Raw genomic sequence first — 57,671 nt, forward strand, 5'->3', positions numbered from 1 at the left:
GCTCTGGCGCTCCGAAGCGACAGTGGGATCGATCCACACCCTCGGAGCGCTGCACTCCGCGCACGGTGAACTGATCAAGAGATCCGCAGCAGAGAACGACCAGACCATCGTGACCGTCTACCCCAACAAGATCCAACTTTTCGAAGGATGCGTCTATCAGTACGACCTCGATGCAGACATCGATCTCGCCGAACAGTGCGGCGCCACGCTCGTGATCGCGTCCACCGACGCAGAGATGTATCCCCCCGACTACACGACCTACATCGATCAGGGAGATCGTGCGCACCGCCTCAACAGCTCAATCTTCGACTACGCCTCACGCGGGCAGGTAACCGGCGCGATCCGATGGATCAGCCTGTGCCGCCCCACAGCCAGCTACTTCGGAATGAAAGACATCGAACAATCACTCCTTGTCGAGAGGGCGGTAGCCGACCTGCTTATCGACTGCGAAATCCGCCACGTCCCGTGCGTACGGGATCGACAAACGGGGATTCCCATATCCTCCAGGCTGCGGTTCCTGCCGCCAGAGCGCCTACGCGAAGTTGGCGCGGTCTACTGGGCGCTCGAATCGGGTCGTCGCGCGATACTTGCTGGCACCACCGATACCGACACTCTCCTGGCCGGGATCCGCGAGCACCTGGCAAACAACCTGTCGACCTTCGACATTGTCTATCTCACGTTGGTCGATGCCACCGATTTTCACCCCATCGAATCAGCCAGACTCCCGTTCATCCTCCACTGCGCAATTACCGATGGATCACTGACTCACTTCGATGGCCTGTGCATCCGCACCAATGACGAGCTGACCAATTCCCCAGAAGCGATCTGGCTCGAAACTTCACCGAATCGATCGACAGCACCGTAACGGCGCCAAGGAGTCTCCATGACGTTTCGCGTTCTTGTCGGCCTTCCCAGCTTCAACGAGGCAGCTACCATCGGCAAGGTTGTCAGCGACATCGACGCAGCACTGCGAACTCTGCCATTCACGGTCGAGGCGGTCCACGTCAACGCCGACAGCTCATCGGTCGATGGAACCAGCGACGCCTTCCTCTCGACCGCGACCAGCTACCCGAAAAAAGTAGTCAAGACTGGCTACTGGTCAGGACAAGGAGCCAACGGCCGAGCGATCCTGGAGACGGCGATCGACAGCGGCGCCGACGCGACGCTGATTATCGACACCGACCTCGCGGCGGTTGACCAGACATGGATTCACGGCTTGATCGCCGGCGTACACAACGGTCGAGACTTCGTCTATCCATTGCGTCCGCCGACGTGGAACGGCGGTGACCTCACCTATCAGCTGACCTACCCGCTGCTCGCCGGCGCGTCTGGGGTCGACCTTCGCGAACCGCTGTGCGGAGACCTCGCCCTGTCGGCTGCCGCGGTCCGAGACCTCCTGAGTTCCGACTGGGCCGCGGACGATCTGCGCTTCGGATTCCACGTCCTCGTCGCCGCGACGGCCGTTGTGAGCGATTGGACCGCGGTCCGGCTGGAGGTGCGCCGACGCAATCCGCTGCGTAGCTTCGGACCGCGCCCGGCCGGAGAATTCCGGATGGGCGACAAGTTCGCCGAGACCAGCGCCTCGGTCCGCCACCACGTCAGGCGCATCGCACGAAATAGCGCGCCGGTGAAGTGGAGCCCCAGCCCTGCCGAGACACCCGTTGACGCTGGGTTCGTGGTCCCCGTGCACGACCCTGATATCGAACGACTCGCGCAGACGACAGCCAAACAACTGCGTGAGGACGCCCACGACAAGCAGTTGCACTGCTTTCCACCACCATTGCACGACCACCTGGTCGATTTCGCGCTCAGCGGTGAGGCCGAGCGCGGCCTGAGCTGGCCTCTGTGGCGCGAATGCCTGCTTGCGTGGCTGACCGCAGACGATGACCAGCAGATTCCCGTGAATGTCTTCGAAACCTTGTTCCTGAGCCGTGCTGTAGGTCACCACACCGAGATCGCTGGCCGACCCGATTGGTACTCGACGGTGATCGCCCAAGGGCGGGACGTGTTCGCCCGCCGCGATCGACTGACGGCAGCCACGTAACATCCTCATAGTCAACGGGGCGCTCGGCAGTCGAGCTGGGCGCCCGCCATGCCGATGCCGAAGGAACATCTGTGAGCCGTCCGCAGGTCGTCAAGCCCGGAACGATCAGTGGCTTCCCCGAGTGGTTGCCCGAGGTCCGGATGGTCGAACTGCATTGGCTCGACATCATCAGGGCCTGCTTCGAACGCTACGGCTTCGCCTCGGTCGAGACACCCTCGGTCGAGGCGTTGGAGACCCTGCAAGCCAAGGGCGAGACCTCCCAGGAGGTCTACACCCTGAGGCGTCTGCAGGCCGACCCCAACGATTCCAGCGACGCACGGCTGGGCCTGCACTTCGACCTCACCGTCCCCTTTGCTCGTTACGTCGCCGCCAACCTGAACGACCTGGTGTTTCCGTTCAAGCGGTACCAGATCCAGCGAGCCTGGCGCGGTGAGCGGCCCCAGGAAGGCCGGTTCCGCGAGTTCACCCAGTGCGACATCGACGTCATCGGTGTCGACCGGGTGCCGCTGCACTTCGATGCCGAACTGCCGCGCATCATCATCGAAACGATGACGGCGCTGAACCTGCCGAAGTGGACCCTCTACGTCAACAACCGCAAGATTCTGCAAGGCTTCTACCAGGGCCTCGACATCGCCGACCCGGTCGCGGTCATCCAGGCTGCCGACAAGCTCGACAAGGTTGGCCCCGAAGGCGTCCGTCGAATCCTGAGTGACAAACTGGGCCTGGACGCACGTCAGGTCGGTGCCGTGCTCGATCTCGCTGCGATCCGCGGTGCTGACGCCGCGGTCCTCGACAACGTCAAGTCGCTGGGTGTGCAATCGGAGCTGCTGGCCGAGGGCCTCGATGAACTGGCATTCGTACTCGACTCCCTGTCGGATCTTCCCGAGGGCGTCATCGTCGCCGACCTGTCCATCGCACGCGGACTCGACTACTACACAGGCACGGTGTACGAGGGCAAGTTCGACGGTTGGCCCACCTATCCCAGCATCTGTTCCGGTGGCCGCTACGAGAACCTCGTCGGTTCGTTCGTCAACCGCACGCTGCCGGGTATCGGCATGTCCATCGGGCTGACGCGGATCTTCTCCAAGCTGGTCAGCGAGGGCATGCTCGACACCACCCGCAAATGTCCCACCGACGTCTTGGTCGTCGTCCCCTCCGACGAACGCTACGCCGACGCGCTGGCCACCGCGGCCCAGCTGCGTCAGCGCGGATTCAACACCGAGGTGTATCACCAGGCCGACAAGCTCGCCAAACAGCTCCGCTACGCCTCCCGCAAGGCGATCCCGTTCGTGTGGCTGCCGCCCTTCGATGACGAGGGCCGCCATGAGGTCAAAGACTTGGAGACCGGAGCGCAGGTTGCCGCCGACCCGGCCACTTGGCAGCGCTCCTGACACCACCTCGATAGGCCTCTCACTCGCCAGCCGCTAGCCGCGTCAGCTCGGTCAACAGCTTGGGGTAGTCCCACCCTGCGGCCCCCATCACCTTGGGAAAGACACTGACCACGGTCAGTCCCGGGATGGTGTTCACCTCGTTGACCAGAAGTGTGTCAGTTCGCTCGTCCAGGAACAGGTCGACACGAGCGAATACCGAGCAGCCGAGAGCTGTGAACGCGTCGATCGCCAACTGGCGAGCTTGAGCGGCCGTAGCCTGGCTGATCGGGGCCGGGCACGCGAAGAGCGGGTTGCCGAGGCGCACCTTCTCCTCGTACGTGTACAGGTCGCCGACCGGCACGCATTCCCCAGCCGGGGACACCATCAGCGGCGCCTCGTCGGCTTTCCCGACCACACCGAGCACTAACTCCCGGTGCGGAATTGCCTCCTCGACCAATGCTGCCGAGTCCCAACGAAACGCTTCCGCCAACGCTGTGCCCAACCCGTCGACGGACAGCACGCGACCAATCCCGAGGCTGGAGCCCCCACGAGCGGGTTTCACAAACCACGGCAAAGGTCCGACGATCTCGAGGATCTGATCGGCGACAGAGTGCGGCGAGCGAGCAAATCGGCTTCGTTGAACCGCCACGCCTTTGGCGGTCGGCAGGCCCGCGGCGGCCAGGACCGTCTTCGTGAGCCGCTTGTCGTAACACACTGCCGATGACGCAATGTCGCAGCCCACCAAGGTCAGGCCATGCGCGGCCAGCACCCCTTGCACCGTCCCGTCCTCAGCCCAACGGCCGTGAGACACAGGGAATCCCAATTGATAGCCCGCGAATGTTCCCGCCCCGGGCGGGCCATCGAACTCCTCGACGCTGCCCCCCGCCCCCGGGACTTCGTCATCTGGAGTCACCCCTTTGGCCAAGCGCTCAGGATCGGCCCGGCGCCACAAGCGTTCCAGCGCGCCGTCGCCCACCAGCCATCGCCCAGACTTCGTCACCCCCGCCGCAAGAACATCCCACCCGAGTGCGTCGGCGTTGGTTAGCACTGCCCGCGCGCTCCCCAAGCTCACCTCATGCTCAGGTGTGTCCCCTCCGAACACAACGACGACCTTCTTGCTCATCGAATGGCCCCCTTCTGGAGCATCAGGCAACAGCTCTTCAGATACATTGTCCCCAAACCGATTTAGAGAATCAGGACGATGACAGCCACCTCACGTCACATGGATCTCCCGCGTGGCTTCAGCGACGTGGACCCGATCGCAATGCCAGCACTGCGGCAAGCTGAGCAACACTGGTTCGCACAAAGCGCCTTGTCCGGGTTTCAACCGGTACAGGTTCCCGCAGTAGGGTTCGCTGACACATTCGTCACAGGACACAACGCCTCTGGCGATCGCATCTACCGGTTCCCCGATCGCCGGGGACGAGAACTGGCACTCGTCTCCGACAGCCTGCCCGCACTGCTGAGGCTCGCGGCCAACCGCGGCCTGCCAGAGCAGCGCCTCAGCTACAAGTGCCCCGTCTTCCGATACGAACGCAAGCCGCGTCGACACTTCCACCATCTCGGGCTGATGGAGATCACCCGAGCAACAACGGACCCCGAAAGCCAACTCTGCGCACTTCGGCGGCTCATCGAAACCATCGCAGCCTTCCTGCCACCGCATCTCACTGCGGAGTTCACGATCAGCAACCCTGGGATCTGGTATGAGCTGGTGCAGCAGTTCGTGCCTCCCAATATGGTCAGCAGCTACGTGGACAGGCTACGGCGAACACCAGCTCTTGAGCGAGGGGCCTTGCTCCGCGCTGATGGCGCCCCTGACACGGTTATAGCGGCGGCGGATTCTCTCGCGGGGAACCGCCAGTCTGGTGTGGTAGCTCAGGTTCCAGCCTCGTTCCACGCCCAGATCGACAACGCCCACCAACTCGTTGAGCAGCTTCAGCGCCACCAAGTCTCCGCCGTCTTGGACCTCAACGAACTCCATGCCAGTGAGTTCCACGACGGGCTGGCGTTCATACTGCGACACAACGCCGTCGTGCTCGGCGACGGCGGAAGCTACGGCCGTTTCGCCTCACACTTCGTCGACTCTCCAACCTCGGCGTACGCAGCCGTCGTGGGACTCGAACGGATTGCCGACCTAACCGCGTCCCTGGTTGAAACACCCCCCGCCGCGGACATCGCCGTCCTCTCCTTCCCAGATACCGAGTCCGCCGAACACGCCGATCACCTGGCTGCGACCCTCCGCAGTCGCGGAATCGCGGTGTGGGACTGCAGGCTCGTCATGCCGCTTCGCCGTCATCTCCGAGACTTCGCGGAGCTCAGCATTCCGCTGACCGTCCTGATCGGCCCGGAAGAGACACGGTCGGCCATGTACAGGGTTCGTGATCGGTCGGGAAAAGTCCACACAGTCCCGAAAGAACGGCTGCCGAGCTGGATGTTGGCACGGACACGAAAGTAGAGTTCCTAGCCTTTCGATCTCGGCCGCCCGCCCAGGTTCAGGTTGAAAGCCAGTACTGGCAGATGCCGTCGCTGGTGATGGTGTCGAGCTCGCCGCCACAGGCGGTGATAACCGCCGCGAGGCCAGGTTGTCGATCTGGCAGGTCATCCTGCCTACCGGGCGGAGGCAGGCGTCGGGGAGGCCTTCGCCGCCACATGCGGCGGCAGTGTTCGGCACGGGCGGTCACCGTGGACGACTGCATGTCGGGCGACTTGAAACTGCTTCCGTGCCAACGTCTTTACGCTTCTAATTCGTAGCATTCCAACACGCGCAACAAGAGTGCAGGACGCCAGTCCGACTCTGACGAGGGAAGAACAGGGGAATTAGTCATCGGAGCGTCGGGGGACCGGTGGCAGATGCTGGTCGTCGACCTGTCACGGCTAACGGTCGTCTTGGACTGCCATGCGCTCTAGAGATGCTGTGGCACAACGACTACCTTGGGATTGCACCCGGCCGGATCGCACTCGTCACCGCGTGGTCCCAAGTCCGCGACATCACAGACTCGATCACTGGAAGCCATGGCGCCGCATTGTGTTTGAAGCCGTGGGCCCAGTGCCGTGTGCCCGGTCCTGGCGACGTGGCCCGATCAAGTTCCCTGTTTTGCCCCTTGCGTTGGACCTTCTGGGCGAGAACGCCTTGGAGGCGGCGAGCGGGGAACAGCAATGTTCTAATCCTGCGCTATTCCCTGCGTCAGCGTTCGGCATCCCGATGGGCAGACACGCTGGTGTGATGGCTTGGCGCACATGGCCGGTCGGCTTGCCCGCTCCTCGATTGTTGCCGTGTGGTTAGGTAACTGAATGAGTTCTGGGACGGCCGTCGCCTATTCCACGGTGCGGCGGGGGCTTCGCTGCGCGCGCGTCGTGATCGTTTTCGACGGCGGGGAGAATTGGTCGTACTGGGCTCGACGGGCTCTGTACCTGGCGAGCAGGACGTGGGGAGGGGCGGGATTCGTCCTGGTGCCACACCAGGACGGGAAAGTTGCACCTGCGTTGCTGCGGGCCTGCCGGACCTATGATCCGGATTATGTCGTGACATTCCGACGGGAGCTGGTGGACTTCGAATATTTCCTTCCGGGGCATCTACAGGTGACCGTGGATGGGTCGCCGCTGACTGGCCGGGCCCGCTGGGTTGCGTTGGCGGAGGACAACGTCTGGTTGGAGACGCATACCGCCAGCGATAAACAGGCCAGGGATCAGATCGCTGCGGTGTGCTCGCCGTACAAGTACGCCAGTGCCAACGGGAGCCACGATGCTGTCCGGCAGTTCGGGCAACGGCCTGAGGATTTCCCTGACGTGAACCGCATGCCGGGTCTGGCGGTTGTAAATTGCGCGCAGTGCCCGCCGAATTGGGGTGGCCTGCTGGGGGTCGCTGTCGCGTCCCACGCGGGACTTGTCGACGCACCGAATCCGGCGGCGGTGGAACCCGACGTCGATGAGGACATGCTGCGCCGGCTGACCCACTGGTTGATGGGCTCCGGTTCACTGCCTCCCGAATCCCTGGCTCGGCTTCCACTCGACGGCGCCAGCCTTTCTGATATCGGTCGCGCATGGGACTACACCACATCCGGTTTGGCCGGTGTCGTCGAGACGCGGGACTCGTCGCAGACGGTACTGGTGGTGGTGGGTGACGCGGCCGAGGACTTCGCGCTGGCGCGTCTGTGGCAGCACACCTACATGCATGGCATCTGGTTGCCGAGCACACTCGGCGCCGACCGAGACGACCTTCCATCGGCCGTGATGACGGGCCTGATCAAGATCTTCGGTAGCGCCCGCTCTGGCCAGGGGACGGTCACCGTCACGTCCACGTCACTGCCAGCCGAGGATCTTTCCCGGGTGCTGGCGCGCTTCCGGGCGGCGGGCGGCCAGTATCCGGTCGAAGGTGCCGACGAGATCGGTCAGGCGGTGTCGGCCGAGGAGTTGGTCTGGCCGCGTCGTAATACCGTTCATCTAGGGATTCACGAGCAATTCGACGACCCGCTCAACGTCCCGACGGAAGTCGACGCCTCAGGGACGAGGACGATGCTGACACCGCTGCCGCCGCCGCTGCTGCAAGATCAACTGCTTGCCAGGCATCCCGATCTCACGTGGCATGTCGATATCACGTGGCCCGATAATCGATCGGTACTCGGGGGTGGGCTGACCGCCCGCGAATTGCTGACACCCACGAGCGGACTACCGGTGACGCTGGCCCGCAGCAGCCGATACGGAACGTCGTACCCGTCGAAACGTTACGACCTCGTCCTCAGCGGAATCCCCGCGGTCAACGCGCTGCCGCGACCCAAACTTCGCAATCTCAGCCTCGCCGATTGGGTGGACGCGAAGCTGGCCCAGCACGACCTCACCAGCCGACTGAGCTCGGCGGGGCACAAGACTGCCCAACTGGCGCGGATGTTCGCAGATCGACACGCGGTCATGGATCTGTTCGCCGGCCCGCTGCTGCCGGCGCTGCGCAAAATGGATGCCGAAGGCAAGAGCTCGAAAATCTGCTACCCGCAGGAGGAAGGAGTGCGGATCCGAGCCCACTACGGCGTCCTCAACTTTTCCGCTTTCACCGCAGCATCCCCAGAATCCAGCGAGGAACAGGTCCGACGAGATCTGGACAAAGCGCTGCGAGCGGGAGTCATCCGCCGAGGGCTCGTACTCAGGTGCAGTGTCTGTACCGAGGTCCAGTTCCAGCCAATCGACCGGATCGGACAGCGCTGGACGTGCGAACGGTGCGACTCCGGCAACGACCTCGACCAACCAGCCTGGAACCGGCCACTGCAGGAACCACGCTGGTTCTACGACCTGCATCCCGTCGGAAGGCAACTGCTCAACGACCACGGCGAGGTTCCCATCGCCCTCGCTGCCCATCTCGCCCGCACAGGTGGCGCGCAGTCGGCCTACCAGGACCTCGCCGAAATCGAGTTGGTACGCGACGGCAAAGCGAAAGTGGAGTTGGATCTGATCGCCTACCGTGACGGTGTCCTGGTCATCGGTGAAGCCAAAAGTGCCGCTCAACTGAGCAGGAAGAGCAAAAAAGAACGCGCACAGGAGATCCGGAAGAAGTGCCAGGCTGCGGTGTGGCTTGAAGCGGACGAACTCGTTTTCGCGACATCCGCGGCGAAATGGACACCAGGCACCGAAGCTGACATCCGCGAAGTGGCCGCCGAATTCGACTGGCCGCACATCGGACCGCCCGTGATTCGCATGCTGGCCGGGCTGGACTTCCCTGGCCCGGCCACCTCGAAAGTTCTTTCCTTGTAGGAAGATTCGCGGGGCTGCGTCAGCCGGGAACCGCGTAGCTGATACAAGCGTATAGGGCCGCCAGCTGACCGCGACCCGGTGCCTGGAGGAGCCCGAACCGCTGTGGTGCGCGATTATGCCCACGATTGTAAGGATCCATCGCGCCGACGCGCACCAGTCCGGCGGAGCCCTGGGATTCCCGCCATGCTCGAACCAGGCCACCTGGTAGGTCGTCGACGGACGTGCCCTCTGACCGGATTCGTACCCATGGCCCGGCAGCTGGGCCATGGGTGACCTGGCTAGAGGGCTGGGCCCGCCGGGCCGCGGGAAGTCACTCCCGACAGCCACTTCGCGACACGTCCGGCCCGCTCGTTACGCCTGAATCAAGGCGTATGTCGCCGATCTGCTTGTAGGGCAGCAGCTTCCATGACGGCAGCGACAACCGATGCCGGGCTGCGGGGCTGATCCGGCGGTTGGCCCGGCAGAGGATAGCGAGGGGCCGACGACAGTGGATGTCGGCATCGATGGTGGCGGCTGCTGAACGAGCGTGTCGATCAGGAGCGCCAGCTTCGGTGGCAGGCACCACGTCTACGCGTCGGGTTTGCGACCGAGGATGTAGTAGTGCGCGATCGACTCCCGCAAATATCCGGACGGCTCGCACTCCCGCAGCTGCGCTCGCAGATCCCTTTCAAATCCCTCCGTGAGTGAGGGACTCTCGCGGATCGGGGCAGTGTACGAGGTCGACCACATGAATCCGATGAACTCGTCCATCGTCCACGTGTGCGGTGTCGCGAACCGGTACTCGGCGACGTCGACGAACCCTGCCTCGCGCAAAATATCTTCATGGGTGCGTTGGGCCGGGTCGCCGCTGGCCGCCGTCGCTGACGACGCACCCGCTTGGCGTCCCGATTCGCCGGACCACCGGGCCACGACGTCGACGGTGACCGCCTGCCACGACTCGGTTCCACTCCACGGTGTGCTGCTGCCGAAAATCGCGAGGCAGCTACCAGGTGCCAGCCACTGGCTGGCGCGTTCGGCGATCAGCGGTCGGTCCAGGCGATGGAAGGCGTTGCCGATCGTAACCAGTTGCGCCGGTTCGGTGACTGCCAAGTCCTCTGCCCGGCCGATGCTCCAGGCGATGTTGTCCGCACCGACCTCTACGGCCTTGGTGCGCCCCACTTCGATCATGTCCGGTTCGAGGTCAACAGCTTGGACGTGGGTGAACCGCTCGTGCAGCGGTATCGCGATCTCTCCCGTGCCGCAGGCGAGGTCAACTAGAAGACCACCCCCGCCCGACCGGCTGAGTAGGTCCTCGAACAGGGGCTGAGGGTAGGCCGGGCGGTACCGGCTGTAGTACTCCGCCGTCCCGCGAAATAGATCCTCGCGGTAACCGGGCTGCACAGGCCAGCTCGGCGGAGTCGACGCAGACGACGAGGTCTCGGTCATGTCGTCATCGTTCCTTACTCTCGCGATCCGACGAAACTTCCGATGCCGGGGCTGTCGCTGCTCGGATTTTCACATCATTGGGGGTATTCACCGCCGGTCTGTTCGGAGTCTGCCCGGGCGGGCGGTTCCTGTAGTCATGAAACAAGGTCGGGACGGTCGAATTGGCGCCGGTAGGCGGTGAACCCTTCGCCGCACGCGAGCACCTTGAGCTTTCCGACTGCGACGGAGTCAGCGGTCCAGCTGCGTTCCACGGCTGCGGTGTCGCGGAGCCGTTTCTGGATCCGGGCCGTCATCGGCCGACGTACCAGCATCGGCTGTTGTCGTTGCCGTTTCACCCCACGATGAACGAGGTCGATGTCACCACCGTCGTCGACGCGCTGGCCGCCGCGCTCGCCCCTTGCGGCTAGCTGATCGGTTCGCGCGCGGCGACGGCGCGCACCAGCGCGGCCAGCCGCGCTCCAGCATCTGGGCGCCCGAGCTCGCGGGCGGCCTTGCCCAGCTGGGCGCGGGCGTCCGGATCGGCCAGCAGTCTGCCGACCGCCGCGCTGACGGTCTGCCCGGTCACCGTGTCCGACACCGTGATCGCGGCCCCGGCCTGCTCGAGCAGCCGCGCCGCGCGCGCCTGCTCGCCACCGGCCGAGGACGCCAGCGGGATCAGCACCGCAGGCTTGCCCAGCGCGGTCAGCTCGGCGATCGTGCCGGCCCCGGCACGGCAAACCACGACCTCGGCCAACGCCAGCGCATCGGCCATCGCAGAGCCGTCGACGAAGTCGATGACGCTGTAGTGCCCAGCCAGCTCGCCGGGCAGCGCCGCCGCCGCGTCTTGCAACGCCGACAGATCTGCGGCACCGGCCTGGTGGATCACGTTGGCCTGGGCCAGCAGTGCCTCGAGCGTTTCGGCGATGGCGGTGTTGATCTGGTGGGCACCTTGCGCGCCGCCGGTGACCAGCACGGTCGGCAGCCGGTGGTCGAACCCGCGGTCGAACCGCTCCAGCGCAGCAGGGCCGCTGCCGGCGAGCACGGACTCGCGGACCGGGTTGCCGGTGACCACCGCGCGCACGGCGGCGCGCGGCGGCAGCACCGCGATGGTCGCCTCCGATGTCACCGCCACCGCGGTCGCGGCCCGCGCCAGCACTCTGTTGGCCAGACCGAGCCCGATGGTCTGCTCGTGGGTGACCAGCGGAATGCGCAGGAGGCCAGCGGCCACGCCGACCGGGACGGCGACGTATCCGCCGGTGGTCAACACGGCGTCGGGGGCGAAGGCGCGCAGCCACTGAACGGCCTGGGCTACCCCGACCGGCACGCGCGCCATGTCGGTGACGTTGGCGCGGTTGAGCATCCGCAGCGGGTTCCGTTCACGACGCAGCTTGCCCACAGCGACCGGAGTGAAGTCGATGTCGTCGGCGGCCGCGGTCCGCTGCTCGAGCGAGTCCGCCTGCCCGAGCCACAGCACCTGCGCCGGGTCGTCCCCAGTGCGCAGGTCGCGTGCCACAGCAAGCGCGGGAAACACATGCCCACCAGTACCACCACCCGCGATCGCTACCCGCACGACACCCGCCTTCCCTGTCCGGCCAACAACGCGCACGAGTCTGCCACCACTGCATGTTCCTGCGAGCGGCTGTGCGGGTCGACGCCGGGGCTGGCGAGCAGAGACCAGTCCGAAATGCTCGGCGAACAGGCATGGCGCGATTCCAGACTCGGCGCCCCGACCGACGTCGACGAACTCCAACGCCGAATCACACCGCTCGAGCAACAAGCAGTCGAACTCCACCGACCCCGCCGAAGCCGCTCAGGCCATCGCCGCAGAAGTCGCACCGGCCCTCTGACCGAAACCGGCCGATCGTCTAGTGCTGTCGACGATCGCCCCGGCTTCGATAGCGCTGCCCGGCTTCAGTCCTGGGCGCCGACGATCGGAAGCTACGAGACGGCGTTGGGGCGGAAACTCTGCCGCTCGGGCGTCAAATCTGAGTGCTGATCGAGGCTCATCATCGTGACGCCGACCAGGTCTGCGTCCCCGTCGTCCTGGGCCGCGACAGAACTCCCGCAGACACCGCAGAAGCCACGCTGGGAATCGGGAAAAGTGTTGTACCAGACCGGTTCTCCGCCCGGCCCTGTTCACTTGAACCCGGCACGCGGGAAGTCGACCCACGACATCACTGGCCCGCCGGACAACTTCTGGCAGTGCGGACAAGAACAGTTTCCCTGTCAAGTTCTTCAGTTCAGTTTCCGCCGGTGCTGCTGACTGACCCGGTCCGAGGTGAAACGTCGGATCTCGTCGAGCTGCGTATGCTGTGGCCATCTCAGCAACGTCTGTCGGTCGGGGCGAGGAGACTGTCGGTATGCCAATGGTGTCGCATTGCGCCGATCCACCGGCGAGGAAAGCCGAGCGCGAACAACAGGGTGTTCCACGCGAGACGTGGGGGAGGATGTTAATGGATCTGAGCGCTTTGCGGGCGGCGCTGGAGACACCGGTCATGGCTTTGGGCGACACGCACAAGACGATGACGCAGGAATACCAGAGGCTGGGGCTGACAGAGCCACCGCTGCGGCCTACGGAGGAAGGGCGTTCCAAGGCGCAGCGGGCTGAGGCGGTATGGAAGTCTCTGCGCGATGACGAACTTGAGCATCTTGCTGAGCAGCTATTGGCCGACGGAACACTGACGGCTAGGCAGCGGAATGAGATCGAAGACATCCTGTGGTCCGATGTCCCGGTGGTCGGCATTCCGAAACGGGTGCGACGTGAGATCGCTGCGGACCTCGTGCTCGAAGATCTGACCAGGGTGGCGCGAGAGCGGTTCGACGCGATGCTGGAACGGTTGTGGGACCTTGGCCCGCCCGAATTGTTCGGGGGCATCTTCGGCGATAGCCCGCGCTTCGGGGCACCGACATTGCGCCAGCAGATCCTCCAGCATGTTCACCGCAACCCTGAGGACTGGACCGGCGAGGAGTTGTTCGACAAGCTCGGAGCGATCGACGCTCCGGACCGCAGATTCAACCTCTTCCTTGAGGCATTGGTGTCCCACCACGTGGTTCCCAAAGTGCCGTTGCAAAGGGCCACCGTCGAGGTCATCAACCGCCACCTGCGTGGAGAACGCCTCGAATTGCGGGAAATCGGTTCCGAGGATGGATATCCAGTCTTCGAGGTTATGGCGATGGTCGATGGCCCGCCGTCGAAGCCGAAGAACATCATCTTCGCCTCCACGGCTAAGCCGGATCTGCGGCTGGTGAATGCGCTGGACAACCATCTCGAACTCATGAACGAGGACGATGTCCTGGTCTACGACGAGCCGATCCCGCGGCATGGGCTGCGCTGGAGCGATCTTCAAACCTGGTGGCAGCGCAACCATCTCGATCAAGATGGTGATCAAGCGAAGCGCCAGCTGTACAACAGGCTATTGCGATGCCTGCCCGAGAACTCGCCAGCACAGCAGAACCTGTTCAAGTTGTACTACGAAATTCACCGTGAATCGGCCTACAACCTTCCCGCTCTCCTCCCTGAGATCTGGTTGTATTGGGATCCGAAGACAGCGAAACAACGCGGACAGGACGCGCTCCTCAAATTCCGGATGGATTTCCTTCTCCTGCTGCCCGACCGTCGCATCGTCCTTGAGGTCGATGGCGCAAACCACTACACGGACTACGCCGGTAGGCCGAGCCCCCAGGAGTATGCGAAGAACGCGAAAGCCGACCGAATCATGAAATTGAGCGGCTACGACGTATTCCGGTTCGGGGGCGCCGAACTGTGCGAAGTTCAGCGAGCCAAAATTGAACTCACAGTGTTCTTTCGGGAACTCTTCGCGAAGTACGAGATTTCGTCGGAATCGTGAGTATCGGCAAGCGAGTTCGGTTCAGTGCCCGTTCGATCTCAGTAGGTCGGCCAGCAACTGTTCCCCATCTCGTTCGAACACGTTGATTCGGATTCGACGGCCACCGCCGACGCAGGATGCGCTCGACGGCGCCCTTGAGTGCGCGGACCGCCGCAGCGACCGCACCTCCCCGGCCCCCGACAAACCACCCAAGTGGTTAGCCTGCCTAAATCGGCTATTCCGACTTCGCTCGCATGACAGTAGGTGGACGACATGCCCGCGGATGCCCCACGATCTTGGCAACTTCGATGAGTTTCGACCGGGCGCGCGACCCCTTGGCAGCCTTCTCCGATCTTCCGGTACGCCTTTGAGCTGACAGGAGTGGCGTCGCGGCCCCGCTTGTGCTTCATCTCCACGGGTACTGGTGACCGACCTACGAGTATCGAAGCGTTTCACGACGCAACGCGCGGGAATCGACCTCACCGGTGTCGAGCTCTACATCCTCAAAGAACTCGATGAGGTCCGCTACCTTGACTTCCAAGACGCAGTCGCGGTCACCCCCTCCGAACTCGGAGGCGCGCAAACAGATTCGGACCCGCAGCATTCGCTGACGAAGAGACCTTGGTCGCGACGATCGCCCACGAAATGGCCCACGTCCGCCAGCTTCGCGATGGCCGCGAACTCGGCACGAGCACCATCCGTGGACTCTTACGCGGCCGAAGCACCCGCACTCGCCCGATTCCGAGGAGTACAGCCATGACCCAGGTCGACTTCACTGTCACCGACATCTTCGACATCCCCGGACGCGGCGGCCTGCTCGTCGCCGGGCGACTGCGCTCCGGGGAGATCGCCACCGGCGACGTTCTTTACGACTCCGCCAGCGGAGCATCTATCCACGTCATTGGAGTCGAGTTCCGCGGCGGCCGCAACCCCGACGAATTCACCCTGGTCGTGGACCGCCGCGACACCGCCCACATCAGCATCGGCCAGCGCATCGTCACATCGACCGATCCGGCAGACCACACCGAGGAAAGCCGATGACCGACCTGCACCAGTGGGAGGACCAACTCCAACGCGACCTCGCGGAAATCGGCCGCAACGGTCAACAGCTAATGAAAACCGTCGCGGCGATTCGCGGGCGTTGCGAAGCCCGCGGCGTGTGCATAATGCGGCGATCGCGGCAGGTGCCGATGCGAGCCATGAAGTCCGCAGGGGGCCGTTGCAGGGGAAGTACTTTGCCGTTGAAGTGGACGATCGCGCCGACGCGCTGCTGCACCCCGTCGCCTTCGGCATTCAGGGCGAGGCTGTCGAGTAGTGCGTTGTCGATCTGGTTCACCACAGTCCTCCTTCGGGTTTGAGCGGTGATACGAATCCGGCTGGCGCGGCGGTGCGCAGGATGCCGTCGAAATCCAGACCGCTGTCATCGACTAGACGGCGCAGCAGCTGCCAGGCCGCCCAGGTGTCGTAGGCGGCGCGGTGGTAGCCCTGATCGGCCAGCGCGGCGGTGTCGAGCGCGGTGTGATCGATCAGCTTGTCCAAGCCGTAGCCGGGCAAGCCCGGCCACACCGCTTTGGCCAGCCGTAGGGTATCGAGCACGATCGGCGGCGCCCAGCCGGGCAGATGCGCGGACAGCACCTTGTGTTCGACCGTTGCGTTGTGCGCGATCAAGATCCGCTCGTCGAGCATGGCGCGGATGTTGGGCGCAACTTGCGACCAAGCCGGACATTCAGCGACGTCGGCGTTGGTGATGCCGTGAACCTTGCGGGTGACGATCGGGGTGATCGGTGTCTTCGGTCGGATCAGCCAGGAGCGCATTTCGCTCGCCGCGACGGTGCGGGCGGTGATGGGGAGAATGGCGATCTCGATGATTTCCGGTGGAGTCGTGCCGTTGCCTTCGACGTCGACGACTGCGAGGGCTTTGCCGGTGAGCGCGGGCGGGACTGGGGTGGTCACAACGTCTCCTTGATCGTGGACGTAGCCGAGGTCCGAGGGCAGGTTGTCCTAGCGGCTAGTCGTGGGTCCGGCCGTAACTCACCGAGCGCGCGCCTGTGGTGATGATGGCCTTGACTGCGCGCGGGCCTAGGTCGACGGCCGAAAGCAGCTGTTGGGAGCCGATCAAGCTCCAGATGCGGCTCCTGGCTGCGGTGTCGGCCGTCATCGCGTGCTCGCGCCGATAGTACGGCTGGCGGTTCAACGCCATGAAGTGAATGGCCGGTGTTTATGCCCCCTCGCGCAGCGCGAAGACGACTTGTCGCGGTCGATGCCGAGCTGATCAAGGTCGAGATAGTCGATGTCGAGGCGACGGGCGTGGGCACACCGACGCGGTGCTGCAGCGGCCGCACGGCGGGCGCCTCACGGTTCGTCGTCGAGCAGGTCGGAGAAGACGGCGCGGATGTCGGGTTTGTTGGCGATCATGCGGATGTAGGACAGGGGTGTGGTGCCGCGAGCGTTGGCCAGCAGCGGGTCTGCGCCGCGGTCGCGCAACAGCTGGATGACCGCCGCAGTGCTCCATGGGCTGCGCAACGCGTAGAACAGTGGCGTATCGCCCTGGTTGTCTTGGGCGTTGACCTCGGCGTCGGCATCGAGCAGTACGCGTGCAGTGTCGAGGCCGTGGTATTGGGCGGCGCCGTGCAGGGGTGTGACTCCGTCGTTGTCGCGGTCGTTGGGGTCCAGGCCGGAGGCGAGGAGTTCGGCGACGCGGGTGTGGTTGTCGCCTTCGGTGTCGGCGGCGGCGTAGTGCAGGTCGGTGCGGCCTTCGCGGTCGCGGTAGACGGCGGGTTGCTTCTTTTTCCACATCGGCGGTGGTCCTCCTCATATCGCGGGGCTTCGAACAGGTGGCAGGAGTTGCCGGTGATCCGCCGCCCGGCGAGCATCAGGTTGGGAGCCAGTACTGGCAGATGCCGTCGCTGGTGATGGTGTCGAGTTCGCCGCCACAGGCGGTGATAACCCGACGGGAGGCCAGGTTGTCGGTCCGGCAGGTCATCCTGGCGTGCAGGATGCCGAGATCCTTTGCCAGCGGCAGCGTCTGACGCAATATCTCGGTCGCGATACCTTGCCCGCGTCTGTCGGGGACGACGACGTAGCCGATATGGCCGCCCCAGTGCATCAATTTGTCGGTGAGCAGATGGCGGATGTCGCTGCTGCCGATGATCTGCCCGGTGGTGTCCTCGGCCATCAGGAAGGTGCTCGGCACCGCATCGGGCTCGAGGTCGATGCCGCGGCGAGTCCTGTCGAGCCGATCGAGATAGGCAGCCCACGGTCCGCTGTAGTCCTTGGCGAAGGTGAAGCCATCGGCATGCAGACGGCGGCGGACCGACAGGAACTGCTGCTCGTCGCCGGGCCCGAGCAACCGCAGCCGGACATCAGCCTGGTTGCTGGTACCCGAGGTCAGCGGCAGCGACATCTCGACGATCTCGGTGACATCAGGATTGTCCAATGCCGGTTTGCGCCAGCCATTTTCGATGAATCCAAGCCGCGTGTATAGCGCGCGAGCAGGGTCGTTGTCCTCGACTACCCACAGTTGAAGCCGGTGATGTCCGGCTGCCCGTGCCCAGTCGACGACTGCGCCGACAAGCGCATCGGAGACGCCGGTGCCGCGGGCGTTCGGATGGACCCACATCGACACCAGCGAGGGCTGTCCGTCGTCGAGAAACCCACCGGCCGAACCGACCGGCGCATCGTCCGCCCATGCGACGAACAACACCCGCTGGGCCATCCAGACCCGCCACTGCACCTCACTCCACGCCGAGGCGATCTCGAACCCCGAACCGAAGACACCGTCACGGGCTTCCCGCAACGCTTCCAAACGTATAGCCCGCACGACCTGCCAATCGTCGGCAGCCACCCTCCATACGCTCATCACCTGAGCCTGGCTAGCGAGGGTCAGCAGCGCAACGCATTATCCTCTTAGCGGGTGGCCAGTTGGCGGCGAGGGTTGGATCGACGACTCGCCTGAGGGGTCAGGTGGCATCGGCCCGGACCGCATAAACGAATGGCACCGGCACTGACTTCCGGATGGCGCTGGACCAACCACCCAGCTCAGCGGCTGTACGAGCGCCTGGGTTTCACTGCCAGCGACACCGCGACCTACCGGCTCACCCCGCACCTTGACCCGACGACGGCACTCCTGGAGGACACCCATGGGCGACATCGGCAATTCGATGGAAGCCGACCTCCTGCGCATCGGCCAACGACTCGCCGACATCGCGCAGAACGGTCTGACCTACGGCCGCGACGAATTCGATCACCAGCGCTACACCGAAACCCAGAAGCTCGCCGCGGAGTTGTTGGCGACCGTCAGCGGCCGACCACCGCAGCAGCTGACGGCGATCCTGGCCGCCGAAACCGGCTACAGCACACCGAAAGTCGATGTACGGGCGGGTGTGTTCGATGATCAGGGTCGCATCCTGATGATCCAGGACCGTCAAGATGAGCGGTGGGCACCACCTGGGGGATGGTGCGACGCGGGCGAATCCACCGCCCAAGCCGTGGAGAAGGAAGTGCGAGAGGAAGCGGGTCTTGTCGTGCGTGCCCGCAAGCTCGTCGCCGCGCTGGACCGCGACGCCCAAGGTCACCAGCCGCAGCTGCTGTTCAGCGTCCTCAAGCTGTACTACCTGTGCGACGTCGTCGACGACTCCGGTACCCCGGACCCGCTGGAGACGCTCGATATCGGCTGGTTTCCCATTGACCAGCTGCCTGTGCTGTCGACGACCCGCATCTTGGAAAGCCAGATCAGGCTGATGCATCAGCATTGGGTCGATCCCGCACTGCCCACCGTGTTCGATTGATCTGATCCGTCGAGCCGGTGCGGTCCGGCAGCGGCTGGGTGCCTAGGTGTGGGTTTGTTGCGGATGTAGGTGACCTTCGACTTGCCGTTGCCAGGGCTGCGGGTTTGGACATCGAACAGGCCACTGGCTTTGACGAAGTTGCCGAACTTCCTGCGGCCGTAGGCCTTAGGTGTGATGCCGTGCTGGATCTTGAGAACGTTCCCTACCGCGCCGAGGTGCGCCCAGCCGTCACCATCGGCCGCATGGTCGACCGCGGCGCGTAGTACGGCGATCACGGTGGTGTCGAGGGGAGTTGGGTCAGGTGTGCTTGCAGCTGGCGGTTCGGAGGCAGCTGGCGTGGGGTTGCTGGTGGAGGGTGTGAGTGTGTTGATGTTGGTGAACTCGTCGCATGCGGTGACTAAGGGTTTCGGTGTTTTAGCTTCACCGAATCCGTAGACTCGGCGGCCGGATTCGCGGAGACGCATCGCCAGGCCGGTGAAGTCGGCGTCGCTGGTCACCAGGACGAAGGCGGCGTAGTTGCCGGTGTGGAGCAGATCGATCGCGTCCACGGCCATGGCGAGGTCGGTGGCGTTCTTACCGGTGGTCCAGCTTGGATTGTGTATGGGTCGGATCGAGTGGGCCAGCAGCGGCGCGCGCCATCCACTCAGGTGTGGTTGGCTCCAGTCTCCGTAGGCGCGTTTGAGGTGGGCGGTGCCGTAGCGGTCGACAGCTTCGAGCACGGCGCCGATCCGCGATGGAGGCGCGTTGTCGGCGTCGATGAGCACCGCCACCTCGCCACGGCCGTGCAGCACAGGACTGATCTGCGCGGTCCCGACATCCCGTCCAGGCACCGGATCGCTCAGTAACCGCTTACCCATCGTGACAAGTAGGCGCCCGGCAACTGTTCGCACACTGGCGGCGCGGCGAGTCGATTCCCGATTGTCTTCGGAATCCATTGCCGCACAGTATCCGCCGCGTCCGGCGGTGACCGATACGTTGGACCGGCGAGGTTGCGCGCTGCGCGTCGACGAGCTCACCGGCGCCCGTCCATCGAAGCCTCCGAGACCTCGGGTCGGGCCATGGTTGCTGCGGCTTGGTCGAGTGCGTCGTCGCAGTGGGGGAACAGGCGGCGGATGCCGCCGCGGGGGTTGGGGAGGTCGCCGTGCCAGCGGGGGATGATGTGGATGTGGAGGTGGGCGATGCTGCGTCCGGCAGCTTCGCCGTCGTTGATTCCGATGGTGAAGCCATCAGGTCGCAGTCGGTCGCGCAGGAGTTGGCGCGCGGATCGCGCGACCGTGCGCAGGTCATGCATTTCCGGGCTGGTGAGGTCAAAGAACGACGGAATGCGGCGGAAGGAGACGAGCTGGAGGTGGCCCGGTTGGGCGGGGAAGTTGTCCCAGCGGGCATACCAGAGGCGGCTGCGGACAGGGACGATGTTCACGTTCGGATCGGCGTGACGACAGAAGAGGCACGAACGGGCAGGATCAGTGCGCTGCTCCGGGGAAGGTCGGGCGATAACGTCCGGCACGGATGATGTCTCCTTTTGGTGGCGTGTACAACGGAATAGGTTGGGGGACGGCGAATTGTGTGCGGCGTCGCCGTCGCTGAGAACCAGTAGGTGTTCGACGCGGATGGGCTGGCGTTGTGTGCCTATCGGGGCGAGTCGGGCCACAGCCAGGGTGGCAAGGTGTGCCGCTGTACCTCGTCGTCATCGGTGAGCTCGCCCGCCGGCCCGCGGTAGCCGGGGTCGGAGATCAGCCAACGGCCGAGTCGGGCCAGCAGGGTCGTGAGGCGCTTGGCGGGTGTTCGCCGGTTCGGCATAGGTGACTGGCTCTTTCGTCTCTACGGGTGTGGGGAGATGCGGGCGAGGGCGCCGTAGGCGGGCAGCGGTTGGGGTGTGCGGCCGAGGTCGGTGACCGGGGGTCGCCATTGGTTGATCGCTACGACGCCGGGGTCTTCGAGTTCCAAACCGTCGAAGTAGCCGCAGATCTGGTCGCGGGTGCTGGGTGTGTAGTTGACCGCGCCGGTCTGGTTGTAGAAGTCCCACATTCGTGTGTGGTCGGGGTGGTTGTCGGTGCCGTCCCACAGGCCCAGATAGCTGCCTGCGGGCAGCGCCGTGGTGGTGGTGCGGACGATCTTCGCGGCGTCGGGGTAGCTGCGGGCGTAGCCGAGGACTCCCACGAACAGCACCGCGATCGGCTTGCTGAAATCAAGGATATTGGTTGCATCGGCGAGCATCTGTTCGGTGTCGTGGAAGTCGACGTCGAGTGGGCAGGTGAATCCTTCTGGGCTGCTGGTCAGCATCGCGCGTGCGTGCGTGAGGACCAGTGGCTCGTGATCGACGTAGACGATTCCGGATTCCGGTGCGATGGCTTGGGCTATCGCGTGGGTGTTGTAGAGCGCGGGCAGACCGCAGCCGATGTCGATGAACTGGCGCACCCCGGCCTCGGCGGTGAGGTAGGTGACGGTGCGGGCGAGGAACTGCTGGGATTGGCGGGCGATGGCGGTGATGTCGGGATAGATCTCGCGGCATTCGTCGCCGACGATGCGATCGATCTCGTAGTAGTCCTTGCCGCCCATCCAGTAGCTCCAGATCCGCGCCGACTGCGGGATATCTTTGCGGATCAGCTGCGGGTCGGCGTCGCTGTAGGTCACTGCGCGTCTCCTCGGCCGCTACGCCGCGCATGCCCAGGTGCGGCGGCTTGGTCGAGTTCGGCGCGCAGGCCGAACAGCTTGACGTGCAGCAGCTCGAGGTCAGCGCTGGTCGGGATCGCCCGGACCTGCGTTTCGCTCAGCACAGCATCGCTGCCGTTGGGGTTGGCGCGCTGGCGGGCGGGGAGGTCGGTTTCGGTAGTGGAGTCCATGGTGGTGTTCCTGATCGAATGGTCGTCGCGGCGGCGGGGTGGCACGTCGGCCGCGAGGCTGGCAAGACGAACGGCCGGTGCACTGCACCGCAGACGTTTTTCGGGTCTCAGGGAAGTTGGGCGGCGCGCAGGATGAGCTCGATTTGAGGTCTGATGCCGGAGATCGTTGTCTCGATGCCGTTGTCGTGTTGCACGGTCATACCAATGACCACGGTGAGCAGGAACGACACCACCAAATCGACGTCGATCCGCGGCGCGGAAGTGTCGAAGCTGGTTGTGGCGGTGAGCAGTTCGTTGAGCGCGTCGCCGATCACGCTGACTCGGTCGCTGACCTCGGTGCGGCTGGTGTCGTCGAGTGCGGCGAGGGCCAGTTCCAGCGACACCCATCCGGGTCTGGTCGCCAGGATGCTGGCCCAGATGGCGAGGGTGGTGATGAGGTGGTCGGTGTCGCGGGGGATGGTCCGAGAGATGCGGTGGGTCGCGCGGGTGGCGAGGGTGTCGGCGACTTCGTGGGCGATGTGGCGTTTGCGGCCGAAGTGGTTGGTGAAGGTGGTGTAGCTTGTCCCGGCGGCTCGGCAGATCCTGTCGATGTTGGTGTCGGCGTAGCCGCGGGTCAGCAGCAACGCCATCGCCGCGCGCAGGAGACGGTCGCGGGTCGCGGTAACGGGCCGGTGCGCGACGGTGTCCGCGACGCCCAGCACGCAGTCAATGGGGTGGTGACCGGCGTTCACAGCGGATGAACCTGCTGTGCCGCAGGGCCTTTCGGACCCTCGCCTCGGACGAACTGGACGCGCTGCCCCTCATCGAGAGAGCGCCAGCCCTCGGTCTGGATTTCGGAGTGGTGGACGAAGATGTCACCGCCGGTGTCGCTGGCGATGAATCCGAAGCCTTTCGCCCCGTCGAACCATTTGACTGTGCCGGTTTCCATGGGGTTCCTCGAAATTCGTTGGGATCAGGGTGGGGAGAGTGTTCGGAGGGTGGTGTTCGATGTCAGGGGCTGTCGCGGCGGTTGGTACCGAGTGCCAGCGCGAGGTGGGAGTACACCGTTTCGGTGGTGAATGTGGTGCCGTGGCTGTGTTGGATGGCCGTGCCCAGCACGAGGGTGACCAGCAGTGACACCAGCTGCTCGCGTTCGCTGTCGCCGCGGTCGGACACGTCGAGCCAGGGACTGCGGGCGAGCAGGTTGGTGAGGGCTCGGCGCAGGCGATCGGCGCGGGCGTAGACCTCGGCGCGGCTGGGCGGGTCGAGGTCGGCGAGGTCGAGTTCGAGCCAGATCCAGCCCGGTCGGGTGGTCAGCAGCCGAGTCCAGGTGGTCAGCGTCGCGAGGAGGTGCTCAGCGTCGCGGGGTGTGAACCGGTTGATGCGGTCCACGGCGCGGCGGGTGAGATGGGCAGCGACGGCGTGGGCGGCGTCGGACTTGCGGCCCAAGTGAGCAGCGAACCTCCCTGGGGTGGTGTCTGCTCGCAGGCAGATCCGCCCGATCGACGTCGCGGCGTATCCGCGGCTGAGCAACAGGCTCGCGGTGGCGGTCAGCAGCTGTTGACATTCGCCGCGCTCGGATGCGGCGGAGGCGGTAGGGCGGTTGAAGGTCACTGCGGGGAGTCCTCCTCTCAGGATCGGCTGAGGTTGCGCGCGATTGAGGCAGCGGGAGAAGCGCGGTGTCAGGGAAGGGTGCCGCGCCGTGTTGCCAGGAGTAGGTAGTGTGCGGCGGTGAGCACGCTGGTCGCTGATGGCAGGCGGATGCCGAGGAACGGCTGGATCCCGCCGATCCAGGTCCAGCCGGTCCCGGAATCGCTCATCGGCAACCAAACCCGTTGGCCGTCGATCAGGGGCTGCACGCCCGCGTCAGCGAGCAAGTCCAGCACTTGGGTGCTGAATCGACGCTTGTCAGCCGGGCCGACGAGAAGCACCTGGGTCGCTGGTCCGGACAGAGGGCGACCGACGACCAGGGTCGTGGTTGTGGTGCTGACGTCGGTCAGCCAGGAACGGACGCGCGGCACGAGGTGGGCGGGCATGGCAACTGCACCGCGTGTGGGTGTGGCGATGAGCGCGACACGACCACCCACGCAGGTGACAGGGAACCCGAGGCGAAGGTAGACGTCAGCGACGTCTTCAGGACTGTGGCAGTTCTCGAACATCACCGGTCCCGTTGCCGCAGGGAAAGAGTGGACGCGGGCTCGTGCTGAGGGCGGCGTGCGAGGCGTGCCATGCCTCGGTGGGAAGTAGCTCCGCCAACCAGGTGTGGAAGCGCGGGTAGTCCACGGCGGCGGAGACCTCGATCGCGCGTCCGTGCGGGTCGCGGTAGAGGCGGGCGTCGCATTCGATGCGCACTGCTTCGGTGACGTAGTCCACGACGGGCTCGCCCAGGGCCGAGGCCAGGGTGAGCGGGTCGCCCAGCCAGCTGGCGGGGCGGCGGGCGAACCAGCGCTCGAAGTTGGCGCGGATGAGTTGGCTCCACACTGGTGCCTGACGCGCGGTCAACCATCCAAAGAGGCTCGAGTCGGGGGTGATTCGGATGTCGGGCACGTTGGTGTGGGTCGACAGCACACAGCGTGGGCGGTGCGCGGCGCGCAGCACGAGCCCGGCCGCGGCGGGGTCCATGCGCAGGTTGTGGGAGGCGCGGGTCGGGTCGCGGTAGTGATCGAGCCAGCCACCCATTTGGGTGAGCTGGATCTGCTCGGCCAGATGCGGGCAGACGGTCAGTACATCGGCGAGGTTGGACAGCGGCCCCAACCCCACCCAAGTCAATGGTTGGGTCGCACGGGCACATTCGGAGGCGATGACCTCCACGACGTCGGTAAGGACCGGCACCGCGGGCTCGATCAGCGCGTCGCCCAGCAGGAAGCGGTGATCGCCGCCCAGTTCACGCCCGGCGACGACCGGTACGTCGTGGCGGTCCATGTGATCGAGCAGTGCCCGCGCGAATTGAGCTCGTCTGCCGCGGGTTTCGTCATTGGTGAGCACGATCAGGTTGCGCACCGACCGCGCCGCCGCCCACAGGGCCACCATGTCGTCGAGGTCGTAGCCGATGTCGGTGTCGAAGACAACGACCCGGTCATCGCACACCGCCGGACCCGTCGGCGATACGGCCGACGAGGCAGCCGTTGTCACGGGCGCCGCGCCAAGGGAACAGTCGTGAGTCGAAGAGCGCAAGAGAATCCTTCCGTGTTGCGTGCGTTGGCGGGCGTGCGCGCGCCTGTTGTGAACCGGGTATGGCTGACCAAGGCCAGGCGATCCCGGTCAGCGCTTGCGGCGGCCGCGTCGTCGGACGGAGGCCAGCTCGATGCGCTGTGGTTGAGGGATCGGCGGCGCGCCGTCGCGGCGGCGGCGAGGCTGGCGACGCTTTCCGGCGACGAGGTCGGTAATCAGTGACTCGTACTGGCGGCCGAACGCGGTGAAGGCCGGGGCGACCGGGCACTGGCCTTGCTCCAGAGGCCATTGGTCGAGGAACACGACCAGCATGGTGATTCGACCAATCAAATCACCCACGGTGACGATCTCGTCGTTGTCATCGGCAAGAGTCACCACCTCGGGCCGGTTGCCCAAATACCACGTCACCTCGTCGTCTATCGCGCGTGCGATGCTGCGTCGCAGGCCGGTCGCCGCACCGATGAGGCCTTCGAGCTGGCGGTCGCCGATGGTGGCCGGATCGAGGTAGGTCGACCACATGGTGAGCATGACGTGGGTCGCGTGTTCCATGACGCACCCGCCCGCACAGCCAGGCCACGGACACAGCACGCTGGAAACCTCGCTGTCGGGCGGGCCGACGACCGAAGAACGGCAGTCACAGGAAATCCTTCACGGATTGGTCCGGCGCGGCAGACCGGGGGAGGTTTACGGGTAGGTGGGGGATATGTTGTGGTGGACGATGGTTGGCGCCGTCGGTGCTGCCGACCTCGGACGAAGGTGGTTCCGGTACACAACACCGCTCGCCCGGCTGACAGATGAGCGTCGTCGGGCACGACGATCGCCCAGATGCCGGGGTCACGTGCGGCGCGGCGGACCAAAGCCTCAAGGGTGTCGCTGCGAGTGGTGTGGTGGTCGAGATAGGTTCCGCCCCAGGCGTATCTCCACTGCTCAGCGCGATGACGCATGCGGGCACCGACCTCGGCGATGTTCGCCCCGGGGTCCAGGCGGGTGAGGTTGATGTAGCCGACTGCGACCGGCGGAGATGGCGGTGGCGGCGGCTTGCGCTGCAGCAGGCCTCTCACCGCGGTGTCCGATCTGCTCGGGTGGGCGCGGGCAGGCGCACCTGTCCGGCGAGCACCCGCTCGACCAAGCGGTTATAGGCACTGGCCTCCTCGGCCAAAACTGTCAGTACGGTCGAGTCGGGCACCAGCGTGCCGATCCGCGCGGCTGCCAGTGCCCATCCAGCGTCGTGGCCGGTGACGACGTACCATCCCATACCGCGAGCAGTCGGTCCATGTCCGGCAGCGCCGTCACCGCAGCGGCGGGCATGGCGTGCGAGCACGGTCCCGAGCCCACACGGATACAGCGCGGCAGAGCAGTCGTCCACACCGAGGGCGAGCACACGATGGTGGGTGAAGGTGTCGACACGGGTGATCAGGGCAGCGATGTCACGGCTCGCCGCAGCGAAGAAGTCGGTGACCACCCGCCGCTCGTCTTCCTCAATATGACCGCCGCACTGCGCTATTCCTGTGAGCTGGCAGACCGCTGCTTCGTGGCGGTAGTGGGCATCGAGCAGCCCGACCGTGGCGGCCACCACCTCCGGGTAGGCGTAGTCGCCGGGATCGAACACCGGCGTGCGCAGCGCACGCCACAGCGTGCGCGCGCTCGGAAGCTGGTCATACCAATCCGGTGCGGTCACCAGATTCCTCCCGCCAGCCGCTGCGCCAGCTGCTCGACGCGGTCGCCGTAGGTCCGCTGGGTCGCGAGCGTCGCGGTCAGCGCGGTCTGGTCACCCGGGCAGACGGCGTAGGCGATCCAGCACCGTGCCATCTGCGAAACCAGCTCACCCAAACCCACCTCGGCAATAGGGATTCCGATGATCGCGGCGGACTCGATGTCGATGCGGCGAACCAGTCCGGCAATGCGCCGATCGAGGGCGGCCTGCTCGTCCGGGTCGTCGGTCGCGGCGCGCTGTGCGTGGTCGTCGAGGAGGCGTGCGGCGAGCATGAAAAACCAGCCAGGCAAATGGGCGCGCGGTTGCGGCCGTGGGCGGCTGGCGATCCGTTTCAGCGGCCACCGCAGCAACGCCGCGACGGCTTGACCAACACTGCGTTGGATCGGGTAGTGGATGGTGAACTGGCGGACCCAGTCCTGTGCCTGGGGAAGCCCCCTGAGGGGCCGATCGTCGGAATCCACCGGCAGTGATACTCCTGTCTCAAGCTGCAAGGTCATAGGGGCCGGGTGATGACGCGCGGCGCGAAGCATGTAGCTCCCTGCTCTGCAGGTGCCGTACAACGCCTACGGCCGAAACTGCTGTCGTCCCCACTGCGGCAGCAGCACTTACTCGACCTGGCCGTATGGACTTCTCCGAGCGGTCAGACCACCGCGGGTGCTGACGTCGCCCTGACCGCCATCGTCGTGTCACTACGTATGTCCTCTCCGCGCTCGACACCCGCGATTGGGCCTGGGCGGCAGCCGCACTGTCACAGTCGCCAACCACTGCTGGGCGCATGGCATCTCACTGGCTCGGGCCCAGCGAATTCACCGGCCGCGCGAGACTTCCGTGCTGGTCATATCGCCCGGTGCAGGTCTGATGCCGTGCCAACCCAACGGCAGCTCGACGCGACGGGCGTGGATGTCGGCAACGAGATCGGCGTAGCCTTCACGGACTTGGCCCAGGTGGAACCACGCCTCGTGACGTAGCTGCTCATCCTCTGTGTGTCGGATCGTCCACCACGCGGCGGCGAAGTTCTTCGCGACGTGGCTGATCACCTCGCCGAGGGAGTGCGTGTGCCTGCGCGCGCCGCTTGGGCGGGGCAGCCGGAACACCGCCCACTCATCGATCTCACCGACCACCTGCACGATCTGGTCGCGCAAATCCGCTTCGTCGTAATCGACGGGGCGTTGCGCCCCGTCGACATCGCTCGTGAGCAGGGTTGCGTGTAGATCACCGAGCTCACGTGCCCACCCGATCAACGCCGAGCCGTTCACGAGGTGCCCAGCGATGGCGGCAAGCAACTGCTCCGGCCCGAGCAGGCCCGCCACGCCGAGGCCCCCGTCTGTGGTCCGGTGGGATGGCATCGGTATCACCGGTCCTACCTGCGCTGCGGCGCTCACAGTCGCTCACCCGCCAGTTCTGGGATCGCACGACCCTGTACTGGCGCAAGCCCGGCAGGTAGGGCGCATCGAGTGAACGTGCGTCCCTGATCGGTGAACCGCTCCACATGCGTCGAAAGCCTGACCAGTTCGGCGCTGGGCTCATCAAGGCGATGACGGGACTGCTCGAGTTCGACCACGAGGCCGCCATCGCTCAGTTGAAGCAGGCGAATGACACCTTGCTCGCCAGCAGGCCCGAACCCGAGCATGCCCATTGCTTCAGCAGCAGCGACGGCGTCGCTGACCAATGCCACATACAACTCATCAACCGGCTCCATCACCTCCGGCCATCCGAGCCGGGTCAGCTTGGAAACCACGTCGAACCTGGTCACCGTGGGAATCGCGCCAACTAACGACTCCACGAGAATCTGCTCGCCTACGCGCGAGGTCTGGGCAGATGTCTGGACATTCTCTGCTATTCGACGACCGGCGGAGGGATCGGTGTCGAGAAAGTAGATGTGTGCCAGTGGCATCTGTGTCAGCCGTTGGATCACCGCATTGCCGGAGGGACCGAGCCGGGTCAAATGCTCACGGGACGGCACGATCAGATGGCCGCCACCGGCGCCTTCGATGTCCTCCATGATCCGCCACAACGTCTGCGTGCGGGGAGAATCAGCAGCGAGCACGCGCCGGAGGTCTATCTCTCGTGATGCAGCAATCTGCTCCAGTCGCCGCATAATAGCGACCACAGGATCGCTTCGGTCGATCTCATTGAGCATCGAGTGCAGCACCAGCTCCGGTGCCGTCGGCTCGACGAACAATTCGCCAGATCCGAAACCGAAGTACGACGCGTACTCGAACATCGCCCGCCGGACAGCATCACGAGCCCGACTCTCAGGCAACAGTTCGGCTTGTGCGTATCCAAACCACATGGCAGTGAACCCCTACTCGTCGTCTAACCCGGTCGACAGAAGCGCTGTGGCGAAGACCCACAACTCCGGCGACGCATTGCAGTTCGTGCTCAGCACGACCTGAGCGGCAGCTGGGCTCAACGCCGATTCTGTGGCGAGCACGGCGGTCGATCTGTCGGACCGACCAGGCTCGCGAGCCGCACGTCGTTGCGCATGCGCGTGGTCGCGGTGAGCGTTGCTACGCCCATTTCGTTGTCGCCGCGAGTGGGATGCCGCAATGTTGGCCATCCAGGTCATGAATCCAGAGTGACCGCAGCGACGTTCGCTGGGAACGTAGCAACTCGTAGCATCCAGCAAACATTTCCGGCGTTCAGCAAACGACAATCGTGCCGGTACCGTGGAGTCATGATCGAGGAGCCGCCGCTCACCACGGTGCAATCCGGACAGGTGGTGTATGACGGCAAGCCGTGGCTATCGGTTTCTCGCCATCGCATCACCACACCAGATGGCGTGGAACGTAGTCACCACGCTGTGCGTCTGAATCCGGTAGCCACTGCGACAATCATCGATGAGCACGGTCGCGCTCTGCTGCTGCGTAGGCACCGATGGATCGTCGACCAGATCGGTTTCGAATCGCCGGGCGGAATCCTCGATCATGACGAAGAACCGGAAGCTTGCGCGCGCCGAGAGCTGCTCGAAGAGACAGGATTCACTGCCGACGAGCTCGTCTTGGCCGCTGTCCTAGAGCCGATGCCAGGTCTGGTGGAGACTCCCCACTACATCTACATCGGACGAGGACCGCGTCAAGTTGGAGAGCCTGCCGACCTGGAAGAGACCGGGCAACTAGTTTGGGTCCCGTTGGCACAAACGGGTGAGCTCCTGGCGAAAGCGCAGTTGTTAGGGACCGGGACTGCGGTTGGGATGCTCGCTGCGCTCGCGCTACACGGCAGCGGTGAGATGACGGCTTCGTCTGACCAGCAGGTTGTGGCGTCTCCGAAGCCGTCCCGAGCCCAGCACCCCGATGCGCTCGGCGGTGTCAGAGAGCAATGATGCCGCCTCCTCGCGGCGATCCGCACTGAGCGCCGCGTCGGCAAGATCCAGTTGCTGGGCGCACCGAGCGCGGACGAAATCCTCAGGGATCGCCCGCATCGAATCAAGCGTGAGAGCCGTTGCCGCGGGATCACCCAAGCGCGCCAGAATGTGGCCCGCCCACCGCGCGAGATGAATCGGGTCGTGCGCGATGAAGGGAAGGTCGTTCTCATCGCCTGACCGGTCGGGCAACAAGACCTCAGCTGTCATCAGCGCTTCGCGCGCATCAGCTGACATGCCGGGTGAGTACGTCGCCACTTGCGCCCTGGTGGCCGATAACCAGGATCGAAGCAACGCCGGCAGCCGCGGCATGCGCTCCGCCCGCGCCACCTGTGCCAATGCAGTGGAGCCATGTCCTGTTTCGGCGAGAAGGACCGATTCCTCGCCAATCGTATGGGCCAGGAGTATCGCGTCCTCAGCCCGGGACGCGGCGATTCGGGCTTGAGCGTAGTGCTCGGTCGCCGCCGTGAAATCCCCAACATCGAAGTCCTGCCATGCAGCGAGGGCGGCGGCATCGGCTTGAGCTCGCGCGATCACCGTTCGATCGGCGCCACTGGCACCATGCCACATCGTTTCGAGTGCCGTGACATGCGCAGCCGTTTGCAGACGAGCCGCAGGTGCGCCGAAACGCCGATCCAGGACTCGGAGACTATTGGTGTGGCTCTGCAGAACCCCGAACAGGCTGTCGCCCTCATCGACAGCAGCAGGCTGGTGGGTAGGGAGATCCAAGACCTCACGCAACAAGCGACTGTGCACTCCATCTGGACGTGCGCGATTGTTCTCCCACCGCGACAACGCCACTCTCAGACTCGTTGGCGTCATCAAGACGATCCCGTGCTGAACCGCTCGCGCACGCAGCGCGCCAAGAAGTTGCGCCTGCGACCAGCCTCGGTCCGCGCGTGCTCGCCGGATGTCCTTGCCATCGATCGTCACCGCGCCTCCTCCTGAAACCTGAGTCGGTAGCAGAGCTCGCTGCGGGCGATGCCTTCGCCTCGATAAACATAACCTGATAATCAAACCTCGGGAACCGAATCCTCATCATCCGTTCAAGAGTTACCGTGGTGTCATGGCGACGCGGACTGCCCGGGGATTGCTGCTTGGACGCGAGATCAACTACATGATCCGTGCCTCTGGCATGAGCCAGGCCGAAGCCGGACGGATCATCGAAGTCGGACAGTCGCGCATCAACAGCCTGATCGCAGGGACTGGCAGGATCTCGGCGGGCGACCTTCAAGTCCTCGCCAAAGGCCTCGGGTTCGACGAAGAGCTCTACATCCAGCGTCTGCTGGAGCTGCGGCGCGACAAACACCAGCGAGGTTTCTGGACTAGCGGTCACCGTCGTGTCTACTTCGAGGAGCTTCGGCTGCTCGTCGATCTGGAAGAACAAGCCAATCGACTGCGTGTGGCCGAGTCCGAAATCATCCCAGGGCTGCTGCAGAGCGAGGCATACATTCGTGCGCTCCACGCTCACATGTCCGACGACACCACTGGAGTGACAGTCGAGGACTGGGTACAAGCGCGGCTGGCCCGGCAAGAGAACCTGTTCAAGCCTGAGCCGCCGGAGTTCCACGCCGTGCTGTCCGAGTCATGCCTGCGACGACGCTACGGCGATAGCAAGGGCGAGGTGATGCTGGATCAGCTCACGCACCTAGTGCAGCTTTCGCAACGACCGAACATCCTGATCCAGGTCCTGCCGTTCAACACCCCGGTACCCGGTGGGGGCATGGAGGATCGCTACACCCTCATCCGTGTCCCCTCGCCTGGCGCGGCAGGAGACCTAGAACTAGCGGTCGTGGAAGCCCTCGGCGAAATCCGCTACATCATCGACAAACCACCCGTGGGGACGCGCGAGACACTGTTCGCTCGGCTCAGCGCGGCTGCGCTGAGCACACAGGATTCGCGCGAATTCATCCAGCACATCGCCCGGAGCATCCAGCTCAGAATCTCATAACACGACCTGAACAAGGGGGACGCTAATGGCCAACAACGACTTTCAGGCCAGGGAAGTCGACGCGGGCAAGCCGACGTCCGCACGTCTGTACCACTACTACCTCACCGGCGAGCCGGTGTATCGAAGCGACCAACTCTTCGCCGACAGGGTGTACGAAGAACTTCCCTTCCTCCATACCTGGGCAGTGCACAACCGTGCCTTCCTCGCCCGCGCCGTTCGCTTCATGGTCTCGCGGGGCGTCCGGCAGTTCCTAGACATCGGCTCGGGCTTGCCGACTGGAGGCAACACACATGAGATCGCCCGAGCGATTGTCCCCGACACTCGTGTCGTCTACGTCGACAAAGATCTCGATGCCGTTGCCCGCGCCCACCAACTGCTCCGAGCGGAAAATTCCCTGGACATCACGGCGATCATTGAGGGCGACCTGCTGGAACCAGACCGAATCCTTGAACACCCAGAAGCACGGCGACTGCTGGATTTCGCCCAGCCAATCGGGTTGCTCATCGTCTCGGTTCTGCCATTTATCCCCGACGACAGCAACCCCCATCGAGTCGTCGCGGCGCTCCGTGATCGACTCCCTACAGGTAGCTACTTCGCGAGCACGCACGTGTCGCTTGACGACGCTGACGATCAGACCAAACAGCAGATCGCAGCGGCTGCAGCGCTGTATCAAGCCACCGCGGACCCCGTACAACTGCGTGACCGAAATGCCTTCACTCGATTCTTCGACGGCTTCACCGTTCACGAGCCTCCTGGAGTCACCTACGCCACCGACTGGTTGCCCGAGGCGCCTGTAGATGTCGGCGACCCTGCGCGCCCCTGCAACTTCGCCGCTGTCGGGCAAAAGGTTTGTCCGCTTGCTTCGACCGAAGTCGAGGCAGAGCCGAAGTCCGCGCCGTGAGAAAGGAAGACGATGCTGCCAATCTTTACACCCCGGGACTGCATCAAGGCAGCACAAAGCTCGGCTGGCCAGAACTGCGTACGAGTAGGGCGAAAGCAGGGCTGGACTGTCATCTGGGACGACAAACTCGCAACCGACGACGGTCGGGACAAGGCGCTCCCTTCGAACGAAATCTTGATCTTGACCGATGAACAGTTCGACGCGTTTCAAGCCGCACTCCGTGCCGGCGGCTTCGACCACGGGGCCGTACTGATTGAACGCCAGCTCGACGGGGCGTACGTCTTCACCGCCGCCGAGACAAGAGACCAAACCGTTCAAGAAGTTGCGCTGTCCTTCGACGCCGACGAGTTCGACGCCTTCCTAGATGGAGTTCGACGGCATGAGTTCGATCTCGACCGATTCAGGACTGCCGCCTGCCTGCCCGACTCACCTGAGCACTGTTTCGCAGGGCTCGGACTTGCCAGCCAGGTGAGAGTCAGTGTCGGGGTGGTAGGCCTCCAGGGAGCACCGGGCGCTGACAGCTCATAGCCCGAGGCCGTCGTCTGGTTGCTGTTCGTGTAGTGCGACGCCCCAATCGCTCAACTCGTACACGGGGTCCGGCGTAGCCGCCGTCGCGCGTAGCTGCGACTCGGCTTCGCGCTGGCTCGGGAGTAGTCTGCGGCGGCGTTGCTGTTCGGCCCGAAGCTGATCGAGTTGTTCGTTGATGTCAACGAGACGGTTGCGTTCTTCGGTGTCGGTTTCGTCAGGTGCGGCTGGCGTCTCGAGTGCCGGTGGCTCGGGCTGGCCGGTCAGTACGTGATCCCATTCGGATTCAGGCCCAGCGAGCATGATGGCTTCACGTCGGGCGGTACGAGCGGTGGTGCGGGCAGTGTCACGGCGGTGTTCCAAGTCGAGGTGCTCGGCCATCAAAGCGCGGATTCGCGCTTGCAATTCGCGGCGTTGGCTGCGTCGGTAGCTGGGGGTGGCGTCGAGCGTGGCGCGGGCGTGGTCGAGGTCTGCGGCAACGGTGTGAGCGGCTTGCGTCGCCTTTCGTAGGTGCTTCTCGGCGTGGTGGGCGTAGCGGACGGCGTCTTGCGCGGCGCGATGGTGCCGCACAAGTTCGTCGCGGTCGGGTTCGTCGGGTACGGGTGGGCTGAAGATCGCGGTTTCGGTGTCGGCGATTGCGAGGCGCAGGTCGAGGTGGTCGATGGCCTGGGCGAGTTGGTCATCGGTGAGCAGGATCAGCGGGTTGTCGGGGCTCTGGTCAATCGGCGAGGTCTGTGCCGGCTCGGCGATGGTGTCTTCTGGAAGGTGCTCGAGGACCCAAGTCTCGATCATGCTGCGCTGGTGCGGTTTTGGGGTGGCGCGCCAGTCGCGGCGCAGGATGGCGCGCGCGGCGGCGGGCGGTTTGGTGGCGGTGAGGTGCGCGCAGCGCGCCTGAATGTGTTCGGCGGGATCGTGGTCGGGGATGCCAGTGTCGCCGTTCTCGCGGCATTGACCACACAGTCCATCATCGCTGCGGCGCGGAGGAACGGGGGTGGCGTCGACTCGTTGGCGTTCGAGTCCGCAGCTCACACATTCGAGGCCGCGGGTGTCGGGCAGGGCTGCGCGATCGTAATCAATGGTGTAGCCGGGTAGGCGCTTTTTGGTGGGAGGGTGGATTGAAAAGGGGTTCCAGATGCCGTCGTCGAGCGGTTGGTCCAGCGGCGGGATGGGGGTGTCGGCGCGCTGGTCGAAGTAGTCCTCGGCGAGGTCGTGTGCGGCCATTTCGGCGCGGGTGCGCGGTGCTCGTCGCCGGGTCGGGTCACGGTATTGGCGGTGGTCGTGGGCGGCTTCGTGACGACGGTCGCGGCGGTAGGTGGGTTGGCGGGTTTGGTCGTCGGGTCGATGGGTGTTCGGGTCGGTGGCGGGGGTGCAGGCGCGGATGAGGGCGGCGTGCTGTGGGTAGCGTTCGGCGGCCCATGTCAGGCGGGCGCGGGCGATGGGAAAACTGTTGCGGTAGAGGGTTTCCGCGATTGCGGTGAGAATGGTCTGCTGTTCGCCGGTGAGTGTTGCGGTGGCGGTGCGGAAGGCGGTGACGGCGTCGGTGAGCTGCCCGGTGCGGAAGAGTTCGGCGACCGTTCGCAGTTCAGTGGGGATGTTGTCGGCTTCGGGGTAGGTCGTGGCTTCCTCGGTCGGCGTCGGTTGGGGAGGGCGGGTGTGGTTGTGATCGGTGTCCATGTGGGGCTCCTGGACGGGGTCGATATTGGGCTCGCTGGGCGCGGTGGCGGCCGGTTCGGGTGTGCTCGGGTCGGCGGGAGAGGGCGCGGTCGGAGTGGGGTTGTGGCGCAGGAGGGTGTCGATGCGCCAGGCCAGGGCGGAGCTGAGTTGGTCGGGGCGCAGGCTGGGGGCGTGGTGGGGCTGGGCGCTGAGGAGCAGTTCGTAGGCGGTGGCGAGGAGTTCGTGGGGTGTCCATTTGGTGCCGGTGGCGCGGTCGATCGCGGCCACGATCCGCGGCCACGTGGGGTCGGCCACGACGCGTTCGGCGGTGGCCGGGCCGAGCACGGTGTGCAGGGAGGGAATCCAGTCCGGGCGTAGATCGCGGCCGCTGAGTCCGTGGTCGAGGGCGGAGGGTTCGAGCTCGAGCCGCGACCACAACGCGGCGGCGGGCATTTCATCGGGCAGTGGTCGACGGGCGGCAGCGTCGTGCAGGAGCCGGGTGATGTCGATGCCGGCGCGGTCGGCGAGCTCGATCTTGTCGGCCAGGGTTGGCCAGTACGGGTCGGCGGTGATGCGGGTATCGAGCTGTTCGGCGACGGGCGCCCACTTGTTCACCGGCAGATGCACATCCCCCAACAGCTCGGTGAGGCGGTCATCGAGGCGCTGCTGGTAGTCGCGCTCGAGGACGGCGTAGCGGGGTGGCCCGGTCGGGCGGAGGTCGCGGTCGGGAACATGCAGGGCCGCGCGCCACACTGCCAACTCGGCCACCAGGCTCGCGTCGATGCCGAGCAGGGGTCGTGCCCAGTGTGGTGCGGTCGCGGGTGTCCAGCTGGCGGTGTCGTCGCCGATCTGGCGAGCGAGGTCGGTGATGATGCGGTAGCGGGCGCGCAATTGCTCGGCGAGCGGACCTTCTGCTAGGGCGCGGGGGAGCCCATGAGCGAACGGCAGCGGCCCGGGTCCGGTGGAGTGGGCGCCGGTGGGGTCCAATCGCCAGTCGAGGACTGCGGCGGGGTCGTCGGCGGTGTCGAGTTCGCGTGCCTCGGCGGCGGCCTGCAGCGCCGTGACGGGGTCGCGTCCGGCCATGGCGATGATCGCCAGGTGTTGGCGCAAGACGGGGTAGGCGGGGCTGTCGGTGAGGTGTGCGCGCACGTTTTCGGCGGCGGTGTCGATGCGTTGGAGGCCGTCGGGTCCGAGGGCGTGTTCGGCGGCCAGGCCGATCGAGTCGAGGTAGATATCGAGCGCGCGCCCGAGGCGTTGGTGCGGATCGAGGGCGTCACGCAGGTGGGTGTGGGCGGATTTTTGTGCGCCGTCGCGGTCGAGAACGCGCAGCAGTACTTCCACGGCGGTGCGCGGAAAGACCGCGGGTTCGCTCCAGAACGAGGCCTCGCTGCCGTCGAGTGCGGTGGGAACGTAGGCGTGGTTGGCGTGCACGCCGCGAGTGAGGGCGACGTAGAGCTGTTGGCGGGATTCGTATCCGGTGAGCGCGACATGGCAGGTCTCGGCGGTGATTCCTTGCGCGGAATCGATCGTTGTGGCGTATCCGAGCCGCACGTGCGCAGCGACATACTCTGCGGGAAGTCGCACCGTCGCGCCGGTTTGGCGGCCGGAACGTAGGTGTGTGACGGTCAGACTGCCGTCGTGGTGGACCTTCTCGACGGTCCAGGCGTAGCCGTTGCGCACCCAATCGCGCGCACCCAACCGCAGCTGGGCGTCGTTGCGGCGGGTGCGGATCGTGTCACCGACCGACGCACACAGCCCGTCGGACAGCTTCACTTCCGCGCCGATTCGCCCGCCTTGCCGGTGGATTCGGTCGGTGCGGGCGCGCGCGTTGAGCGCGGTGACGACTTCGTGGGTGGGGGCGAGCATGATGGTGTCGCGGCCAGCGAGGTGATCGCGCATCCAGGCGGTGTAGGCGTCGTCGTGGGTGGCGCCGTGGTGTCCGGCGTGCACGCGCCCGTTGTCCAGATACCAGCCCAACGCGGCCGGATTACCCTCGCGCAGCCCCAAACTCGCGGTCGCTTCCGCGGTGGAGGCGAACCGCACGACGTGGGTGAGGGTCATCGATTGCTCGGGTGCTGTGGCGGCCATGTCGGCCTCAGCGCCGCCGGCCTCGATCGCGGGCAGCTGGTGGTCGTCGCCGATGCAGCGGATCGTCGCCCCGCGCGACGCCAGGAATTGCAGCAGTCGGAGCCGTTTGTGGTTGCCGATCTTGACATGCTCATCGACGATCGCCAACGTGTCGGGGTCGATGTCGAGTACCCATTGCGGCAACGACGGCGTGAATTCCCGCGCCAGTGCCGGGTTGTCTGGGCGCGGGCTGTGGCGGTGTAGGACGTCGAGCAGCTTGTCCACGGTCTCCACCCGCGCGCCGATCGACTCACCCAGCACCGCCGCCGCGGCGGCCGTGGGCGCCAGACCGAGCACGCGTCCGCCGCTGGCGTGCCAGGCGTCGGTGAGCACCCGCATAGCGGTCGTCTTCCCCGTGCCCGCTGGCGCGTTCGCGGTGTGCACGCGCAGACCCGAAGTGGCGAAGCCTTCGATGACGCTGATCTGTCCGGCGTTGAGCGGTCGATCAGGGTTGGCGGTGTTGTAGTCGCGCACCGCGGCGGCGACGATGGTCGAGGGGAGTTGGCGTGCACCGGGTTGCACCGACAGTTCTATGAGCTGCTGTTCGACCGCCAGCGTGCGCGCGCAGGTGTAGAGCCCGGTGTCGGCGCGCACGTGGACATTGCCGCCGTCGCGGCGGCGCACGAACTCGGGCACCACCCGTAGAGCGGGTTCCTCGGCCAGGTCTGGGTCACCGCGTTCGATGGAGTGAGCGGGCGAGAGTGCTTCGGTGGTGACCGCTTCGGTGACCCATTCCCAATCACCTGGGGTGATGTGGCCGCGTACTTGCCGTTCGACTTCGGCGCGAATGTTGCTGTGTCGCCAAGTCGAGCGTTGCTCGGAAACCACCTCGAGCACCCGCTGCGCGACGCCGCTGATCCACTGCGCCGACACGGTCGCGCGCGCCGCGCGCACCGGGTGCAACGCCGCCGCGACGACATCGGCCAGGGCGTTGCGGCCGCCGAGCAGCTCGACAGCTTCGGTGCGCCACGCGGTGCGTTGTTCGGCTCGCGACCGCGACGGCTGTTTGGTGGGGCGGGTTTCCAGCGTGGCTTGCTGGGCCAGGTTGTACATTTCGATCGGCGCCGGCTCGCGTGCGAACCGGGTTTGGAAGTCCGCGGCCAGTTCACCGAGCCGGGCTTTGAGCGCGGCCTCGCGCTGTGACCAGCGCTCGATCAACACCACCGGGATGCCGATGATTTCGCGGATCGGGCGCTTGGTGGGGTCGGTGCCGGGTCGGGCGGCGAACTCGACACCGACGGTGGTTTCGAGGTGGTGTTCGAGGCGGGTGTTGTAGATCTCCGAGACAGTGACCACGAGTTGGTAGAGGGCGGCGCTGTCGAGGGTGCGCCAGCGGCCGTCGAGGGTGCGCACCCGGTTGGCGATGACCACGTGAGTGTGCAGGTCGGGGTCGCCGGAGCGGGATTCGCGGTGGGTGAAACAGGCCGCGACGATGCCCTCGACGTCGACTTGCCGAATACCGTTGCGGCCCAAGCGGGTGTAGGTGCCGTGCTGTTCGAGCCAGTGCAACGCATCGGTGATCGCGGCCTGGTGGGCGGCCTCGATCTTCTCCGCCACCGCCCTTGGTGCGATCGCCCACAGCGCGGAGACGGACTTCACGGGGGAGAAGGTGATGTCGAATCCCGCGACTGCGGTGGTCGGTGGGCGGGAGTGCTTTGCGATCCACCCCGACAACTCACGCGCGCCCAAGGGCGCGCGTCCGTAGTCGTCGGTGAACATGTCGAACGCGACGTGCGTGCGAATCCGCGCGCGTTCCTCATCGGGAATCGCCGCGGTCGGGTCGCGGCCGTGCGTGGAATTGTGTTCGCGGAAGGCGTGTTCGCAGCGTTTCCGGAATTCGGAAACCTCGGCATAAACACGGAACGGATTCCCTAAACGTGACGCGTTGTCGGCGGCGCGGGCGGCGTCTTTGTGTTTGGCGCCGAGGTGGATCTGCCGGTCGTAGACCGCTGTTTCGATCGTCTCGGCGTTCGGGTGGCGACCCAACCCGAACAGCGACTTCATCTGCGCTTCAGTCACTTCGGAGTCGACATCGATGCCGAGTGCGCTCAACCCGGTGCCGTGCCAACGCCCCGGCGACTCACCATGAACCGAGTAATAGTCCGACAGGCTGGAGCGGCCGCGCGACTCGGTATCGTGGGCGGCGACATTTCGCAGGTAGTACTGAAAGCCGTTGCCTGCGACGACTTTATGAATCGTCGCGGTCATAAACCCATCCAGCACGCTTCCGGCAATTATTTCCAGGGCTGTGGCGTACCGAAATATCGGACAATCGACCGAAACCGCTGGTCGTTACCGAATCGTTGCCCTAGATGCCAGAGGTGTGCTTGTGAAAAGGAGGGCGAGAGGGGAGGGAAGGGTGGCTTAGGGAGGGTGGAGGGGCGAAATGTGGAGGGTGCGATGAGGGGTGCGGTGGCTGGGGATGCGTGGATGGGAAGGGATTCGGGGGTGAGGGCGACGGTGGGGGACCGGGACCGTGTCGCGTGGTCCCGGTCCGGCCAATGGCGGGATCGGTTCAGACGCCGGGAGCGGGGATCGACGTCCAGCCCACGGACGCGCAGGCGTAGTAGCGGTCATCGATGGCGACGACATCGCCGACCGACAACGACCGCAGTCGCTTCGCTGCCCAGGCGTCGGCGTGCTGTTGATCGTCGGGGTGAACGGGGTGGTCGTTGAACGCGGCGAAGACTCGCTCGAGCAGCATCCGATCTTCTCCGGCGCTCGCGGCGGCCATGGTGTAGCGGTAGGCCAGGACCAACTGCGCGCCGGGGCTGTACCCGTCGAGCAGAGCGAGCGGGTCAGTGTTGACAAACACGGCGACGATCACCCGCGGTTGTGGCCGCAGCCAGCGCTGCACGGCGTCGCGGAGTTGGCGGGTCGACGGGCGGTGCATGTGGTTCTCCTCGCGAGGTCAGGTGGCGAGACCGGTCCGCCGCGGGAGCGAGTCACCGCGGCGGACCGGAGATGGATGGTGAGACGGGGCGGGTCAGGCTGCGCGGGTGGTGCGTTCGCGCGGGGTGACGAGCCCGAGGTCGATGCGGCAGCCGGTGCAGTAGTTGTCGGCGTGAACGATCCCGGGGCGGGCGCAGGCGTCGCAGCGGCCGATCCGTTGCCCGGCCCCAAGCGCGGTAGGCCACCGACGACGGGAGGCAGCGCGCCGCGGTGCGAGTCGATCAGCGGCGGGCTGTTCGAGGTTCATCGCCATCCAGCGGGTGATGAACCGCCAGGTGGGTCCAGTGTTCGCGGCGGCGGCGCGGACACGGTCGAGCAGCGCCCGCACCTGCTGGGGGTGGGTGGCCGCGATGTAGGCGCAGCGGGATTCGACGAACTGCTGCATCTCCTCGCGCGAGAGGCCCGCTGCCGGGGGCATGCCGTCCTTGCGCTTCTTGGGGATTCTCCAGGGGGCGGGCAACGGTGGCATGCCGGGGTGGCCGTCGGCACGGCAGACATCGCAGAGGCCGTCGTCGGTGACGCGGCGGCCGTCACGGATGTGGACGGCGCGCCGGTCGCGGCTGGGGCGGTCGATCCAGCAGCTGATGCACGGCCACCCGAGGTAGGGAGTCATGGCCGCGAGGTCGTAGTCCAAACCCGAACCCTGCCACGTCTTCTCGGGAATGTCGAGGTCGGTGTAGGGCCGGAACTCGTCGTAGTCGCTGGGGATCGGCAGCCCGGTCCGGCGGGCGGCGAACCGCGTCTGGTCGGCGGTGCTGATCCTCAGCCGCAGGGCGGTCGTGCGGTGGCGGGAGGCCCGGCGATCATCGACGGTCTCCGCGTCGGCCTCGCGCTCGCGCAGGAACGCGTGAGCAGCCTCATCGAGCGCGGCGTGCCTACCCTGCCGAGCCTGACCCTGGGTGGGTCGCGCCGTGAGCGACTCGGGAGCGAGCAGATCACGGTCGCGTTCGGAGTAGCACTCGGCGACGTGCAGGAAGTAGCTGCGGTCCCACAGCTCGGCTTGCACGTGCGCCCACAGCAGATGGACGGGCTTACGCGGATCGGGCACAGGCACACTGCGATCGGTATCGACCTCGGTGTCGATGGCGAAGAGCCGGTCGGCGGCGTAGGCGGCGAACTCGGCCTCGCCGAGTCGGCGGCGCTCGGTGGTGCGTTGGTCGCGGTCGCGGTGGCGCAGGTTCACCGCACCGGGCATGGGGCGGCGGGCACGACGGTAGGCGATCGCCTCCGGGGTCAGGCGCGCGGCGTCGGTGGCGGGTGTCGGTGTCGCGGTGGTGCGGTCGCGGTTGCGGCGCTCGCGGATGGAGCGGCGCACCCATTCGGCGGCCTCGATCGACACGTGGGAAGGGTCGGGCAGCGCAGGGCGGTGCAGGCCGGGGTCGGAGTCGGCGGTGAGATCGGTGATCATGCCGCGAAGTTCGGGTCGGCTTTTGGCCATCCACCCGAGCTGGCGGGCCGCGACCTTGTAGGGATTGCGGGTGAGGATGTCGGCGGCCCGAACGAGGAAGTCCCGCTCCTGCGGGGAGGCCAGGGCAAGCACGGCGGTGAATCGTTCGCGTGCCTTGTCGGGGTTGGTCTCGAGCAGGTACTCGATTTCGCCGAGCGCGTCGGCGAACGGTGAAACAGTGGGAAGAGCAGCTTCGATCTCAGCGACGTCGGGAGTGGTTGTCGTAGCAGTCATCACCGGTTCCTGTCGTGTCGTAGAAACGAGCCAGCCCCGCGCCGGGGTGCTCGCGCGCAACGGCACGGACCCCGGCACGGGGCTGGGCGGCTGGTCGGCTGACCCGCCTGAGTGCGGTCGGCCAGGGTGGGGTCCCGACGCGGCGGGAGGGAACGCGCCGAGGCGGGCGGCACCGAATTTCCGGCGCACACGGCACCGACGTGCGGGGTCGGCTGGGGCGTCGCGCGGGGAAATTCGGTGGTGTCCGGGCGCGGGCCCGGAGCCGTGGCGGGGCCGCGCCCTGGTAGCACTCGTGGGGGCGGGGCAGTCGGCCAGACGGTCAGCCCTCACCCACCGCTCACCACACGCTTTTTGTCAGAACCCGGGATCGTCACCGCCGCTACCCCAGCCGCTACCCGCGGACCAGGGGTCCTGGCCCGCGCCGATTCCGGCAGCGACCAGCTGCTTGGCATCCTCGGGCTGCGCGGCGGAGGGCCTGCTGGGGTTGGCTGCCCACCGCGCGGTGCGGTGGACCTTGGCGGTGGCGTAGCGCAGCGAGGGCCCTACCTCATCGACCTCGAGTTCGATCGTGCTGCGTTTCTGGCCGTCGTCGGTGGTCCAGTTGCGCTGCTTGAGCCGCCCGGACACGATTACCCGCGCGCCGCGGGTCAACGATTCGGCCAGGTTCTCGGCGGCCTCACGCCAGACCGAGCAGCGCAGGAACAGCGCCTCGCCGTCCTTCCACTCGTTGGTGGCGCGGTCGAAAAACCTGGGCGTGGAGGCCACCGTGAAATTGGTGACCGCCACACCAGCCGGGGTGAATTTCAGCTCTGGGTCGGAAGTCAGGTTTCCGATCACGGTGAGCGTCGTATCTCCGGCAGCCATGGTCATGCTCCTTCGAAAGTTGGTAGGAGAACGGGAATTCGGTGGGCCTCGACTGGGCCTCGGTGCCGTGGGGGATGGCACTCACCGGTGAGGTCGTGTGGATGTGCGCCGACGCATCACCGGTGGATCGGCCCCACATCGATGCCCAGGTCATCGGCGATGCCGAGCGCGCGCTCAGCCAGTCGCCGAAGCTCTTGCGGGCGCATTCCGCTGCGCAGGGCGGTGTCGAGCAGGATGGCCATCGAGTGCGAGGGGTCGGTGTCCAGGGCCGCGTTCAGGGCGATACCGGCCAGGGGGCCATCGCCGCGGACGTAGGCGCTGTAGGCGAGAAGTACTGCGGCGTTGGCGCGGTCAGAGCCTGGCAGGGATTGGACCAGGGTCACCCACAGTTGTTCGGCCGCAGCGGCGTACTCGCCGACCGCGAGGGCGAGCAACACATCGCGCACCGTCCGGTCACGCAGTGCCACAGCCAGTTCGGCGATCTGCCGTGGGATGGGTGCGACACCGGAGTCGAGATCGGCGATTCGATACAGCACCTGTTCGAGCCCGCGCCGACGGTAGCCATCCGGATCTGCGCGTCGGATGGCCGCGACGTAGCGGTCGTGGCTCATCGACAGCGCTTCCTCGAGGTGGATAGCTACTGCCTGCGCCGAATCCCGGTCCTGGGCAACCAGGTCGGTCAGTTGCGAGCGGGAGCTGTGAATCGGGCGACCGTCGAGCACATACGCGAAGGTCACCATCGAGGTGGCCGGGTCCGGCAGTGCCCCGTGCTGATCGGTGTCGAGCAGGCTCCACCACCGGCGGCCCGCTTCGATCGCCGCGACCGCCCAGGCACCCTTGAGCGTCACCTCCTCGGCCGCCAGCTGCCGCGCGAACGCGGCGATGAGCTTGCCTCCCGGTGTGGCGCCACCGCGTGTGCGGGGACGGCGCGGGCCGCGCATGCGGTCATCGATGATCACCGCGAGCACTTCGGTCGCCGCCTCGGCGGCACAGATGTCTGCGACCGCCGAGGCGATGACCGCCGCCAATCCGCGCTTGGCGCGGCCCTGGTCGAGATCGAAGCGCAGGACCGGACCGATTGTCGAGCCGGATCCGGGTGCGGTCGGCCTGCGCAAGACGACCACCACCAGCGATCGTTCGGGCACGAATTCGATCAACGCGGGCAGGGCCGCGAGCAACTCACCGGGATCATCCACCCGCAACCGCGGCACGAGGCTCTGCGCCCGGTGGGCTTCACCAGGTCTCGCGGTTGACTCATCGACGGCGGGTGGTTGGGCATCGTCGGTGTTGTCAGCCACGGGATTTCGTCTCCTGCGGGGCTGCTTGGCGCGGCGGGGAGTCGATGTCGATGTCGTGGTAGTCGATCTCGCCTGCGGCGGCCTGTTCGACGTCGCAGAGCGCGAAATCTCGGGTAGCGCCGACGTGGCCGAGGAAGCGCATGTAGCGGCGGGTCGTTCCCTTACCGACACGCCAGAAGCTCTTGTCGACGTCGAGTTCGTAGCTGGCCAGCCCGATGGCGAGCACGATCATCCAAGCCCGGTTCGGTGAGGCGGCGTGGATCGCCTCGAGGAGCTTGTCGGTCGATCCCGCGATGCCCAGCAGCGTGGTCACCTTGTGCAGCACCGCCGAATCGATCCTGCGGGCCAAGGACTCGGCGACGAAAACCGCGGCCTCGGCCGGTGGACGGGCACCGGAAACCAGTTTGGTCAGGAACTCGTCGCGCCGGTCGAAGGAGTCGGCTCCGCGTTTGTTGAGTTCGATCACGCGCCGCCGGTCCTGCCGCGCCTGTTCACGCTGTGCCGCTGCCTGTTCGGCCGCGGCGACCGCGGCCTGGTCATCGGGGTCGACGGTGTGGACGAGCAGTTGCAGTCCGGCATCGGCGAGCTGGTCGGCGGGCAGGTAGTACACCGGCGTCCACCGGTCGCGGTGCGCCACGGTATCGGCGTGACGCAGGCCCTCGCCAGGCTCGGCGTCCGGGACGCCGCGGGTGCCCCAGTCGACAGTGTCGGGGTCGACGAACTCTGCGGACTCTCGGTCGACCAGATCGGCGTCGCGCTCGACCTCGAGGAACACCAACCACCGGGTCGGGTCGGTGTAGATGAGTTCGGTGGTGACCGAGTCACCGTCGGTGGTGGCCAGCTCGGCGGCCGGGATGTAGGCGGACTCACTGCTGCGGGTGTCGGGCTGGTCCGTCAGGACCCCGAACCCGTAGGCCCCGTAAAGCAGGGATTCCTGGAGCCGGTCGCGGGTTTCGGCGCGCTGGGCAGCGATGCGTTTGGCGGTCCAGTCGACCTGGTAGCGGGAGACCTCGAGCAGTTGGCGCACGGCGTCGGTGTCGCCGAGGTTTTCGTAGTGGGCGATCACCGCCAGCTGGTCGAGGCTGTACTGACTCTCATCGAGCAACCGTTTCGCGGTGCCAGATTTGCCGACCGCGGCGATCTTGCGGACCTCGCCCGGTTTGCGCTGGGTCGCTTTGGCGACCCGGGTCAGCGAGGCACCCAGCTCCAACGTCAGGGCGATACCGGCGGCCTGGTCGCTGGCCGGGGTGGGAATCCGGCGTTCGTTGAGGTTGATCTGGTCGAAGGTGCGCGCGATGCGCCGCTCGGCCGGGTCGAGGTGGGTGGGGGCGTCGGTGACCCACACCGGGATCAGCGGCAATCCCAGGTGGCGGGCGATGAGCGTGCGGACCTGGCCCTCATACACCCAGATCGACCCATCGGGTTCACGCTCGGCCAGCACCGGCGCCCGAACACCGAACTGCTCGATCGTGGCGACCTGCTCCGGATGATCGGCGAGGTCGAAACTCTTGCGCACGTTCTCCGCGATCCGCAACCCGTCGGGGTCGAGATATTTCGCCTCGGCGTCCGGCGGCGGTGTGAACGCTTCCTCGGCGCTCGCGGTCTGCTCTGTGGGGTCGGTGTCGATCACCTCCGGCGCGGGTTGCTGCGAGGCGTCCGCCTCGACGGCGTCGGGTTCCGTGCCGAGGTCGGTGACGACGGTGAGCGTGGTCGGGCTCAAGACAGGCTCCTCACAAGACAAGGGCGCGGCGACCCCACCTCGGTGGTGGAGCCGCCGCGCCGGAAATGGTTGTTGCGGAACGGGAAACAGCCGCGCGTTCGCGCCGTGACGCCGTGTGGCTGTGGTCAGGCGGCGCGCGCGGTGGACTGGCGGGCGACGTTGATCGGGCGCAGGCGCAGCACCGTGTCGTCCTCGCCGATCCAGGCCCAGTAGCGGCCGCGCCAGCCCGGGTAGTCGGTGTGCCAGCGGTCGGCCACCGCCGAGTTCGGGATCGCCGGAACCGCTCCGGCCTGGCCGCGCTGCTCGAGGCGCGCGTAGTCCTCACGCGGCAGGGTCGGCAACGCCGGAGCGGTCGTGGCGGGTGCGGACATGATCGAACCTCCTGGTGATCGGCCGGGCGCACGGGTAGCGCGCCGGTGGGGGGTAGGGGCGAAACCTGCTGGGTAGTTCAGAGGCCGGGCGTGGTGTGCAGGTCGTCGATGACCTGGGCGGCGTCGGTGATCAGGCGGGCGTGCCCGTCGCGGATCAGGGCATGCGGACCCGCCGAGGCCGCCGACGTGACCGGGCCCGGCACCGCGAAGACCGGTCGGGCGAGCTCCCGCGCCCACCGGGCGGTGTTGGTGGTGCCGCCGACACGACCGCCCTCGACGATCACCACCGCCCGCGACAGGGCGACGGTGATCCGATTGCGTTGCAGCAACCGTTCTCTGGTGGCCGGGGTCTGCGGCGGATACTCCGAGACCATCAACCCTTCGGCGGTGATCTGTTCGAGCAGACGACGATTACCTGTGGGGTAGAAGCGGTCGATCCCGGTCGCGGTGACCGAGACCGTCCTCGCCGAGCGCACCAGCGCGGCGCGGTGAGCGAACGCGTCGATACCGAAGGCGCCACCACTGACCACCGTCCACCCGCGCTCGGCGAAGGACCCGGCGATGTCGTCGGCGACCCGCTTGCCGTAGTCGGTCGCCACACGCGCCCCGACCACCGCGACGGCGTGTCCGGCGAAGGCATCCAGACGCCCTGGCCCTCGCAACCACAACGCGATCGGGGCACGCCCGGACACCTGAGGTGCGCCCAGGCGAGCAAACCGAGCAGTCGGCCACTCCGGTTCGTCGCGAGTCAGCAGCCGAGCCCCGACCGCAGCGGCGCGTTCCAGGTCCTGCGCTGCCCGATCCGCCAGTTCAGCGGGCACACCGAACGTGTGCGGGGTCTCGGTCAAGCGTGCGGCCACCTGTTCGGGATCCCAGTCGAGGTCAGCGAGAAGCTCAGCGACAGTGGAGCCGATGGTCAGCGCCGCGCGAGCGAGCATCGCCCACGCCAATCGCCGCTCCTCGGCGATCGATGCGGCAGGTGTGCGCGCAGCAGGGCGGTCCAGTCTTTCGGTCACGGGAACCTCCGAGGAAAGGGGGATGGTGTCGATGTCGCTTCGATAGCGCCGGGCGGTAGCCGCCTCTGGCGTGGCGCGACGGCGCTGTGAGGTCAGACGGGGTCAGGTCGGTGATGCGGTCGAAGGTCGACGCACGTGCTCCTGTATTCCGGTGGCGCTGACACGAAGAATTCGAGTAGTTGGGTGAACCCACGGTTGTTGCGGTTTTGCAGACCGCGGCCGCTAACGCCGTGCAGTCGGGTGCCGATTCGAGCCTCCGGCTGGTCGGAGCCGTGGGCGCGGGCATTTTGAGCGACTGACCGGGATGTGAAAAAGGTTGTGCCCCTTCCTATGTGACGGGTGGGGGCTGGTTTTCGGGGCGTGGTGCTGTGATGATCGGTGGACTGTGGTTCGGTGCCGTTCGGGTGGGAGGTCGGTGTGGTTTCAGGGCAGACGGTGTCGCGGGTGGTGGTGCCCACGGCGTTGGCCGCGTTGTTGTCGACGGGGCTGGCGGTGGCAGTGAACTACGCGACTGGCGGTGGTCATTCGGTGTGGGTGTGGGTGGCTGTGGCGGTGTTGACCGTCGGGGTGTTCGCCGCGTCGCTGTGGATGCAGCTGGCCCAGTCCTCGGCCGCCCCACAGGCGGCCAGGGGCATCTTCTTGCGCAAGATCAAATCCCGAGGTGGCCTTCGGGCTGACGGTGTTCGCGCCCCGGGCACCGGAGTCGAGGTGGATGGGGGGCGTTTCGGCGGGGATCTGGAGTTCAAAAACATCGACGCCGGCCGGCCAGACCGCGGTGATGCCTCACACCCATGAGCAGCGCCCACGAGCCCATCGGCCCGGCCCCGGCAGCGTCTCTTCGCAAGGTGTCGGCGCGCGGCAATGTCGAGGTCACTACGAACCACTACTACGAGGGCAGCGCGACGAAAGTCCGGGCGCGTTCCTCGCCCTTGGCGGGGTCGGGGGTGGGGGTGTCGGGGCTGGTCCCGCAGAAGCCGGAGCACTTCATCGAGCGGGGGCAGGTCGAGGATCTGGAAACAGGTTTGGCCGGTGAGCGGATCGCGGTGGTCGTCACCGGCATGCGGGGAGCTGGCAAGACCCACCTGGCCGCCGCCTACGCCCGCCGGATCCTGGACAAGCGTGAGGGGTTGGTGGCCTGGATCAACGCCGAAACCCCCGAGGCCCTCTATACCGGGCTCGCCGCGGTCGCCGACCGCTTCGGTGTCAGCGCCCCCGACGGGGACACCCGCGAATCGGCCCGTCTGCTGCGCGATTACCTGGGCTCGAGCACCGAGAAGCATCTGCTGGTGTTCGACAACGCCGAGCACGTCGAGTTGCTGCGCGAGCTGCTGCCGGTCCACGGCGGCTCCCGGGTCGTGATCACCACCACCGACCAGGCCATGACCGCGCTGACACCGCTGGTCGTCGACGCCGGCACCGGCTACACCCCTGAGCAGGCCCGCGCATTCCTGCGCGAGGCCACCGGCATCACCGACGACCCCGACGGCGAGAACACCCTCGCCGAGGAACTCGGATACCTGCCCCTGGCGCTGGCCGCCGCGGCCACCGCGATCAGGCCACCGTCGGGCCGCGGCCTGACCTACCCGGCCTATCTGCAACGGCTGCGAGCTCAACCGCTACCTCAAGCATTGCGCCTCCGCCAGGGCGGGCAGTACCGCTTGAGTGTGGACCAGGCCGTGCTGCTGGCCATCGAGGCCGCCGAAGCCTCGACCGGCGACCCCGAGCGGGACCGCGTGGTGGGCTGGCTGCTCGGATTGTTCGCGGTCCTCGCGGCCTCCGGTGTCGACCGGGCTCTGCTCGTGCACCCGGATCCGCGCTTGAACGAGTTCGTGGACGAGGCGATCGCGCACTGTGTCCGCCGATCCCTGTTGACCTGGTCCACCACCGGACAGACCCTGCTCGCCCACCGGCTCACCGCCCGTGTCCTGCTCGAACGCGCCCGAGACGACGGCGACACCGATTCACTCCTGCTACACGCCCTCGAGGTGATCGAACCGCGAATGTTCGACAGCGCTGAAGGCTGGACACGGCGGGTCGAAGGCGCGCACCTGGTCGACCAGATCGCGGCCCTCCGCGACAAGAACCTGATCGACTTCACCTCCCCGCGCCCCTCACCCAGACGATGGCTGCGGCGCCGCAGAACCTCACCGCACCCACTCCAGATCCGGGCGCTGAACGCACTGAGATGGGCAACACGCCAGCTGATCAAATCTGTGGACCTGCAGCGGGCCACCACCTTCGCTCAGCAGACCCTCGCCCACCACGAACACATGCTCGGCACCGACCACCTCCGCAGTCTGGCGGCACGCAACAACCTGGCCCACGTCTACCAGCAGGCGAGCCGGGTCGCCGAAGCCATCGTGTTATTCGAGCAGACCCTCGCCGACAGCGAACGGGTGCTCGGCACCGACCACCCCGGCACCCTGGCGATCCGCACCATCCTCGGCTACGTCTACCAGGACGCGGGCCGGGTCGCCGAAGCCATCGCGCTGAACGAGGAGACCCTCGCCGACAGTGAGCGGGTGCTCGGCATCGACCACCCCCACACTCTGGTGGTACGCATCAACCTCGCCTACGCCTACCAGGTGGCGGGTCGGGACGCCGAAGCCATCGCGTTATTCGAGCAGATTCTCGCCGACAGTGAGCGGGTGCTCGGTACCGACCACCCCCACACCCTGACCACCCGTCATAACCTCGCCTACGCCTACCAGGTGGCGGGTCGGGTCGCCGAAGCCATCCCGCTGTTCGAGCAGACCCTCGCCGACCGTGAGCGGGTGCTCGGTACCGACCACCCCCACACCCTGGCCACCCGCAACGACCTCGCCTACGCCTACCAGGTGGCGGGTCGGGTCGCCGAAGCCATCCCGCTGTTCGAGCAGACCCTCGCCGACCGTGAGCGGGTGCTCGGCACGGACCACCCCGACACCCTGACCACCCGCAACAACCTCGCCCGCGCCTGCCGGGAGGCGGGGCAATGGAGAGAGCACCTGAATTCAATGGATGGTGGCCAAGACGGTTAGCCGAAGCGGAGAATGCGTTGGACATCGATGGCCGCATGAACCCGCCAATGTTTCGAGACATCTCGGCGGTTCGGCTGGCGCCCCGCAATCGCTGGAACGATCCATACCGGACGGCGATCGCACCGGCGTCCACATGCGGGGCAGCATGCTGGTGCGGTTCGTCGGAATCGACACCCCGGAAAGGATCTCTCTGTGGCCAACTCCCAGACGTCCTTGGGCTCGCAGGACTGGGAGTGCTGCCCGACAGATCCTTTCGGCCCAAGCTAGATGTGTTCGAGCATGAACGTCGCTTGCCGCGCACCCGCGACCCAGGATCGGTGTCGGCGCGCCCGCCAATCATCACCAGCCGACACGACTTCATTTGGTTGCCACATCATGCGACACTCGAATATATGTTCGATAGACGGAAGTGGGATGTGTGGCGGCCGTGCACTCCGCCGCGGCCGATATTCGTCGACGTCGATCGCTTGCTTGCAGTCGAGCCCAGCGAAGCCGGTCGAGAGGTGTCGGCCAGTGTGCGCAGGCACGGACTGCGTTTGGGTGGTCGGATGCCGGGTGAGCTGCGCGCGTGGCATCGGCTGGTTGATGGGCGGTGGATCGCGAGTCTGCATGTTCCCGTGCAGTCCGGTGACAAGTGGATCTTTTTGGACTTCATCGCGCCAGCCGAGGCGGTCGCCGCCCGGGATGATGGGGTGACCTTCCCACAGCGGCCGGTCAACCGCTGGGGGCAACCAGAGAGATACTAGCCACCGGTCGTGGGTACCGGAGGGGCGCCGGTTGCGTCGTAGTCGTCATGACAAAGGTGTTAGATGGGTGGGATTCGGATTCGGACGCACAGCCGTACTTCGGTCCGGACGGTGAGTCGGCGGTGGCCTGGTTGCGCCGTTGGTGGCTGACCGGCGCGAGCGAGGTTCGCCCCGACATCGATCACCGAGTCCGGCGCCCCGGGCGAACCATTCCCTGAAACGACCTGTCCTGCCTATCAGAGCTCGCTTGCGGCCATGAACAGTGCGCGGCTGGCGATGATCGCGCCAGCAGATCTACCGGCTGGTTCATCTTCGCTGCCGGGTGCGGCGTCACGTATCCTGCGCAGGCGGAGGATACGGGCGGATGGGCGCAGCTCGATCCCGACCGCCGGGGCGACGGTGTCGTTGCCGGGGTCGGCGACGATCACGTAGTCGTGCAGGTGCAGCCATGCTTCGTACCAGGCTTCGGCTGGCTGGCCTTCGCGGCGGCCATCGCGGGGGTCGGGCTCGGGAACCATCCAGCGCTGGCAGTCACAGACCGGGTCGTCACATACAAGGAACTGTTCGGCCGGATGCGGGTTGTAGCGGTCCACGCGCCCGGCTGTAGCGACTGCCGTCGGTTCGTGATCGGTCGAACCCCGCCGGAGCGGCGGCGGTCTCGACGCGCGCCGATCCGAACCCGGTCCCGTGCTCGTCCACGGTCGGGCGAGGTGCGGTTGGCCGAGTACCGCCAACTCGTGCTGTTCGAAGCGGTGCGCGATTTCACTCGACTGGTGACGGTGCCCGAGCCCGGGCTCGTCGACTTCGCCGAGTCCCTCGAGGCCGTCGCTGTCGAGCACGCCGAAATCCACGGATGGACAGTAGATGTCACCGGTGGAGTGCGTCGCGCGCTTCGGCTCCTCGTAGCGATCCAGGACACCGCGGGCGCGCCGATCAAGACCAGCGAGGTCGAAGCGCTGCGCGAGATCCGGTATCCGGTCGGCCCGACCTTGCAGGTGCTGGCCGCAGCCGAGGCACTCGAGGACGATCGCGTGCCCGCGGTGGTCGGCTGGTTCGAGGCCCGGGTCCAGAGTTTGCCGGAGCCGATGGCGGCGGAACTGCGCCTGTGGTTCGCGGTCATGCGTGAGGGCAGCGCCGTGGCCCCACGGGCGCGTCCTCGATCCGATCGCACGAACCGCAATCACTTCACCTACGCACTACCGGTGCTGCGTGGCTGGGCCGAGCACCATACGTCGCTGCGCGAGATCGACCGCGCCCAAGTGCAAGCCGCCCTCGCCTCGACCGGTCCACGTCGCTCCGACACCTTGCAAGGACTGCGGTCCGTCTTTCGAATTCTGAAGTCCCGCAAACAAATATTCGCCGACCCCCCCGATCGGATCTTCTGCGGCACGGCCGGGCGGACTGTCCCGGAAGCGATGGACGCTGCCGCGTTGCGGCAGGCGCTGTTCTCCGGTGACCCGGTACGCGCGGCGCTGACCGGGCTTCTGGCATTCCACGGGCTGCGTCCGCGCCAGCTTCGCGAGCTGATGCTGACCGACGTCCGCGATCAGCGAATCATGCTCGGTGACAGAGCAATCCCGTTGGCAGAGCCCGTCGCGATCCGTGTGGCGGCCTACCTGGACTACCGCGCACGACGGTGGCCCGCGACGGCGAATCCCTACCTGTTCATCAACACCGCGACCGCCGGAAAGACGAGCCAGATGCACTACAAATGGGTCAACACCCGTCTCGGCTTCCGCGCGCAGGACCTGCGAGAGGATCGCCTCCTCGACGAGGCGCACGCCACCAGCGGCGATGTTCGCCGCCTCTGCGACCTGTTCGGCATCACCGTGGGCGCCGCTCAACGCTACGTGGACGCTTTCCTCGCCCGGACGTGACACCATGCCACCGGCAGTGCCGCAGGTTCCCGACCAGCGGGGCAGCGCGGCGACTTCGGATCTCGACCGGCACCGGTAGGTACCGCAGGTTCAGAGAGCCTGCCCGTGGTTGAGACGATGCCCGGCCGACTGTTGGCCTATTCGAGGGTTGGTGCTGGTGGGATGGCGTAATCGACTGTCGCCGGTTCGCGTAGGTCGGCAAGCCTCGATTCTGGGTAGTGGTTGGCCGGATGTGTTGTCGGTTCAGTCCTGTGGGGTGAGGTAGTCGTGTCCGCCGACATAGAAGGTGTGCCCGCGCGAGGGGGACGGGTGCGGTGATCGCGTCAGCGAATTCGTCGATCGTGGGCAGAGGGCCGATGGATTTGCGGGTGGCGACGGCGTCGCGTTGCAGGAGTCGAATGATGATCGTGCCGTCGATCATGTAACCGGAGACGATGGTGAATCCGAGTCCGTGGGTGAGGAATTGGGGGATGAGCGCGCGTGTCGCGCATCTTCGCCGGCGCGCTTGCTGACCGCGATGGGGTCGTATTCGCGTGGTAGCGGTTTGCCTCGGTGGTGGAAGTGGGCCTGATTGTTGGTAACGAACACAATCCGCCCATCGACGCAGACTTTCTTGCCGCGGCGCTCGTGTCAGGCGAAAGTGTTTCTGGTTCTCGCGTGATCAAATCTCATGAATTTTTCGCAGCCCGACATAATGTGTTAGTTTGCGACGATCGACGCTGTCGGCGGAGGTCATCATCTGTGGTGAAGACGAATATTGTATGCCGACTAGCTGCCCGGAAGCCTTCGGCCAATCACTCAGTAATAGGCGACATCACCATGAATAAGGCTTCGACGGGCGAAAACCCCGGCCTCGACGCAACCACCTTATAGAATCCTGGTTCGTCTATAATCTCGGTTGCGCGCGCCCCCTCCAGCTGCATTTCGAATTTTGGACGTCGAATTTCCATGCCTCGCTCTGCCTCGCAGAGTGAAACCGTGAAGTCGTCGAGGGCGGCACCTGTTACAGTGATAGTGAATGGTTGACCTGTTTCAGCGACCTCCGGGACGTCGACACCAAGGTATCCATAGGCCACTACAAACTCCCACCGTCTGTGCCTGCGGTCACCGTAGCCATGATGTACCCGATGACTTCGTTCGAATCAAGTAGAGTCCCGTGGCGCTGTGGGAATATTAGCGACGAACCTAAGAATGGATCAGCTCTGGTCGCGCACGGGGCGAGGACTATCCCGTCGCCGTCGTCCAGTTCCATTTCGGGGCGAAGTCGTATGGTTTCAGCATCGGAGAAAAGCTCGGCCTTGCCATCATGAATTCGGGCTGTGTGCGGCGTGGGTTGGCCAACCCCGACAATCGCAGTGACGGGCCCGATATCGACTGACGCGATCTGTTCGTTGCGTTTGAGGGCATAGGATGCAACACCGGGATCACCTCCAATCTCTGCCACATCGTCGGGCGACAGGTGTCGAAAAGAATCGTTATCGGCTATCGCCTTGTACGTCGGAAGCATTTCATACATAGAAGGAAACAGGATTCCTGCCCGAGATATGCGGAAGATAGTATTGCCGAATGGCTGAAGTGCGCGCAAGGTTCCCCGGTAGGGCGCGCCCACGGCCACGGTATTTCGGACAATCCTCTGGATTTCCGGCGACGAGGTATAGGCTTGTGCGATCAATGCGCCATATCCGTGCGCTATAATAACAATTTCGGATTCAGATCCGAATGCGGGCTTCGAACGACATCTATTATAGTGTTCTTCGACTATTCTTGCCAACGCGGAGGAGTTTTGTTCGGTGCCGAGTCTCCAGTCGTAGTCAACGACAGCTACGCTTTCGGGGTCGTCGTAAGCTCTAGAGATTGCCTTGACTAGCTTGGAGTAGGGAAATTGTCCTCCGAATCCTGGTAGAACAAATGGATTCGGCACTAGGCCTGCGGGAGCCAACTTGCGTCCTTCGTCTAGAAATAACGCGCTCTGCGAACCTAGAAGCCTTCGGACGTCGCGAATTCTATTTCCGCCCCAAACCATTTCGCCGGTTGCAGTATCCACGAGACGGCTTGCTCCGAGGTCAGGTATCAGTACGACTCCATCTCGTGTTCCTTTGTAGCGTGGGCGCGCAACTATCCGCTTGGCAGTATTGAGGTCTGTATCGCTGCGGGAACCAAGTCGACTACTCCTCACACTGAGCGCGAGACAGATTTCGCCCTCAGTGCCATGCGCGAAATACTGTGGATCTTGATCTGCGCCTCTGTCCTTGACGTAATCGCGGGCATATGTGAATGCCTCGTGGGGCGTAATGGGTTGCCAAGGTCCTCTCTTTCCGGCGTCCCCGGTTCTCAGACCTCGTATCAAGCCATTTGTGAATCGCGAGCCTGCGGGATTGCCTGTGGCTTCTGTCACTTCTTCGTAGGCGTATTGCGACGCCCGCGAGGCCGTCATAACGACTCGACCTTTGCTTGCCGTCCCGAAGTGATGGTTGAGATTATTCGACGCCTTGCTCCGGTCGAATGACCCGCTGAAACAGCAATCTAAGATGACCACTTGACTTCTTGCACCACAATATTCAAGCCGATCGAAAAGCCATCTCGACTCAAGGGCGGTCGAGCCCAAGCGAGAGTTTTTGGTGTCCGTAGCGGCGAAGTATAGATTTCCGCGAGGATCTTCGATTCCGTGACTTGAGGTGTACACAACAATCAGATCAATTTTCCGTCGATCCGATAGAAAATCTTCGATTTGCCGTCTGAGTTCATGCTCCTGCTTATCAATCAAAGTCGTAACGCTGAAACGGCCGATCTGCTGATCTGACAGGATCGAATGCATACCCTTTGCATCGATAGAGGCGGATGGCAAATCGCGTAGATCGCTGTTAACAAAATGTCCTGAGGCGATAACGAGTGCCAGGCGAGCTCCGGTCTCAGCTTGTGCCATGCCGGGCAAGCCAAGCGTCGACAACCTTATTGTACTGCTCGTCCGTGGCATTGGTGATCTTGATTGTGTCCCCAGAGATTGTTACTTCGACGGTACGTCCTCTACGTGCGGCCCAATCGCGGATGCGGGTGTACGCTGCTTTGAGCGACTCGCCACCCAATCTAATGCCGATGGTAGTTGCGATCGTGGATATGCTCTTGGTGTTCTCGGGAGCATCTGTTGCTGAGATCAATTCCGCAGCCCCGAGTTCCAGGTCGAGGAGTAGCTCATTGAGCTGGCGGGTCGCTACACCGACCTCGTCATCGTCGTCATTCAGTGGTGCGACGGTTACCACCAGGTCCCAGCTGGTCACTCTTGTATCCCCTTCAAATCTGCATTCTCCCAACAACTTTCTCAGGATCATAGCGCCTGATTGAGCTCGTGGCCGGTGATTGTCGCAGCGTGCACGGATGTGTGGCTGGACACCCGGAAGCGGGGGTGTTCTCGGAAGAGCGCCGTCGGTTGAGTCGCAAGAAGAACTGGCCTTTGATATCTCGCCTATGAGCTCACCGGCGTCGGTGTCGGCCTGAGTGAGGCGTTGCAGTCGTTGTAGGACTGGTCGGAGTCCTGGGCACCGGGCAGCACGACAGGTGTCTGGTTACGTGGTAGATCGAACTGATCACACGGTGCGATGAGCTCGCTTGAGGACTCGAGGGATATCGGGCTCAGGCCGTCGACTGCCCTGGATCCGCGCAGCCCGTTCTGGAGGACTCAACATCCGTGGGTTGCTGAACTCGCCGACCGACTAAGCTATGTAGCCGCGACACGCCTTGGGTTCGCCACCGACAATGCTTCGGAATCCCCGAACCGACGGGAGAACAGCATCGGACAGGCCTGTTTGGAGTACAGGCCGCACTCGGGATGGAGTCCCGGTTCGACGGCGATGCCGCGCAGGTAGTCCGAGGGCCGGATGTATAGGACGACGCGGTCGGTGAGCGGGTCGCCGCAGATCTGACACAGCTTGCGGTACAGGGTGTCCCGCAGGCGGGTGGGGTCGAGTTTGCCCCAGACCGGGCGGGTGCGGTCACGGTGGGCCAAGGTGACGAAGGGAACGACCATGCCGTGGGCGCTCGGCGCTGCGGCAAGTCGGATGGGAATCGCTGCTCGCGCGGGAACAGTCTCGCGCGCAGCAGGTTTGGGGTCGGTCATGGTCACCTCCATTCGGTGGGCGCAGCCGAGGACGAACGCGGCGATGCGGGAGTCGGGTGGTCGTGGATCGGGGCGGCGGTGAGAGTGACGCTGGTGAGGGCGTCAGCGCGGCCGGGTGTGCCGACGCGCACCTGAACCCACGCCACCAGCGCGCCGGGCACCGGTGGTTCGGCTTGCCAGGGGTGGTATCGGTCTTCGTCGAGTTCCGGCAGATTCGCCCGGATCCAAGCCATCAGCTCGGCGGCGTTGGCGATCACGAGGACCAGCGCCGTCCGGAGTGGGGATCGTGATCGTGCAGGGCGACCACGCAGGGTGCGCCCGGCACCTGCGCGGTGACCGAACGCGGCAGCACGGCTTGGCGGCCTCCGGCAGACCAGCGTCCTGCGCCGAGGACCCATCGTCCGGTCGCGTCGAGTTCGGCGGGGTGCAAATGCCAGCTGATCCCGGTCGGCAACCCGGGGAACAGGGCGTGCTCCCAGCGGGTGCTGGTGGTGCCGTCGTTGCCGACGGTGATGACAGCGGTGGCGTGCTCGACGCGCACCAACGCCATCACCGGATAACCGATCACCGTCGTGGTGGACGCACCGCCGGGGAACACCGCGATCGGTGTCGCGGGCCG

53 protein-coding genes and 1 pseudogene (2 of these 54 only partly in view) are annotated in these 57,671 nt (G+C 65.5%); 15 read left to right on the forward strand and 39 right to left on the reverse strand.

Annotated features, from left to right (window positions below; all coding sequences use genetic code 11):
* The 3 genes from ABZV58_RS28870 to hisS all read left to right on the forward strand — a co-directional run.
* Window positions 1–865 carry the 3' portion of a pantoate--beta-alanine ligase gene (locus tag ABZV58_RS28870; RefSeq protein ID WP_355003326.1) on the forward strand. It extends 56 nt beyond the left edge of the window, so 865 of the gene's 921 nt are visible here — the last part of the coding sequence; its start codon lies off the left edge, out of view; the stop codon is at window positions 863–865.
* Window positions 866–883: 18 nt separating this feature from the next.
* Complete coding sequence (locus ABZV58_RS28875) at window positions 884–2,044, forward strand: hypothetical protein (protein ID WP_355003327.1); 1,161 nt, start codon at window positions 884–886, stop codon at window positions 2,042–2,044.
* A 71-nt stretch (window positions 2,045–2,115) separates the two neighbouring features.
* A complete protein-coding gene (gene hisS, locus ABZV58_RS28880; protein ID WP_355003328.1) occupies window positions 2,116–3,435 on the forward strand; it encodes a histidine--tRNA ligase in 1,320 nt (439 codons plus the stop codon).
* A 19-nt stretch (window positions 3,436–3,454) separates the two neighbouring features.
* Here the strand turns inward: hisS and ABZV58_RS28885 are convergent, their stop codons facing one another.
* A complete protein-coding gene (locus ABZV58_RS28885) occupies window positions 3,455–4,537 on the reverse strand; it encodes a D-alanine--D-alanine ligase family protein (RefSeq protein WP_355003329.1) in 1,083 nt (360 codons plus the stop codon).
* Between the two features lie 78 nt (window positions 4,538–4,615).
* Between ABZV58_RS28885 and ABZV58_RS28890 the strand changes: the two genes are divergently transcribed.
* Window positions 4,616–5,869, forward strand: coding sequence for an ATP phosphoribosyltransferase regulatory subunit (locus tag ABZV58_RS28890; RefSeq protein ID WP_355003330.1), 1,254 nt, complete (start codon window positions 4,616–4,618; stop codon window positions 5,867–5,869).
* A gap of 836 nt (window positions 5,870–6,705) precedes the next feature.
* On the forward strand, window positions 6,706–9,153 hold the full coding sequence (locus tag ABZV58_RS28895) for a hypothetical protein (RefSeq protein ID WP_355003331.1): 2,448 nt from the start codon (window positions 6,706–6,708) through the stop codon (window positions 9,151–9,153).
* Window positions 9,154–9,720: 567 nt separating this feature from the next.
* Here ABZV58_RS28895 and ABZV58_RS28900 read toward each other — a convergent pair.
* The 3 genes and pseudogenes from ABZV58_RS28900 to ABZV58_RS28910 form a co-directional block, all read right to left on the reverse strand.
* Complete coding sequence (locus tag ABZV58_RS28900; protein ID WP_355003332.1) at window positions 9,721–10,578, reverse strand: methyltransferase domain-containing protein; 858 nt, start codon at window positions 10,576–10,578, stop codon at window positions 9,721–9,723.
* A gap of 403 nt (window positions 10,579–10,981) precedes the next feature.
* Window positions 10,982–12,127 (reverse strand): undecaprenyldiphospho-muramoylpentapeptide beta-N-acetylglucosaminyltransferase, encoded by a 1,146-nt coding sequence (murG, locus tag ABZV58_RS28905; RefSeq protein ID WP_355003333.1) that lies wholly within the window; start codon window positions 12,125–12,127, stop codon window positions 10,982–10,984.
* A 368-nt stretch (window positions 12,128–12,495) separates the two neighbouring features.
* A pseudogene (locus ABZV58_RS28910) lies at window positions 12,496–12,636 on the reverse strand (GFA family protein); the annotation flags it as partial.
* Between the two features lie 374 nt (window positions 12,637–13,010).
* On the opposite strand from ABZV58_RS28910, the gene ABZV58_RS28915 reads away from it, so the two are divergent.
* Window positions 13,011–14,405: a hypothetical protein gene (locus ABZV58_RS28915; RefSeq protein ID WP_355003334.1), complete on the forward strand. Its 1,395-nt coding sequence runs from the start codon at window positions 13,011–13,013 to the stop codon at window positions 14,403–14,405.
* Window positions 14,406–15,140: 735 nt separating this feature from the next.
* Window positions 15,141–15,425 carry a hypothetical protein gene (locus ABZV58_RS28920; RefSeq protein WP_355003335.1) on the forward strand — a complete coding sequence of 95 codons (285 nt, stop codon included), beginning with the start codon at window positions 15,141–15,143 and terminating at the stop codon, window positions 15,423–15,425.
* Window positions 15,426–15,486: 61 nt separating this feature from the next.
* On the opposite strand, the gene ABZV58_RS28925 is transcribed toward ABZV58_RS28920, so the two are convergent.
* The 5 genes from ABZV58_RS28925 to ABZV58_RS28945 all read right to left on the reverse strand — a co-directional run bounded on the left by ABZV58_RS28925 (window position 15,487) and on the right by ABZV58_RS28945 (window position 18,228).
* Window positions 15,487–15,720, reverse strand: coding sequence for a hypothetical protein (locus tag ABZV58_RS28925; protein WP_355003336.1), 234 nt, complete (start codon window positions 15,718–15,720; stop codon window positions 15,487–15,489).
* Window positions 15,717–16,337 carry a 3'-5' exonuclease gene (locus ABZV58_RS28930; RefSeq protein WP_355003337.1) on the reverse strand — a complete coding sequence of 207 codons (621 nt, stop codon included), beginning with the start codon at window positions 16,335–16,337 and terminating at the stop codon, window positions 15,717–15,719. Before ABZV58_RS28930 ends, ABZV58_RS28925 begins: the two co-directional genes overlap by 4 nt.
* Window positions 16,338–16,392: 55 nt before the next feature.
* Window positions 16,393–16,584 (reverse strand): hypothetical protein, encoded by a 192-nt coding sequence (locus ABZV58_RS28935; protein ID WP_355003338.1) that lies wholly within the window; start codon window positions 16,582–16,584, stop codon window positions 16,393–16,395.
* 152 nt (window positions 16,585–16,736) lie between these two features.
* On the reverse strand, window positions 16,737–17,180 hold the full coding sequence (locus tag ABZV58_RS28940) for an ankyrin repeat domain-containing protein (protein WP_355003339.1): 444 nt from the start codon (window positions 17,178–17,180) through the stop codon (window positions 16,737–16,739).
* A 76-nt stretch (window positions 17,181–17,256) separates the two neighbouring features.
* A complete protein-coding gene (locus tag ABZV58_RS28945) occupies window positions 17,257–18,228 on the reverse strand; it encodes a GNAT family N-acetyltransferase (protein WP_355003340.1) in 972 nt (323 codons plus the stop codon).
* A 295-nt stretch (window positions 18,229–18,523) separates the two neighbouring features.
* Here ABZV58_RS28945 and ABZV58_RS28950 point away from each other — a divergent pair, with 295 nt between their 5' ends.
* The gene (locus ABZV58_RS28950; RefSeq protein WP_355003341.1) at window positions 18,524–19,171 is read left to right on the forward strand and encodes an NUDIX hydrolase; all 648 of its coding nucleotides are present in this window, start codon (window positions 18,524–18,526) and stop codon (window positions 19,169–19,171) included.
* Here ABZV58_RS28950 and ABZV58_RS28955 read toward each other — a convergent pair.
* The 15 genes from ABZV58_RS28955 to ABZV58_RS29025 all read right to left on the reverse strand — a co-directional run bounded on the left by ABZV58_RS28955 (window position 19,129) and on the right by ABZV58_RS29025 (window position 29,102).
* Window positions 19,129–20,106, reverse strand: a complete 978-nt coding sequence (locus ABZV58_RS28955; RefSeq protein WP_355003342.1) for an NYN domain-containing protein — start codon at window positions 20,104–20,106, stop codon at window positions 19,129–19,131. The genes ABZV58_RS28950 and ABZV58_RS28955 overlap by 43 nt on opposite strands.
* A 77-nt stretch (window positions 20,107–20,183) precedes the next feature.
* Window positions 20,184–20,678, reverse strand: coding sequence for an HIT domain-containing protein (locus ABZV58_RS28960; RefSeq protein WP_355003343.1), 495 nt, complete (start codon window positions 20,676–20,678; stop codon window positions 20,184–20,186).
* Window positions 20,679–20,800: 122 nt separating this feature from the next.
* Window positions 20,801–20,971 carry a hypothetical protein gene (locus ABZV58_RS28965; protein WP_355003344.1) on the reverse strand — a complete coding sequence of 57 codons (171 nt, stop codon included), beginning with the start codon at window positions 20,969–20,971 and terminating at the stop codon, window positions 20,801–20,803.
* A gap of 21 nt (window positions 20,972–20,992) precedes the next feature.
* The gene (locus ABZV58_RS28970; protein WP_355003345.1) at window positions 20,993–21,805 is read right to left on the reverse strand and encodes an SAM-dependent methyltransferase; all 813 of its coding nucleotides are present in this window, start codon (window positions 21,803–21,805) and stop codon (window positions 20,993–20,995) included.
* A complete protein-coding gene (locus tag ABZV58_RS28975; RefSeq protein ID WP_355003346.1) occupies window positions 21,802–22,014 on the reverse strand; it encodes a hypothetical protein in 213 nt (70 codons plus the stop codon). Before ABZV58_RS28975 ends, ABZV58_RS28970 begins: the two co-directional genes overlap by 4 nt.
* A 107-nt stretch (window positions 22,015–22,121) precedes the next feature.
* Window positions 22,122–22,745, reverse strand: coding sequence for a TetR/AcrR family transcriptional regulator (locus ABZV58_RS28980; RefSeq protein ID WP_355003347.1), 624 nt, complete (start codon window positions 22,743–22,745; stop codon window positions 22,122–22,124).
* Complete coding sequence (locus ABZV58_RS28985) at window positions 22,742–22,942, reverse strand: cold-shock protein (protein WP_355003348.1); 201 nt, start codon at window positions 22,940–22,942, stop codon at window positions 22,742–22,744. Before ABZV58_RS28985 ends, ABZV58_RS28980 begins: the two co-directional genes overlap by 4 nt.
* 62 nt (window positions 22,943–23,004) lie before the next feature.
* Window positions 23,005–23,607, reverse strand: a complete 603-nt coding sequence (locus ABZV58_RS28990; RefSeq protein ID WP_355003349.1) for a hypothetical protein — start codon at window positions 23,605–23,607, stop codon at window positions 23,005–23,007.
* A gap of 68 nt (window positions 23,608–23,675) precedes the next feature.
* Window positions 23,676–24,152, reverse strand: a complete 477-nt coding sequence (locus tag ABZV58_RS28995; protein ID WP_355003350.1) for a hypothetical protein — start codon at window positions 24,150–24,152, stop codon at window positions 23,676–23,678.
* The gene (locus ABZV58_RS29000) at window positions 24,127–25,125 is read right to left on the reverse strand and encodes a nucleoside hydrolase (protein WP_355003351.1); all 999 of its coding nucleotides are present in this window, start codon (window positions 25,123–25,125) and stop codon (window positions 24,127–24,129) included. The genes ABZV58_RS28995 and ABZV58_RS29000 overlap by 26 nt, the downstream gene beginning before the upstream one ends.
* Before the next feature lie 129 nt (window positions 25,126–25,254).
* A complete protein-coding gene (locus ABZV58_RS29005; protein WP_355003352.1) occupies window positions 25,255–25,713 on the reverse strand; it encodes a hypothetical protein in 459 nt (152 codons plus the stop codon).
* Between the two features lie 508 nt (window positions 25,714–26,221).
* The gene (locus ABZV58_RS29010; RefSeq protein WP_355003353.1) at window positions 26,222–26,842 is read right to left on the reverse strand and encodes a hypothetical protein; all 621 of its coding nucleotides are present in this window, start codon (window positions 26,840–26,842) and stop codon (window positions 26,222–26,224) included.
* The gene (locus ABZV58_RS29015) at window positions 26,839–27,408 is read right to left on the reverse strand and encodes a hypothetical protein (protein WP_355003354.1); all 570 of its coding nucleotides are present in this window, start codon (window positions 27,406–27,408) and stop codon (window positions 26,839–26,841) included. Before ABZV58_RS29015 ends, ABZV58_RS29010 begins: the two co-directional genes overlap by 4 nt.
* Window positions 27,409–27,684: 276 nt before the next feature.
* Window positions 27,685–28,188, reverse strand: coding sequence for a hypothetical protein (locus ABZV58_RS29020; RefSeq protein ID WP_355003355.1), 504 nt, complete (start codon window positions 28,186–28,188; stop codon window positions 27,685–27,687).
* A 68-nt stretch (window positions 28,189–28,256) separates the two neighbouring features.
* Window positions 28,257–29,102: a hypothetical protein gene (locus tag ABZV58_RS29025; protein WP_355003356.1), complete on the reverse strand. Its 846-nt coding sequence runs from the start codon at window positions 29,100–29,102 to the stop codon at window positions 28,257–28,259.
* 453 nt (window positions 29,103–29,555) lie between these two features.
* Here ABZV58_RS29025 and ABZV58_RS29030 point away from each other — a divergent pair, with 453 nt between their 5' ends.
* A complete protein-coding gene (locus ABZV58_RS29030; RefSeq protein WP_355003357.1) occupies window positions 29,556–30,200 on the forward strand; it encodes an NUDIX hydrolase in 645 nt (214 codons plus the stop codon).
* On the opposite strand, the gene ABZV58_RS29035 is transcribed toward ABZV58_RS29030, so the two are convergent.
* Entirely contained in the window at window positions 30,090–31,172 is a 1,083-nt protein-coding gene (locus ABZV58_RS29035; protein ID WP_355003358.1) for a helix-turn-helix transcriptional regulator, read from the reverse strand. The two genes, ABZV58_RS29030 and ABZV58_RS29035, sit on opposite strands and share 111 nt — an antisense overlap.
* Before the next feature lie 133 nt (window positions 31,173–31,305).
* On the opposite strand from ABZV58_RS29035, the gene ABZV58_RS29040 reads away from it, so the two are divergent.
* Genes ABZV58_RS29040 through ABZV58_RS29050 form a run of 3 tightly spaced genes read left to right on the forward strand, consistent with a single transcriptional unit; the run spans window position 31,306 to window position 33,619 of the window.
* Entirely contained in the window at window positions 31,306–32,190 is an 885-nt protein-coding gene (locus ABZV58_RS29040; protein ID WP_355003359.1) for a helix-turn-helix transcriptional regulator, read from the forward strand.
* A gap of 25 nt (window positions 32,191–32,215) precedes the next feature.
* Entirely contained in the window at window positions 32,216–33,091 is an 876-nt protein-coding gene (locus ABZV58_RS29045) for an SAM-dependent methyltransferase (protein ID WP_355003360.1), read from the forward strand.
* A 12-nt stretch (window positions 33,092–33,103) separates the two neighbouring features.
* Window positions 33,104–33,619, forward strand: a complete 516-nt coding sequence (locus ABZV58_RS29050; RefSeq protein ID WP_355003361.1) for a hypothetical protein — start codon at window positions 33,104–33,106, stop codon at window positions 33,617–33,619.
* Here ABZV58_RS29050 and mobF read toward each other — a convergent pair.
* The 8 genes from mobF to dprA form a co-directional block, all read right to left on the reverse strand.
* Window positions 33,614–39,604, reverse strand: coding sequence for a MobF family relaxase (gene mobF / locus ABZV58_RS29055; RefSeq protein ID WP_355003362.1), 5,991 nt, complete (start codon window positions 39,602–39,604; stop codon window positions 33,614–33,616). The genes ABZV58_RS29050 and mobF overlap by 6 nt on opposite strands.
* A 307-nt stretch (window positions 39,605–39,911) precedes the next feature.
* On the reverse strand, window positions 39,912–40,289 hold the full coding sequence (locus tag ABZV58_RS29060; protein WP_355003363.1) for a hypothetical protein: 378 nt from the start codon (window positions 40,287–40,289) through the stop codon (window positions 39,912–39,914).
* 93 nt (window positions 40,290–40,382) lie between these two features.
* Complete coding sequence (locus ABZV58_RS29065) at window positions 40,383–42,029, reverse strand: hypothetical protein (protein WP_355003364.1); 1,647 nt, start codon at window positions 42,027–42,029, stop codon at window positions 40,383–40,385.
* Window positions 42,030–42,383: 354 nt separating this feature from the next.
* Window positions 42,384–42,893 (reverse strand): single-stranded DNA-binding protein, encoded by a 510-nt coding sequence (locus tag ABZV58_RS29070; protein ID WP_355003365.1) that lies wholly within the window; start codon window positions 42,891–42,893, stop codon window positions 42,384–42,386.
* A 116-nt stretch (window positions 42,894–43,009) separates the two neighbouring features.
* The gene (locus ABZV58_RS29075; RefSeq protein WP_355003366.1) at window positions 43,010–44,191 is read right to left on the reverse strand and encodes a DUF4192 domain-containing protein; all 1,182 of its coding nucleotides are present in this window, start codon (window positions 44,189–44,191) and stop codon (window positions 43,010–43,012) included.
* The gene (locus ABZV58_RS29080) at window positions 44,184–45,911 is read right to left on the reverse strand and encodes a hypothetical protein (protein ID WP_355003367.1); all 1,728 of its coding nucleotides are present in this window, start codon (window positions 45,909–45,911) and stop codon (window positions 44,184–44,186) included. Before ABZV58_RS29080 ends, ABZV58_RS29075 begins: the two co-directional genes overlap by 8 nt.
* A 125-nt stretch (window positions 45,912–46,036) precedes the next feature.
* On the reverse strand, window positions 46,037–46,282 hold the full coding sequence (locus ABZV58_RS29085) for a hypothetical protein (RefSeq protein WP_355003368.1): 246 nt from the start codon (window positions 46,280–46,282) through the stop codon (window positions 46,037–46,039).
* 77 nt (window positions 46,283–46,359) lie between these two features.
* A complete protein-coding gene (gene dprA, locus ABZV58_RS29090; RefSeq protein ID WP_355003369.1) occupies window positions 46,360–47,298 on the reverse strand; it encodes a DNA-processing protein DprA in 939 nt (312 codons plus the stop codon).
* 417 nt (window positions 47,299–47,715) lie between these two features.
* Here dprA and ABZV58_RS29095 point away from each other — a divergent pair, with 417 nt between their 5' ends.
* Both ABZV58_RS29095 and ABZV58_RS29100 read left to right on the forward strand, forming a co-directional pair.
* Window positions 47,716–48,093 carry a hypothetical protein gene (locus ABZV58_RS29095; RefSeq protein ID WP_355003370.1) on the forward strand — a complete coding sequence of 126 codons (378 nt, stop codon included), beginning with the start codon at window positions 47,716–47,718 and terminating at the stop codon, window positions 48,091–48,093.
* Entirely contained in the window at window positions 48,090–50,318 is a 2,229-nt protein-coding gene (locus tag ABZV58_RS29100) for a tetratricopeptide repeat protein (protein WP_355003371.1), read from the forward strand. The genes ABZV58_RS29095 and ABZV58_RS29100 overlap by 4 nt, the downstream gene beginning before the upstream one ends.
* A 982-nt stretch (window positions 50,319–51,300) precedes the next feature.
* On the opposite strand, the gene ABZV58_RS29105 is transcribed toward ABZV58_RS29100, so the two are convergent.
* Entirely contained in the window at window positions 51,301–51,657 is a 357-nt protein-coding gene (locus tag ABZV58_RS29105; RefSeq protein WP_355003372.1) for a hypothetical protein, read from the reverse strand.
* A gap of 117 nt (window positions 51,658–51,774) precedes the next feature.
* Here ABZV58_RS29105 and ABZV58_RS29110 point away from each other — a divergent pair, with 117 nt between their 5' ends.
* On the forward strand, window positions 51,775–52,941 hold the full coding sequence (locus ABZV58_RS29110; protein WP_355003373.1) for a hypothetical protein: 1,167 nt from the start codon (window positions 51,775–51,777) through the stop codon (window positions 52,939–52,941).
* A gap of 1,075 nt (window positions 52,942–54,016) precedes the next feature.
* Here ABZV58_RS29110 and ABZV58_RS29115 read toward each other — a convergent pair.
* From ABZV58_RS29115 to ABZV58_RS29135, 5 genes are all read right to left on the reverse strand, one after another.
* A complete protein-coding gene (locus tag ABZV58_RS29115) occupies window positions 54,017–55,864 on the reverse strand; it encodes a caspase family protein (protein WP_355003374.1) in 1,848 nt (615 codons plus the stop codon).
* On the reverse strand, window positions 55,851–56,216 hold the full coding sequence (locus ABZV58_RS29120) for a hypothetical protein (protein ID WP_355003375.1): 366 nt from the start codon (window positions 56,214–56,216) through the stop codon (window positions 55,851–55,853). Before ABZV58_RS29120 ends, ABZV58_RS29115 begins: the two co-directional genes overlap by 14 nt.
* A gap of 437 nt (window positions 56,217–56,653) precedes the next feature.
* Entirely contained in the window at window positions 56,654–57,052 is a 399-nt protein-coding gene (locus ABZV58_RS29125) for a hypothetical protein (RefSeq protein WP_355003376.1), read from the reverse strand.
* Between the two features lie 2 nt (window positions 57,053–57,054).
* Window positions 57,055–57,309 carry a hypothetical protein gene (locus ABZV58_RS29130; protein ID WP_355003377.1) on the reverse strand — a complete coding sequence of 85 codons (255 nt, stop codon included), beginning with the start codon at window positions 57,307–57,309 and terminating at the stop codon, window positions 57,055–57,057.
* On the reverse strand, window positions 57,306–57,671 hold the 3' portion of the coding sequence (locus ABZV58_RS29135) for a hypothetical protein (protein WP_355003378.1). 135 nt of this gene lie beyond the right edge of the window; the window shows 366 of its 501 coding nt (coding positions 136–501); its start codon lies off the right edge, out of view; it ends in the stop codon at window positions 57,306–57,308. The genes ABZV58_RS29130 and ABZV58_RS29135 overlap by 4 nt, the downstream gene beginning before the upstream one ends.

The organism is Nocardia sp. NPDC004654, from assembly GCF_040609595.1.
GTDB lineage: Bacteria > Actinomycetota > Actinomycetes > Mycobacteriales > Mycobacteriaceae > Nocardia.

Excerpts from the sequence above, each read along its gene's own strand:
- ABZV58_RS28875 (WP_355003327.1), top strand. The coding sequence starts at position 884 with ATGACGTTTCGCGTTCTTGTCGGCCTTCCCAGCTTCAACGAGGCAGCT.
- ABZV58_RS28885 (WP_355003329.1), bottom strand. The coding sequence starts at position 4,537 with ATGAGCAAGAAGGTCGTCGTTGTGTTCGGAGGGGACACACCTGAGCAT.
- ABZV58_RS28890 (WP_355003330.1), top strand. The coding sequence starts at position 4,616 with ATGACAGCCACCTCACGTCACATGGATCTCCCGCGTGGCTTCAGCGAC.
- ABZV58_RS28895 (WP_355003331.1), top strand. The coding sequence starts at position 6,706 with ATGAGTTCTGGGACGGCCGTCGCCTATTCCACGGTGCGGCGGGGGCTT.
- ABZV58_RS28900 (WP_355003332.1), bottom strand. The coding sequence starts at position 10,578 with ATGACCGAGACCTCGTCGTCTGCGTCGACTCCGCCGAGCTGGCCTGTG.
- ABZV58_RS28915 (WP_355003334.1), top strand. The coding sequence starts at position 13,011 with ATGGATCTGAGCGCTTTGCGGGCGGCGCTGGAGACACCGGTCATGGCT.
- ABZV58_RS28920 (WP_355003335.1), top strand. The coding sequence starts at position 15,141 with ATGACCCAGGTCGACTTCACTGTCACCGACATCTTCGACATCCCCGGA.
- ABZV58_RS28935 (WP_355003338.1), bottom strand. The coding sequence starts at position 16,584 with ATGGCGTTGAACCGCCAGCCGTACTATCGGCGCGAGCACGCGATGACG.
- ABZV58_RS28940 (WP_355003339.1), bottom strand. The coding sequence starts at position 17,180 with ATGTGGAAAAAGAAGCAACCCGCCGTCTACCGCGACCGCGAAGGCCGC.
- ABZV58_RS28950 (WP_355003341.1), top strand. The coding sequence starts at position 18,524 with ATGGGCGACATCGGCAATTCGATGGAAGCCGACCTCCTGCGCATCGGC.
- ABZV58_RS28955 (WP_355003342.1), bottom strand. The coding sequence starts at position 20,106 with ATGGATTCCGAAGACAATCGGGAATCGACTCGCCGCGCCGCCAGTGTG.
- ABZV58_RS28965 (WP_355003344.1), bottom strand. The coding sequence starts at position 20,971 with ATGCCGAACCGGCGAACACCCGCCAAGCGCCTCACGACCCTGCTGGCC.
- ABZV58_RS28975 (WP_355003346.1), bottom strand. The coding sequence starts at position 22,014 with ATGGACTCCACTACCGAAACCGACCTCCCCGCCCGCCAGCGCGCCAAC.
- ABZV58_RS28985 (WP_355003348.1), bottom strand. The coding sequence starts at position 22,942 with ATGGAAACCGGCACAGTCAAATGGTTCGACGGGGCGAAAGGCTTCGGA.
- ABZV58_RS28995 (WP_355003350.1), bottom strand. The coding sequence starts at position 24,152 with ATGTTCGAGAACTGCCACAGTCCTGAAGACGTCGCTGACGTCTACCTT.
- ABZV58_RS29005 (WP_355003352.1), bottom strand. The coding sequence starts at position 25,713 with ATGGAACACGCGACCCACGTCATGCTCACCATGTGGTCGACCTACCTC.
- ABZV58_RS29015 (WP_355003354.1), bottom strand. The coding sequence starts at position 27,408 with ATGCTTCGCGCCGCGCGTCATCACCCGGCCCCTATGACCTTGCAGCTT.
- ABZV58_RS29025 (WP_355003356.1), bottom strand. The coding sequence starts at position 29,102 with ATGTTCGAGTACGCGTCGTACTTCGGTTTCGGATCTGGCGAATTGTTC.
- ABZV58_RS29030 (WP_355003357.1), top strand. The coding sequence starts at position 29,556 with ATGATCGAGGAGCCGCCGCTCACCACGGTGCAATCCGGACAGGTGGTG.
- ABZV58_RS29040 (WP_355003359.1), top strand. The coding sequence starts at position 31,306 with ATGGCGACGCGGACTGCCCGGGGATTGCTGCTTGGACGCGAGATCAAC.
- ABZV58_RS29045 (WP_355003360.1), top strand. The coding sequence starts at position 32,216 with ATGGCCAACAACGACTTTCAGGCCAGGGAAGTCGACGCGGGCAAGCCG.
- ABZV58_RS29050 (WP_355003361.1), top strand. The coding sequence starts at position 33,104 with ATGCTGCCAATCTTTACACCCCGGGACTGCATCAAGGCAGCACAAAGC.
- mobF (WP_355003362.1), bottom strand. The coding sequence starts at position 39,604 with ATGACCGCGACGATTCATAAAGTCGTCGCAGGCAACGGCTTTCAGTAC.
- ABZV58_RS29060 (WP_355003363.1), bottom strand. The coding sequence starts at position 40,289 with ATGCACCGCCCGTCGACCCGCCAACTCCGCGACGCCGTGCAGCGCTGG.
- ABZV58_RS29065 (WP_355003364.1), bottom strand. The coding sequence starts at position 42,029 with ATGACTGCTACGACAACCACTCCCGACGTCGCTGAGATCGAAGCTGCT.
- ABZV58_RS29070 (WP_355003365.1), bottom strand. The coding sequence starts at position 42,893 with ATGGCTGCCGGAGATACGACGCTCACCGTGATCGGAAACCTGACTTCC.
- ABZV58_RS29085 (WP_355003368.1), bottom strand. The coding sequence starts at position 46,282 with ATGTCCGCACCCGCCACGACCGCTCCGGCGTTGCCGACCCTGCCGCGT.
- ABZV58_RS29100 (WP_355003371.1), top strand. The coding sequence starts at position 48,090 with ATGAGCAGCGCCCACGAGCCCATCGGCCCGGCCCCGGCAGCGTCTCTT.
- ABZV58_RS29115 (WP_355003374.1), bottom strand. The coding sequence starts at position 55,864 with ATGGCACAAGCTGAGACCGGAGCTCGCCTGGCACTCGTTATCGCCTCA.
- ABZV58_RS29125 (WP_355003376.1), bottom strand. The coding sequence starts at position 57,052 with ATGACCGACCCCAAACCTGCTGCGCGCGAGACTGTTCCCGCGCGAGCA.